Source organism: Schinkia azotoformans LMG 9581 (assembly GCF_000307855.1).
GTDB lineage: Bacteria > Bacillota > Bacilli > Bacillales > Bacillaceae_J > Schinkia > Schinkia azotoformans.
Window position 1 is genome coordinate 57,672 of record NZ_AJLR01000033.1, and the last position, 53,661, is coordinate 111,332.

The window sequence follows — 53,661 nt, forward strand, 5'->3', positions numbered from 1 at the left end:
GATGCTGTTAGTAAAGCGGTTGCTACAAATGAAGTAAATGCTGCAATGGGGATGATTTGTGCCACCCCTACTGCAGGCTCGGCGGGTGTTGTTCCGGGAACATTATTTGCAGTAAAAGAAAAGCTGCAGCCGAACAGATATGAAATGATTGAATTCTTATTTACAGCTGCAGCATTTGGATTTGTCGTTGCCAACAATGCTTCGATTTCTGGTGCTGCTGGTGGCTGCCAGGCTGAAGTGGGTTCAGCAAGCGGTATGGCTGCTGCCGCTATTGTTGAGCTTGCAGGTGGAACTCCCGCACAAGCAGCGGAGGCAATGGCGATTACTTTAAAGAACATGCTTGGTTTAGTTTGTGATCCTGTAGCAGGCTTAGTAGAAGTTCCTTGTGTGAAACGAAACGCATTAGGGGCCTCGAATGCTATGACCGCAGCAGACATGGCACTAGCTGGAATAAAAAGTAAGATACCTTGTGATGAGATCATTAATGCAATGTATTTAATTGGGCAGTCAATGCCAAGCGCTCTAAGAGAAACGGCAGAAGGCGGATTAGCTGCAACTCCAACGGGAAGACGACTTGAAAGAGAGATCTTTCATCGCCAGAATTGAAGCCGCAATAAGATAAATACTCGCTTTTGTCATCAATTTATGGTACGATTTTCATGTTAGAGTGACTAATTATGGTATAGTTGGTAATACCTATTATATAGTGATCATAAAACAAATAGCGAGGAGAATGTACGATGGAAAAAATTGAAGTAGGCGAAATCTTTACAATTAGCGATGAAAATGATCAAGAAGAGGAAGTTGAAGTACTAGCAACAGTGGATATAGATGGTATTGAGTATATCGCTGTTTGTTTTGTTGAGGACGTACAGGAAGACAGTGAAGAAGATATCGATATTTTCTTTTTAAAGGTAGATGAAGATGGCGACTTGTCAGCCTTAGAAAGTGATGAGGAATTTGACAAGGTTTCCACCGCTTTTGAAGAGGTTTTTGAGGAAGAAGATCTTGAGGATTAATTAATATATCAATAAAGCGATGAGAGGGTTTCTGCAAAGGACCCTCTTTTTGTATGTTGTATATCTTATGGATACATATGCAAACACTGTAGCTCTAACTGGTAAAGAAAGACGTGAAATTTTAACAAAGGCTTTACAGTATTGAATCCAATTTTCACCAATTGTTAATAATTTCATGGGCTCAAAGTGGTATAATAAGCATATAAATAATAAAGAATACTAATTAATGGAAGAAGGTGGGCTAATGCTTACTACAAAAGAAAAGCTTTTAGCATTAATTGATGAAATTCCAGAAAGTGAGTTGGATAGAGTTCTAGATTTTGCTGAAAATCTAGTAAACCATCCTCATGATTATTGGAAAAATGGAAGTGAAAGCAGCCTAGACTTTTGGGACAATGCCATTGATAACGAAATATGGAATAGAATGTAAATTAATGAAAAATTCTCCATCTTTCTTTTCTACTACGAATTCTTACTAACTAGGTAGCAAATTTAAATTATTGCATAACATCTCCAAGAATTCGACAATCCAGTTAAAGTAGGGGGCTAATCACTATCTGATTAGCCTTTCTCTTTTATCACCTTACAACATTAAATTTTCTCACGCTTCCGTATAAAATTAAGTAATTGCCCAGAACCCTCTTTTACAAGTTCGTATGTAAGGTCGAAATTTCCTGTGAAATAAGGATCTGGAACATCAACAATAGACTCATCACCAACAAAGTCCATTAGCCTAGCAATATATGCAGTCGGATTTTTCCCTGCTATTACGCCAATATCATTAAGATTTTTTTCATCCATTGCGATCACATAATGAAAATGATTTAAATCTGAGCGGTTCAATTGACGGGCACGAATGAAACTGTAATCAATTTTATATTCTTCCAGCTTCATTTGGGTCCCTTTATGTGGTGGCTCCCCTACATGCCAATCACCTGTTCCAGCAGAATCAACTTCAATTTTTCCATCCAAACCTTCTTTTATTAATAAATCTCGCATGACCGCCTCAGCCATTGGAGATCGGCAAATATTACCAAGACAAACAAATAATACGCGAACCAAGGCAAAACATCCTTTCAATTTATCTTTAAAACATAAAACTTTAATGACTGTATTTAGATTCACTTAATTTTACACAAAAACAACGAGTAATTAAACTAAAACATTCATGTGCATAAAGCTATTTTCGTATGGAAAAAATCTAAAAGAGTATACAAGAAAGGAGCATTTAAATGACTAATCAAAACTTTCCGGTTGCAAATCTTAATGAAGATCAACTTCAAAAGGTTAAGAAATTAGAACAGGAGCTAAGTCAAGAGGCAAGCGATAACATCGTGTTGATTGCCTATGATGAGAAAAATTAATTAATTCAAAATGGTACGGATTATTAGACGGCCATATAACTTGGCTGTCTTTATTTATCGCTCTTTGTATTGTACTTTTAATATTTTGCTATGGTACAATATTTATGGTGAATACTCTGAATATTCCCATTACATATTGTTATCTATAGGGGGAGGGTTTTTCTTGGAAAAAGGATTTCGAGCATTTATTGTAAATAAAGAAGGGGAAGAGTTTAGTGCGGGCATTAAAGAAGTCCATTTAAATGATTTACCGGAAGGTGAGGTAACAATCCGGGTTGCTTATTCTAGTGTTAACTACAAAGATGGGTTGGCAAGTATTCCAAATGGAAAAATTGTAAGATCCTATCCATTCATACCAGGTATTGACCTTGCTGGAACAGTTGTAAATTCTAAGGATTCCAGATATCATGAGGGCGACGAGGTTATTGTTACAAGCTATGAGCTTGGAGTATCCCACTTTGGCGGCTTTAGTGAATATGCCAGGGTTCCTGCTGATTGGATCGTTCCACTTCCAGAAGGATTAACTTTAAAGGAAGCTATGATATATGGTACCGCTGGTTTTACAGCTGCGTTGTCTATTGATCGCTTAGAAAAAAATGGACTTCGTCCTGACTTAGGAGATGTCCTTGTAACAGGGGCAACTGGAGGAGTTGGCAGCATGGCTGTTGCGATGCTAGCTAATAAAGGCTATAATGTTGTAGCTAGTACCGGAAAAGAGTCAGAGCACAGCTTTTTACGTGACCTTGGAGCGAAAGAAGTTCTATCTCGAGAAGAGATTGTAGGCGACAAAATACCGGCGCTTGGAAAACAACGATGGGCAGCTGCCGTTGATCCGGTTGGTGGCAAAACGTTGGCGGCGATCGCTTCTCAATTAAACTATCAAGGTGCTGTTGCGGTCAGTGGTTTAACAGGCGGTGGTGAAGTACCAACAACCGTATACCCATACATTCTTCGAGGTGTAAGCATTCTTGGTGTTGATTCGGTATATTGTCCAATGGAGACCCGAAAAGAACTATGGAATCGCATGGCAACCGATTTAAAACCTGACTATTTATTAAATACGATTGGGCATGAAATTACTTTGGATGAATTACCTAAAGCATTATCGTCTATTTTAGAGGGAAAATCCAAGGGTAGAGTTGTTGTAAAATTATAAATCTATTAAATTAATTAACAAAGAGTAGACAACATTTCGTTGATCTGCTCTCTTTTTATATAAAAATGATTAAAAGGTCTAAGTCTCTCATTTTCTGCATACAATTCCCTGATAGAGTTAATAGGGGGATTGTACATGAAATCATTTATTGCATTAGTTGTTATCGTCTTTTTAACAACATTAACAGGAAGTTTTGTGTCCGCGAAAGAAACAATAACGTTGAATAATGGTTTATTAATAGAAGGAAGGGCAGTGGTACCGCTTCGCAGTATTTTTCAAACGATCGGGGCGGATGTGAAATGGGATAGTGTTGAACAAAAAGTGATTGCATCTAAGGATACAACTGTGGTAAATCTTCGTATAAACGAAGAGGAAGTATTAGTAAATGGAAAGCTTTATGATTTAGATGCTCCCATTCGGATGATTGAAGGACAAACTATGGTCCCTGTTAGATTGCTAGAAATTGCATTTGGAACTGATATTAAATGGGATAGCAAAATAAATATGGTTACCATCAAACTGGCTGAAAAGGAAATTAATGTAGTGGTAAAGGAGTATACTGAAGAAATCTCAATAAAAATTAGTGCTGCCGGTGATTGATGGACAAATTTATTTTCTTGCTTCACCGAAAAGAGCACACCAAGCTGCCTTAGTTGAATTGTTTGGTATTTTTTACAATACCTTTAAAGGGAAAAAATGCAAACCGATGGTGGCACCTTTTTGATGATTTGGCGGTGGAGTTGAATGATATTTTTGAAAGATGAAAAATCGAATATAAATGCTAAATTTGGACCAGTCATAATGATTTGGTCTGTTTTATTATCCCTCAGTATTGATAATTTTGTGTATTATTATACTAGATTTATACGCTACATCAAAATTCAAAAAGGAGAATAGGCAATATTATGACAAAAATAAAAATTACTGATTTAAAGAAAAAGCTGAAAGAATTTGATCAAAAAGAACTTATCCAATTGGTAACGGAATTATACAAACTTAACAAAGATGTGCAAGACTTTCTTTCTAGTAAGTTTATCGGGGAAAAAGCGGTAGAAGCCTTATTTGAAAGTGCGAAGAAAAAAGTTAATGATGAATTTCTACCCGATAAAGGCTTGGTAAAATGAGATTAGGTGAAGCTAGGGATGCAATCACTAATTTCAAAAAAATCACAGGCGATCAATTAAGAACACTAGATTTAATGTTATTTTATGTTGAGGTTGGAACGGAATTTACAAATACATACGGTGACATTGATGGAAGATTTTACGACAGTATGATTTCGATGTACAACAAAGTGATCAGCGAATGTGCCAAAGATGAAAAGCTATTTAAGATTTTTCATGATCGCCTTTCTTCGGTGATTGAAGATTCAAGTGGTATCGGTTGGGGATATCACGATGCATTATGGGATCTTTATTTATCTTTAGAATGGGTAGCAGATGAAGAATGAGAGATAGTGGAATAAGGGGAGAATTCAACCCTAAAACTGATTCTGATTACCTTTTTGAGAACGGACTTTTATCATTTTTAAAGAAATACTTCGGAATTGGTGGGTGTAAAACATGAAAAAAGCAGTCAAACTGGAAGATATAATTGAATGGTGTAAGGATAACGGGATTGACTATATTTAGTTTTAACTTCATTCAGCAGAAGTCTCCCACTTTCATAAGTGGCGAGATGAATGCGAATGGGCGCAAATACGCCAAGGCACATTTGATAATAATATTTTAAGTCCACGAGTCATTGAGTGACTCCAATGGCTCGTTTTGTAATAATGCATTCAATCTATAAATTTCCACTACTACTAGCGTTTGTTAAATACATCATCGATTCCACCTTTCGTTTTACTGGTAGCATACATACAAACAGCCTCGGCGGAAACAGTTGTAATTTGGACACCCCTTTGTTTAGCCTGCTCCGATAATTCATCCGAAAAATCGTTTTTCACCATGATATAACTTCCATTTACTCCAACCTGTTTTTTAAAAAAGACCTTTTTGCGATATTTTAAGATTGTTAAAGGCATTTCTCCGAAAACGCGCACCTCACCAGAAGTTTGTTTATAAAAGCCTGCTATTATCTTTAAAAGGGTTATTTTACCAACACCATTTCGTCCTATTAAACCTGTAATTGTATTCTTCTTTGTTAGTTGATCACATTCAAACCCATTAAACATGTTGGAGCAGAGGTCCACTATAAGAAGCGGGATGAAGTAACATAATTGGGTCCAAGAGTCTGATTGACTCATCTGTTTATACTGTATATAATGTTCATATACAGTAGTGACGATATAAACAATAAGAGGGATGCCAGTTGTGAATATAATCATATCAAATTCTTCAGACGAACCAATCTACATGCAAATTGTAGAACAAATTAAAGAGCAAATTGTAAGAGGGGAGCTAGCCGAGTCACAGCCACTCCCATCTATTAGAAATTTAGCTAAGGAGCTAAAAATCAGTGTTATTACAACAAAAAGAGCATATGACGAACTTGAAAGAGACGGCTATATCGTGACCGTCGCCGGAAAAGGTTCATATGTAGCGGAAATGAACAAAGAAATGTTAAGGGAAACAAAGATTAAAATGGTAGAAGACAAAATGAACGAGGCCGTTATGACCGCAAAGCTCGTTGGTCTTACGATAGAGGAACTTGAAGAAATGCTTAAGCTAATTTACGAAGGGTGATAAAAAATGAGTAGCATTTTAGAAATTGCAAATGTATCAAAAAAATATAAAGGGTTTGAATTGAAGGATATCAATATAACGCTTGAAAGAGGCTATATTATGGGTTTTATTGGTCCAAATGGAGCAGGTAAAAGCTCGACCATTAAGCTAATAATGAATCTTATTAAAAAAGACAGTGGAGAGATTAATGTATTTGGGTTAGACAATATAAAAAATGAAATTGAGATCAAAGAAAAAATTGGGTTTGTGTATGACGAAAATTATTATTATGAAGAACTAACTATTCAAGAAATGAAAAACTTAATAAGGCCATTTTATAGTCTCTGGGACGAAGCGGCATTCACCAAATATGTAAAAGATTTTAATCTACCTCTAAAAAAGAAAATTAAGCAATTATCAAAAGGGATGAAAATGAAATTTTCATTGGCTATTGCCCTTTCTCATCACGCTGAGCTGCTTATCATGGATGAACCAACTTCTGGTCTTGACCCGCTTGTAAGGAGTGAACTATTAGAAATTCTCCAGTCGTTAATACAAGATGAAAACAAATCTGTCTTTTTTTCAACCCATATTACATCGGATTTAGACAAAATTGCTGATTACATCACGTTAATTAATAATGGGGAAATCGTTTTAAGCAAAACAAAGGACGAACTCATTGACAAATATTGCATTGTAAAGGGACGGAAGGACACACTAGCTGCCAACATCGAAGAACCTTTAATAGGAATTAAAGTAAATGAATATGGTTTTGAAGCATTGTCAAAAAACAAAAAAGAGATCCGAAAGATATTGGGAGATTCTGTCCTATATGAGAAGCCAACCATCGAGGATATTCTGGTATTTTCAACGAGAAGGAGTGATCACATTGTATCATCTTATTAAAAAAGATATTTTAATCCAAAAGAGAAATCTGTTAATGGCATGTATACTAATCGCATTTTTTATTTTTACTCTTTCCAATATTGGTATGGCCGGTTTATCAATAAGTATTTTAGCCGTGAGTTATACATTGGCTCTTGGTGTCAGTCAAATTGAAGATAAAAATAAAAGTGATTTGATGCTTGTTAGTTTGCCAATCAAAAAAAGTAAAATTGTACTGTCTAAATATATCTCTGTTTATGTATTTGTTCTTTATGCAATTCTAGTTAACTATATTTTTTCTTTTATAATCAAAATTTTTGAATTACCAATAAAATTCGAATGGTTTACAGTAGATGGAATTTTAGGAGCGATTATTTCAGTTACAATCTTCACGTCAATCTCTTTACCATTAATATTTAAATGGGGATATACTAAAGCGAAATTGCCAAATTATATAATTTTCTTTTTATTTGTAATCGGTGCTACGTCGGTTATTAGTAATTTGGATTACTATTCAACAACGAGGATTTTCGAGTTCTTTGGCCAACTCTCAAATTCAGAAATGATAGTATTAATTTTGATCCCATTAGTGTTGATTGTTACGATTTCATATCTACTTTCTCTTGTTTTTTACCGTAAACGGGAGTTTTGAAAATAAATATTTACGAACGGCCGCATCCATGCCAGTAGTTGATTCTACCTTAAATAGAGGTAGTGAGGCATTGGGGCGGCCTTTTTCTATTTTTCATCTTCATTCAATCACATGTAAATGCTAATAATGGTTAAATTAATTAATACTACGCTGCTACAGAAAAATGGGGACAAAAAACTAGATATGGAGGGGGGAAAGTGAAAAAATATATCTGGATTTTGTTTATTATTTGTCTATTTCTAATTGTTTGGGAGCAAGCTAAAGGTGCAAACGGAACTACTGTGAAAGATACGATCGAAAAGAAAGCGTTTATAGAACACCGTCTTATCGCTCATGCAATGGGTGGGATTGATGGAAAAACCTATACAAATAGTAAAGAAGCAATGGAGCTCAATTACAACAGAGGGGTAAGAGCGTTTGAATCTGATCTGATCTTTACAAAAGATGATGTATTGGTTGCGCGACATTACTGGGAGGAAAGGACGGCAAAACAATTAGAACAAAGGATCCCAACCGGAAAGGTAAATGAAGCTTTATCATTGGAAGAGTTTAAAGGATACTCTATTAACAAGAGATATACTCCACAAACGTTCGAAGAAATCGCAATGTTTATGAAAGGACATCCTGACATGTACCTAATAACCGATACAAAAGATACAGATCTTGAAAAAGTAAAAAAAACCTTTAAAGAAATTGTTCATGTTGCAAATGAAGTAGAACCTAAAATATTGAATCAAATTATTCCCCAAATATACACGAAAGAGATGCTTACAGCTATAGAAGAAATTTATCCTTTCGAAACCATCATCTACACCCTTTATTTGCAACAAGAAATAATCGAAGAAGATTTAATGAAGTTTGTTTCAGAGAGAAATGTGGATATTATTGTTGTAGATACATGGAGGTTTAATGTGTATTTTGCAAATGGATTTGCAGAAAAATTAAAGGAAAAAGGGATTTATACATTTGTTCATCCTGTGGAAACAAAAGAAGAAGCAGATTCATTCTTAAGAAAGTCAGCACATGGTGTTTTTTCATCCACACTCCTGCCTAAGGATTTGAACGATTTGGGTACGGCGATAAGGGGAGTGAATGATTAATGATGAAAGAAATTAGTTTGTTACTAACCATTTTTACTGTATGTATCCTATCTTTTTCAATTGTTTCAGCAGAATCAGATGATGTACTAAAGGCGGCATTTATAAAAGAGAATGATCTGTGGATTAAAGTTGATAATCATGAACAAAGGATTACCAACGATGAGTTCATCAGATTTCCAAAATGGTCTTTTGATGGGAATTGGGTTGCTTATATAAAAGGTGATAAAGAAAACGAATATTCAATACATCAAGGAGATCTTTGGGCATATCATGTAAAAACACAAAGGAAATATAAAGTTTTTTCTAATGTTAGTACGAATTTTAACTGGTCACCAAATCAAAATACCCTTGGGTTTCAATCAGATGATGTTCTAACAATGGTTAATGTTCATGTATTACACAAACCACAACAGATTACTTCTGGAATAATCAATTTCTCGTGGCTGCCAGATGGAAGCGGCTTTTTAACTTCTTCAAAAGCGGGCAAAGATGTTTTTTCGGACATTATACTGTCAAAGATTTTTCTTAAAAACAACAATACTTACGAGTCCCACCATTTTTATACCGTACCTGTAGGTAAGGATGATTATTTCTATGGTACAAGTCAATTTAAGTGGTCACATGATCATCGGTGGATTGCATTTCAATTAGTTCCGACAGCATCAATGTCGGCCGATAGTAATACGATTAGTGTTATTTCTAATGATAGCCGGATTTTTCATAAAATTGATGAAATGCTAAATTACGAAGAATGGTTTCAATGGGCACCAAGCAATAATTCTTTAGCATTTATAAGAGGAAATAATCGACTTTCAACAATAAATAAGAAATTAACAATTAAGGACATGCCTAAAAATAAAATATCCATGTACACACCATCTAGCTTTGTTGATCGACATTTTTCATGGATCTCCAATAATAAACTTCTCGTATCACGCTCAGTTGAAAGTGATTTGATTAATGTTGCTGAAAGACCGCTTCCCAGCATCTATTTAATTGACCTTCAAACTGGAAAAGAAAAAAAATAACTTCACCATCTGAAAATGAGGGGGATTTTTATCCTATAATTATTAATAATGGAAAAAGCTTTATTTGGATAAGAACGGATAGAGAAAAAGTTGCTGTATATATTGGAGACATAGGTAATGGAAAGCAAAAAAGATGGATTGAAAACATTGATTTGGGAGCATGGTATTATGGACACTGGAGTTGGGATGAAGTTTTTAATATTTATCTACCCAATAGAAAAGACTAAACTTACAAAACGAGTGTATAAACGTCACAGTCTAACACTCGTTTTTTTTATAACCTTTTAAAAATTCAAAATACAGTTATAATTATCTTTAAAGAATGAATTTTTAATCTAGTAGAGGTGATTTTAGTGGAATTTTTCAAAGAATTACAGCAAATCTTTCCTAAAGATCGTGTTACAACGAATGAAACTATATTAGAGCATCACAGTGTAGATGAATCTCATCATACAGCATCAAGACCAGATGTTGTCGTTTTTCCAATCAATAGAGAAGAAGTCAGCGAGATTATGAAAATAGCAAATAAATATGTAGCCCCAGTTATTCCCTTTGGTCTTGGTTCAAGCCTCGAAGGGCACGTAATTCCATATCATAGCGGCATCTCCGTTGACTTTTCATTAATGAATCAAGTCATAGAGGTGCATGAGAAGGATCTTCTTGTAAAAGTTCAGCCCGGTGTAACAAGAACACAACTAAATAAAGAATTAAAGAAATACGGTTTATTTTTCCCTGTTGATCCTGGAGCAGATGCAACGATTGGTGGTATGGCTGCTACGAATGCAAGTGGAACGACCTCTGTACGTTATGGAACTATGAAAGATCAGGTCCGGGATTTGGAGGTTGTAACTGCAGATGGAACAATCCTACATACTGGTAATCTAGCAGCAAAGTCTTCGTCTGGGTATAACTTAAACTCGTTATTCGTGGGTTCAGAAGGCACGTTAGGCCTTTTTACCGAAATTACGTTAAAGGTATATGGAATTCCTGAATGTACAATGGCTGCGAGAGCCGTATTTCCAAGCACAGAGGATGCGGTAAATGCTGTAGTGTCAGTCCTTCAGGCTGGGATTCCGATTGCTCGTTCTGAACTTGTTGATGCAAGGTCAATCGAACAAGTAAATCAATATAATGGAACATCGTACAAGATTGCTCCTACGATTTTTCTTGAGTTTCATGGAAATGAAGCCGGGCTCAACCAAGATGTCGGGTTTACGAAGGAGCTTTTTAGTGATCACGACTGTCAGGAATTTATATTTGAGACTGATTCGAAGGCGGTTCATCAACTTTGGGAAGCACGGCATAATCTAGCCTATGCATTCATCCATGGTACACCAGGAAAAAAAATGATGACAACAGATGTAGTTGTTCCAATTTCTGAGTTAGCTGGTGCGATTCATGATGCCAGACTAAAATTAAATGAATTAGGAATTGATGGGGCATTATTAGGGCATGTTGGAGATGGAAATTATCATGCAATCCTGATGATTGATAAAAATAATCCAAGTGAAGTTGAAATTGCGGATCATTTTAATAAACATATTGTAGAATATGCGCTTGCGTGTGGTGGAACTTGTACTGGTGAGCATGGTGTTGGAATTGGGAAAAAGAAATATCAAAAACTTGAACACGGTGAAGCCTTTGATTTAATGTTGTTAATAAAAAAAACAATGGATCCAAAATGTTTATTAAACCCGGACAAGATTTTTGATAAGTATTAAAATACGACTTTTAACAGCAGCGCACAGAAATGGTGTCGCTGCTGTTTATATATAAATGAAAATTATGAAAAGGGGGAGATTAATATTAAAGGTATCACGATCAGTTGAAAGTGACTTGAAAGATTTTTCAGAAAGGCCACTTCCTGGCATCCATCAAATTAATCTTCAAACTGGGAAGGGAAGCAAATTAACCTTTCCATATGTAAAAGAAAGGGATTTCTATCCTAAAAGTATTAATAATAATGGTAAAAGCTTAATTTGGATAAGAACGGATAGAGAGAAGGCAGGGGTTTGGATTGAAAATATAGAGAATATGAGGAAAAAAAGATGGATTGAAGAAATTGATTTAGGAACATGGTATTACGGACACTGGAGTCGGGAGGATGTTTTTAGTTTATATCAACCTTATTTAAAATTTAAATAACCGTGTTCTCTAATTTTTGCTATAATTAAGCTAATCAATCTTAAATCATTTTAGTAGAAAGGTGGGAATTTTATGGATGAACTGAGACTACTAGAACTTATGCGTACAGCCCTGAAAGAAGAATTGCAACCTATCGAAAAAAGATTGGATGCGATTGAACAAAGATTAGATGCAAATGATCAAAGGTTTGACGCAATTGATAAGCGACTGGATGGAATTGATGAGAGATTAGATGGCATTGATGAGAGATTAGATGGCATTGATGAAAGATTTGATGGTATTGATAAGCGATTTGATACAATTGATGAAAGATTTGATGGCATTGATGAAAGATTTGATGGCATTGATGAAAGATTTGATGGAATCGAAAAGCGCTTGGATGCGGTTGAGTTACGTCAAGATGGTATTAGACAGGATATATCGGCAATTCGCTACAATCAAGAAGCAACTAATGCAACGTTAAAAGCCTTAACTGAAGATGTAAACTACATCAAAGGTGATCTAACTCAACTCAAAGAAGGCCAAGCTCGGCATGAAAAAATACTGGAAACACTTGCTTTACGTTCGATTGAAACAGAATCAGAAATTCGCGAGCTAAAAAGAATTAAATAGTGTCAATACATTTTCCAGTCGCACCTTGCGGCTTTTTATTTTTCCTATAGTTTTAGCTATTTTTACGAAATATATGGACTGTAGCCTGAATTTTGCAGTTAATATGAATAGAAAACAGCCATGAACCCTTATGAATACTGGGTTTGTGGCCGTTTTTTTTTGCAAAAAATCATAGCAAATTTTACCCTTTTTTTGTAGTAGCGAAATTTTTTTTTATTTCTCCAAGTGAACGAATTCTCTTGGAAAAATCGATTTGAAAAATGGTTCAAAGATCATCAAGAATTTCATCAAAAATAATCAAATAAGTAGTAATTTTGTTTCATGTATGTGCACTCTGATTTAGAAAGACCTTCAAGAATGCGTCTTTTTCTCCATATGGCTCCGGAGGAGCCAGTAATCGAACCTAGTTCTTTAACCAAGTTCCGTAAACTCCGTTTAAAAGATGTAAACCTTTTGGATATGCTCATCAATAAAACTGTTAAATTGCCATCGAAAAGGAAATCATTAAAAGTAAATTCATTATTGTAGATGCCACCCATACGAAAGCTCGTTATAATCAGATGTCACCGAGAGAAATACTGATGGACCGTTCCAAAAAGCTTAGAAAAGCTATTTATAAGATAGATGAATCTATGAAAAACAAGTTCCCTATTAAAAACACAAAAGATATTTTAGAAGATGAAATCAATTATTGCCAGAAACTAATTAAGGTGGTTGAAAAGGAAGACAATCTTAAAAGTAAAGGAACAATTGAACCTTCTAAAAGAAACAGTTGCTGAAGATCAAGATGCAAAGGTTGGACATAAAACTGCAGATACCTCTTTCTTTGGATATAAGACACATATTGCCATGACCGAAGAACGGATTATTACAGCTGCAACAGTTACTACAGGGGAAAAAATGATGGAAAACAATTAGAAACACTGATTGAAAAAAGTATCAAAGCCGGTATGGAAATTGAAACTGTAATTGGTGATGCGGCTTATTCTGAAAAGGGAAATATCGAATACGCTAATAAAAATGAAATAAAACTAGTAGCTAAATTAAACCCTTCTGTCACTCAAGGTTTTCGTTCAAAGGAAGATGAGTTTGAATTTAATAAAGATGCTGGAATGTATGTCTGTAAGGCCGGACATATGGCAATCAGGAAAACAAAACAAGGCAAAAAAGGGGAAGGTAGAAATCAAGTTCGTACGTACTATTTTAATATTGAAAAATGTAAACACTGCCCGTTTAAAGAAGGATGTAATAAGGAAGGTGCTAAAAGTAAAACATATTCAGTAAGTATCAAATCAAACGAGCATACAGAACAGGCAAAATTTCAAGAAAGTGAATATTTTAAAGAAAAATCTAAAGAACGCTATAAAATAGAAGCTAAAAACAGCGAATTAAAACACAGACACGGGTATGATGTGGCAGAATCCTCGGGTCTAATTGGCATGGAGTTGCAAGGTGCCTTGGCTATATTTACAGTAAACCTAAAAAGAATATTGAAACTAATATGCACGGTATCATTTTAACAGACGGCAGAATCAACGTTTCTCAGATTCGCCGATCAACGAGAGAAAATCGGGCCCTTAGCTGTATGACTCGTTTCTTGAATGAATCTCCATGGTGTCCCAACCGAGTGACCAGACGTCGACTCGAGTTTGTCATGAAGCACATCCAAAAGTCCCGATCCAAAGCAGGAGATGCCCGTTCAATTGTCTTTTTTATCGTTGATGATACACAATGCAAAAAGGAGCGTACAACAAAACGGATGGAAGGCCTTGATAACCACTTTTCCCACTCTGACGGGAAAACGATATGGTCTCATTGTGTAGTAACGGCTCATGTCGTCAGTGAAAACAACTCTTTTACTTGGGATTTCCGGCCCTATTTCCGAGAACCCTATTGCCAAAAAGAGGGGATTTCTTTTAAAAGTAAAAATGTTCTAGCTATGGAGTTGATTAACTCGTATCCAGTTCGTGACGATGAACAAGTTTACGTTTTAGTCGATAGTTGGTACACCAGTAAAAAGTTAATCGAAACTTGTTGTCAAAAAGGCTTTCATCTCATTGGTGGTTTACGGACAAACCGAAAGATATACCCTGCAGGAGTAGGAATCAAAATATCTGATTTCGCGTCAACTTATTTAGAGTCAACTGACCTCCGCCCCGTTACCGTGGATGGTCATACCTATAAAATTTATACGTATGAAGGCAATTTGAGTGATACCGAATATGCCAAAGTCTTGTTGTCTTGGGAAAACAAATTCGATTCGAGCAAAACACCCTTTTGTCTCCTTTGTACAGATAGTAGTCTGAATCACGTAACCATTCTGAGCTATTATAATGTGCGTTGGAACATAATGCCGATATCGGCATAAGGGACATTGAATTATTTTTCAAATGGATCAAACAACATCTTAGCATCAAGAAATTCTATGGTCAGAGCGAGTGGACAATTCAAAACCAAGTATTTATCGCACTTATTGTTTTTTGCCTACACGTTCTAGCGCAAATTGAAACGAGAAGTAAACGTAAAACCTTACAAATTAGCCGTTATTTAAGGGCAGCGTTATGGAAACCAGCGCGGATTTGGCTTAGAAAGATTGAAGGGAAAGCCATCCCTTAATGAGCAAATTTGTTGTTGTCCCACAGGTTGTCAGGTCTAATTGTAAATAAATTTCCAAATGGATGGAGCCACCTTTAATAAGGTATTTAACTTTTTGGCTCTAAATAGGAAAAGTAATTAAACTAAAAATTATGAAATCATTTACGCAACACTAGTGAGATTATTTGATGTTATATAATCAATTATTTGCAAGTTGGAAAAATTCAATATTTCCCTAGATATAACTTTAAAGATAAATCTATCTAATACATAGTGTATAATTGATCATAAGTGAAAAATACATTTTTTTACTAAAACGACAAATGGAAGAGGTGGAGGGAATTTGGAATACTTACAAATGACAAAAAGTAATATTGAAAAGGAACATATATGTTGTGCATTGGGTGCAAAACAATACGAGCAGGCTGTAATTGAAAAAAAAGAATGGTTGGCAGAACGAATGGATGAAGGGCTAGTATTCTATCGTTTAAATGAACGAGCGAAAGTGTTCATCGAGTATTTACCTGCAGAAATGGCATGGATTCCGATTCAAGCCCCAAATTATATGTATATTAATTGTATATGGGTTTCTGGTAAATTTAAAGGTAGTGGACATGCAAAACAACTGTTGAATAAGTGTAAAGCAGATGCCATGGCTCTTGGAATGGATGGAATTGTACATATTGTAGGAAAGAAAAAATATCCTTATTTAAGCGAAAAACGATTTTTTGAGTACATGGGATTTGAGTCCGTAGATCAGGGGGAACCATATTTTGAATTATTTGCATTAAAATGGAATAAAGAGGCTGTTAATCCTTCATTTATGAAAACAAAGAATGATCACTTAGTTAAGAAAAAAAGTATAACAATTTGCTATACTGCTCAATGTCCTTTTGCTGGTGGTGTTTTGGAAGAACTTAGAAGAGTAGCAGAAAGTAAAGGGGTCCCATTTAATACTCATAGATTGAAAACAAAAGAAGAGGCACAAAATGCACCTACTATTTGGACAACTTTTGGTATATTTTATGATGGAGAATTTATTACACACGAAATTATGAGTGTAAATAAATTTGAAAAATTACTAACGAGGCTTATGAAGGTGAAAATATAAGTGTTTGTTAATTTTGCGTAAAATTATTAAAAAACACAATAACTGTGTAAAAATATTCAATAAAGCAGATCAAAACGGTGATGTATGTTCTTTTGCTTTAGCCTTTATTTTATGGAAAATGGAATGTGAAAACAAGAATGCATTTTGGCAAATCAATTCATATCGCTCAATATCTCAATCATTTGATTTCAAATTCTTGAGTGGTGAATTTAGTATCTTTCCCTTTGGAGTATATATGTCATATTTAGATTATATTTTAAATAGGGATAAAGAATTTAATTTCTTAGAATGCAATATTAGCAGTATAAATTATATTGTTAATAGAACTATCTCATTTTTATTGATTGAACGATTTATTAAATGGCTAGAGGTAGTTTTGGACCCGAAAAAGTATAAACGAATTTACCCTGATGATAATATACCAATGTATATCGCAACAATACCACATAATGCGGATGGGGATATTAGTTTCTATTTTCAAAAAGATCGTTATAATTACATGAAAAATATTCTAAACGAAATAAATGAGAAATATATCTGTCCATACAAAAGATCAACTAAGTATCCTCGTTATAGATCACCAATGCAAATAGCTATAGACAGAATGGAAAACAGATTTCACCAGATTTAAATTAAATTATTGTTATTTTTTTATATATAAATCTTTTAATTAGTTAATATATTGGAATGTAATAAAATAGCCAGTTATTGTTAGATGATTTTGCTAAAAAATGGAGGAACTAATAATGGAAATTGATTGGGATGAGGTTAATAAAATTATTGAGGAGAGGTCAAGTGAAAATTCTGATATAGTAAAACCCAACGAAATGTCCTCTGAGGATTTAAGGAAAATTAGTTTTTTGATTAAGGAAGTTAACCGTTTTCCTGATAATCAGAAAACAGTAGGTGAGTCAGGAGCTCTTTTTATGAAACATCTTTGTGAAAAATACAGTAAGTTATCCCCTGAAAGTATTGGCCGTTTAGTTCATACATTCTGCTTCATGAATAGATAATGCATAATTAGAAGTAGAATGAACTGATAAACAACAACTTCCTTGTGGTAAAATAAGTAAGAAGGGGAAGTGCAGATTTTATGGATAGTTATATATAGACATCCGTGGCGGATTAATAGTTTTAAAAATAAAGTGTTAGAGACAGCACAATAATACAGCGGCAGTCTAATACTTTATTTTCACAAATGTTTTACTAATAGAAGCTCTTTGAAAGCAATAGAAAGAAAAGAGATGTACAAAGATTCTTGTCTTTTTTGTACAAAGTTTTTTGTCTTTGGACAATTGGGGAGGGCTAAAATGTGTACTCTTTATTTATTTTTATATTATTACGTAAAATATCAATTTGACGTAATAAACTATATACAAAAACCCACTCCTTCCATTATAATGTATTTGAGGTGATTTTTGTGGCAAATCCTAATCAGCAGCGTTTTTATAAAAATTTAGAAATTATTTTAGCTGAACTCCCTTGGTATGTCGAAGAATTTATCGATAATAAACGACGAACTTTGTCTCCAGCATCCTTATTAAATTATTGTCATGATTTTAAAATCTTTTTTAACTGGATCCTTACTGAAGGTTTTCATCCTGGACCACTTAAGGATATTCCCTTATCTATTCTTGAAAAATTAACAAGACAGCAAATTGAAACCTTCCTTAGCTTTTTAAAGCATCAACTAAATAATAAAGATTTGACGGTTAATCGTAAATTATCCGCCCTCAAGTCATTATATAATTACCTGCAAAATATTGCTGAGACTGATGAACTTGAACCTTACATACACCGGAATGTTATGGCCAAAATTGAATTTAATCAAGTTTCCGAAGATCCTGAAACAACTGCTAATCGTATGGAAGGAAAAATTCTTATGGGCGATGAATATGAGCAATTTCGTGCCTTTGTTGCTGAGGGTTATGCTGAAATTTTTAAAGAAGATAAGAAAAAATTAAATTTTTATCAGTTTAATCGTGAACGTGATACAGCGATAGTATCATTGTTTCTAGGATCAGGGCTGCGTCTTTCTGAATTAGTGGGGCTTGATTTAGGAGATATCGATTTTAATAAATTTAACGCACGGGTTATACGAAAAGGTAATAAAGAACAATATGTTTATTTTAGTGAACAGGCAATGCTAGATTTACAGGATTATATTCGGATTAGAATCGAACGATATAAGATTGATAAAACGAATAAAGCCCTCTTCCTTTCTGCTCCCATGGGTCCCAAAGGAACATCAAGGCGACTTACACCACGGGCGGTAGAAAAACTTGTTGAAAAATATGCAATCGCATACGGGAAACCTTCTCTATCCGTTCATAAGCTGCGTCATTCTTTTGCAACCAGATATCATGCTGAGATCAACGATGTGCCTAAGTTAAGGCGTCAGCTCGGCCATTCATCAATCCAAACAACGATGATTTATACGCACATTCAAAATGATGATCTGAAAAAAGCGATCAATCAACTAAATATGATGGATAAGTTGAAGGAAACAGATAACTAGTTGGCAAGGTTGTGTGTTTATTTTACTGTAAAAAACATAGGGGTGCGCCAGTGTTGATTGCTGGTGTACCCCTCTTACTAATTAATAATTCATTATTTATTTTGAAAAAAACTATCAACAAAAGCTTGGAAAATTTCAATCGATTGAAAGCTAAATAATGACAATGCAGTTAACGAGAAAAAACCAATGACGATAAAACGAAAGAATAACATCATGGAAAGGACCTCCTTTTTTATATTCTTATTAAACATTATTGAAATGATAAGAACCTTAAAAAAAGATTAGATTTTCATGAGAAAATTACAATTGGAAAACATAGTGACACCATTGTGCCTTGGCCCAGCTCACTTTTGACAGTGATAGTACCATCAAGGTTTTCAACAATCTCCTTTGCAATTGAAAGTCCTAGCCCATTTCCACCATTGGCACGACTTCTAGCCTTATCTACGCGATAAAAACGGTCAAATATATGCGGTAAATCTTCATTTGGTATTCCTTCCCCGTAGTCAATAACATGTATCAACAATTGTTGATTTTGGATTTCTGTTACTATCTTGATCTCTTCTACTGCTTTTGAATATTTAATAGCATTATCTGTAATTATGACTATCAATTGTTCAAACTGTCGTCGCACTCCGAATAACCTGATATCTGATCCTTCGGTAAAGTTTTTAGTGAATGTAAAATTAGGATAAATAATGTTAATGCTTTTAATGACATTTTCAATAATGAGAATGGGATCGAATATCTCCTTTGAAGCTCTAGTTGATTCGATCCGTGTTAAATCTAATAAATCAGTAACTAAATCTTTAAGTCGCTTTACCTCATACAATGAAGCAGCAATTGATTCTTCAAGAATTTCGTGATCCTTTTTACCCCACCGCTTAAGCATTGATAAATGACCTTCAAGTATAGAAATCGGTGTTCGAAGTTCGTGGGAAGCATCCTCTACAAATCTTTTTTGCTTATTAAAAGAAATCTCAAGGTCGTCCATCATCCCATTGAAAATATGTGATAACTCCGCTATTTCATCCTTTGAATGAAGTTCAGGTACACGCTCTTTTAATCCCTTGGCTTTAATTTTTTGTATGGTCAAACTCAAAGCTTTGACTGGCTTTAGAATTTGATTGGCAATTAATATTCCACCAGCACTACTTAATAAAATAGCCCCTAAAACAGCAATAATCATCATAATCGACATGTACTTAAATAATCGTGTGTAATTCTCCAATCTTCTAATCAATTCTACAGTACCTTTAAAACTACTGTCTGCGATGTCAGCCTTATAGATAAGGTAATGGTCTGACTTATCCTTAACAGAAGTGATTTGATTAGGATTAGAGATATGAGGTAAATCATCGGTCGAAAGATCATTTGAGAGGCTTACTATAATTTTTCCATCTTTATCCTCAATTTGAATAAACTCGTTTTTTTCAATAATATTCTCCAAAAAATGCTTGCTATTGATGATTCCCTTTTCAGTTATTGCTTTATTCTCTGATAAATAGGCCTGAACTTCCCGCATCTTTTCAGAAATGATTGTTTTTTCGTAATGCATGATCCAATTTTTTACAAAAAAGTATTGAAAAACAGCGAAAAATGAAAATAGAAAAAAGAGTATGACCGTAGTCCAAATTGTAATTCTCCATTTGATAGGAAACCTAGAAAGAAGCGTTTTCATGACCGAATCATGTAACCAGCACCACGTACAGTTTGGATTATACTTTCTTCATTTTTATTATCAATTTTATTTCGTAAGTAGCGAATATAAACATCAACTACATTTGTCTCAGCAAACGATTCATAACCCCATACTTTCTCGAGTAGGACATCTCTAGTCAACACACGATTGATATTTTGAAATAATATAAGTAATAGATCATACTCTCTTTTTGTTAATTCAATTGTTTGATCACCGCGCTTAACAGCCCGTGCATCTGTATCAATCTCGATACCTTTAAATTTCAATATGATAGGCGTCCGAACTTCACGGACTGCTCGTCTACCTACGGCACGTATTCTGGCAAGCAATTCTTCAATCGCAAACGGCTTTGCTATATAATCATCTGCTCCACTATCCAGTCCTGATACACGATCTAAAACATTATCACGGGCGGTTAACATAATAATCGGGGTCATTTTAACTGCCCTTATTCGCCTACATACTTCTATACCATTTAAAGAAGGTAGCATTAAATCCAATAAAATGACATCAAAATCATGATTTAGTGCTAGCTCTAGTCCTGTTCTTCCATCATAGGCTGTTTGACACGAATATCCTTCATGCTTTAGCTCCAACTCGATAAAGCGGGACATATTCTTTTCGTCCTCAATGATTAAAATATTCATGGTACCCCTCATTTTCTATTGATAGGTGGAAATGTTTCTATAAACAAATTTATTATTTCAATAGAAATCTTAGAAGATAAACTAATAATTAAAATCCAACATTCATTACATCTGGGTTTGAACCAACCCGCTCATCTTTATTTAAACCATCCATTCTCTCCATATCCTCCGGTGATAATTCAAAATTGAATATGTTAGCATTTTCAATGATCCGTTGCTCTTTAATTGACTTTGGAATCGTTACAACTTTATTTTGTAAATCCCAACGTAGGATGACTTGGGCAGGCGACTTTTGATATTTTTCTGCGATTTCGTTAATGGTCGGCTCACTTAATAATTGCCCTTGCTTTAATGGTGACCATGCTTCCAATTGAATCCCTTCTCTTTGACAAAAAGCATGCAACTCTTTTTGCGCTAAATGGGGATGATACTCGACTTGATTGACCATTGGCTTGATCTCAGCTTCACTTATTAAATCCTGCAAATGGTGTATATGGAAGTTGCTGACTCCGATTGCTCGAACTCGTCCGTCTTTATACAATTTTTCAAGTGCTCTCCAAGTTTCTTTATACGTTTTATTTTGTCCAGGCCAGTGGATTAAATATAAATCTAAATAATGGAGACCAAGCTTGTTTAAGCTTGTTTCAAATGCTTGAAGGGCCGCATCATACCCATGGTCTGAATTCCAAACCTTAGACGTTATAAATAAATCTTCTCTTGGGACACCGGACTCCTTTATTGCCTGCCCTACGCCTTCTTCATTTTGGTAAATAGCTGCCGTATCAATGCTTTTATAACCATGTTTAATGGCAGACTTCACTGCGTCAATAACCTCTGAACCCTCTTTAACTTTAAAAACACCCAACCCAAACCAAGGCATCTTTACACCATTATGTAAAGTTGTTGTATCTTGTAAGCTTTTTAGCATATTATCCATATATCTCATCCTTTCTAATCCGTAATTTTCCTTTATTATGATACACGAGATTTTTCTTTTTTACACCTAAATTGCTTTATTAGTCAATGACCTGTATCTTTATATAGCATAAAAAACCAAAAACTTTATATTTTCTTTCATTTTCCCTTCCTATCCCTAACTCTGTATTGTAATATAGAAGTATGTTTATGAATATTCTGATAATAAATGCTACTTATAATTTAGGAGGTCTTTGAATGTCCAACAATGCTGTGTGGTTCCCTGACAACGCTTATATTGAATCAACTAGACTTTTTCAATGGATGAAACAATTAGGCTTTGATGATTATGATGCATTTTACGAAAAATCAATTCAAGATATTGAATGGTTTTGGGACGAGGCGGTAAAAACATTGGGAATTGAATGGTATCAACCATACTCCAACACTTTAAATCTATCAGACGGAATCAAGTGGCCGAAATGGTTTGGTGGCGGCAAGTCTAATGTTGTTTACAATGCAGTTGAAAAATGGGCCGAATCAGAAAAAACAAGAGATCAAATTGCTCTCATTTGGGAAAGTGATGATGGTGAGGTCATCCGCTATAGTTTTGGACAACTAAACGAAGAAATCGTAAAAGCTGCAAAAGGTTTACTTGTGGAGGGAATCCAAAAGGGAGATGTTATTTCGATTTATATGCCAATGATTCCCGAAACAGTCATTGCAATGATGGCTATTGCCAAAATTGGCGCAATCTTTTCCCCTGCTTTTTCCGGTTATGGAGCGGATGCAGTTGCAACTAGGATTAATGCTGCTAATGCAAAAATGTTAATTACAGCTGACGGGTTCCTTCGTCGAGGAAAACAGGTTTCAATGAAAAATGAAGCAGACCGGGCAGTCGGTCTGTCGCCTTCGATTGAAAAGGTTATTGTTGTGAAGCGATTGAATAATGAGATACCATGGCAAGCTGGTCGTGACCTCTCATGGGAGGAACTTATCAAGAAAGGGCAAAACAAAAATGGAGTGAAAACTTTGGAGTTAGAAAGTGACGAACCACTTATGTTGCTTTACACTTCTGGTACAACCGGAAAACCAAAAGGTGCTGTTCACACACATACAGGGTTCCCATTAAAAGCTGCCTTTGACGCGGGACTAGCAATGGATGTGAAACAAGGAGATACCCTTTTCTGGTACACAGATATGGGGTGGATGATGGGCCCATTCCTTGTATATGGCGGATTAATAAATGGAGCTAGCATTCTATTATTTGAAGGAACCCCCGATTTTCCAAATCCTGATCGAATTTGGGAAGTAACAAGTAAGCATGGAGCAACACATTTGGGTATTTCCCCTACCCTTATCCGTTCATTAATGAAACACGGCGAAGAATGGGCTCATAAACATGATCTTTCAAAACTCCATGCTATAGGTTCAACTGGTGAACCATGGAACCCGGAACCATGGCTGTGGTTATTTGAAAAGGTTGGAATGAAACGAATTCCAATTATCAATTATTCCGGAGGTACGGAAATTTCTGGAGGTATTCTTGGGAATGTTCTCGTAAAACCAATTGGTCCAATTACGTTCAACTCTCCTATTCCTGGAATGGAAGTACATGTTTACGATGAAAATGGCAATCCTGTTATAGGTGAAGTTGGCGAACTTGTTATTTCAAAGCCATGGGTTGGGATGACAAATGGTTTTTGGAATGAGCCTGAGCGGTACGAGAAATCCTATTGGGATCGTTGGCCAAATACGTGGGTCCATGGTGACTGGGTCATAAAAGATGATGATGGATTTTATACGATTACGGGGCGTTCAGATGATATTCTGAACGTTGCAGGAAAACGGTTGGGTCCTGCAGAGCTAGAATCAATTTTAGTTGAACATCCTGATGTAGTTGAAGCCGGTACAATCGGTGTTCCTGATGATGTTAAAGGTGAAGTTGCCATTTGTTTTGCCGTACTAAAAGGAGAAGATTTAGATACTGTTAAAATTAAGAACGAAGCCATGGAATTAGTCGCCGAAAAGATCGGAAAAGCTTTAAAACCAAAAGAAATTTTCTTTGTTCATGATTTACCAAAAACACGAAATGCCAAGGTCATGCGTCGTGCCATCAAAGCCGGATTTTTAAACAAAGATGCCGGCGATCTTTCATCACTTGAAAATCCGCATACTGTTGAGGCAATCCGAGAATTGGGAAAGGAATATTACAAACAAAAATAGATATAAACAAAAAATGCCGAAGATAATTTCTTCAGCATTTTTTGTTTAAGTATCAACTAGCTTCTTTTACTGACTTTTTGAAACTTCCAATATTGCTAACATTATAAATTCCTTCCATTAGTAACGCCAGCATGATCCCCATCAATAAGCCATTGGAGAACAATGGTCGAACTAACTCCGGAACGGTAACAAAGGCTTCTGAAGGGAGATTCATAATTGTCATCCCTAGTAAAGCTGGCAAAGCTATTTTGTATATGGTCTTTGGAGAAAACTCCAATTTTTCAATATTTCTAAGAGCTGACCTGAAAAGCTGTAAATAGGCTACAAAAAGGATTGTGTTCCCTACACTGTTCGGAATCGTAGAGAAAAATGCACTTAATGATGGAATGGCTCCTAATATAATAAAAAGCACGGATCCAATGAAAAATGGGGCTCTTTCTTTGATTCCGGTTGATTGCAAAAAGCCTAATGAAGAGGCATATGGTGCATAGGGAACCAAGCCTAAGGCCCCGGATAATGATGTAAACGTTCCAGAAAGCAATAATGAAGATTTATACTGTTTTGCTTTTGTTTCTTTTTCATAAATATCCTCGGCACCCTTTAATGTTGCAATTGTATTGGTGGTGTTAAGTAATCCCGTAATCACGACGGTCAACACAATTCCCCACTGGATTGTAGGTCCCCCCCATGGAAACCAGTTCAAGAATGGCAGTGTTTTAATTAAATTTGCTTCTTCCCCATTTGGCAAAAGAAAAACGGCCCCGATCCAACCAATGATCATTCCGATTAATAAAGACAGATTGCTAACAATACCTTTCCCTTTGACATTTAGGATAATGGTTATAGCCGCAATAACAAATGAAAAGCAGGCCACTTTAACATTGATGTAATCACCGCTATTTAACCCAAGCATTCCTTTTAAAAAAATAAATATGAGCTGATTGGCAAGCAATAACAAAAAAACAAACATCACCGCAGGGGTAAACCACTTTTTAAGAAGATCCCCTATCCCAAGTAACCCCAGTGCTACAACAAGTATCCCTGAAATGATTGCACCAACAGCAATGCTTCCGCCAATTGTCTGTAAATCTAAATGTAACGCGCTAGCAGAAGCAGCTAAACTTAGAATTACGCCCCACCATAATCCGGATTGCCCTTCCATTAAGGATAAACGATGTCCAATCATCCCTTGCAGAATACAAGCAATCCCTGTAAAAATAAAGGACCTTTGTAGGGCAGAAATGATTTCAATTTGCTCTAACTGAAATGCACTGCCAATTGAGATGGGTATAACAACGGTATTGGCAAACATAAAGAATAACCATTGAAAACCGGCTAATAATGTGATTGAAGTATTTAATTGATTGTTCACCCTAATTCTCCCTTCCCCTGATCGATGTCTTCCTATCGTTTGAATTCACTCAAAATCACGTCACATGTTTTTTGTATATGTTCCATTGTTAGTTGGATTAAACCGTCAATTTCCTTTTTTGCTAGTATTTCTACTATTTTATAATGTTCTTGTTGCGATACTTCTAAATGATGAGTTGAAGAAGCATATATATTCATATACGGCTCCACCCGTCCCCATGTTTTTTCTAAAAGCTCAAGTAACGGTGCAGAATACGAATAGGAGTATAGCTTAAAATGGAATTGTTTATTTAGTTCATTCCATTCTAACGGATCTGCTTTCTGATCCATTTCTTTGACTTTGTTTTCAAGTGCTGTTAACTCTATTTTTCCAATATTAGAAAAAGCCCATTCGATTGCCATCTTCTCCAGTGTTTTTCTAATCATGAAAATTTCAATTAATTCCTTTGAGGATAACCGTTTGACAACTGTACTTCTTCTTTCAGCAGTAATGAAACCTTCGGACTGCAGCCTTTTTAAAGCCTCTCTTGCAGGCATCGTACTTACCCCGTACATGTCAGCAATTTTTCTTATGGATACTTTTTCTCCAGGGGAAAACTCACCCTTAATAATTTTGTCGCGTAAATGTTTATACACTTCCTCGGAAAGAGTCGGAACAACTATGATTTGTTTATGATCCTTGACGATGTTACTCACCTCTTTTTACACTAGTCAATCTGCGATTGTGATATGTGATCACACCTTATGTTCTTTTATAATATAAGCTAAATTATAGAAATTCAATACCTTCGTTTGAATTTTCAGAATAAAAATATAAAGTATTTCAATAATATACATTTTTTCACATAAAAAAGAGCGGCTGTTATCTGCTAATTCAGCAGATAAAGCCACTCTTTCTGTAAATTTTAATATACGTCACGTAAATAACGTTTTTGCTTAGCCATATCATCTAAATATACTTCAGCTGCTTCACGACTCATGCCGCCTTCTTGTTCGATAACAGTAATAAGCGCTTCATGAACGTCTTTAGCCATACGTGCTTTATCACCACAAACATAGAAGGATGCTCCGTTATCTAACCAAGCAAATAATTCTTTAGCGTTTTCAAGCATTCTATTTTGTACATAAACCTTTTTCTCTGTATCACGAGAGAATGCAGTCGTTACTTTTGTTAATACGCCATCTTGTTGATATTTCTCTAACTCATCTTTGTAAAGAAAATCTGTTGCTTCATGCTGGTCTCCGAAGAATAACCATGTTCTACCAGTTGTTCCATTAACAGCACGTTCCTCAATAAATGAACGGAACGGTGCGATGCCTGTCCCTGGTCCACACATAATAACGTCCGTTTCTAGGGATTCAGGCAAATGGAAATGTTTATTTGGTTGAACAAATACTGGGATTGTATCACCTTCTTGAGTACGTTCAGCAATCTGTACAGAACAAACACCTTTGCGGTCTCGTCCATGTGCATTATAACGTACAGCACCAATGGTTAGATGAACTTCACCAGGATGTGCATTAAAGCTGCTTGCAATTGAATATAGACGTGGTGTTAACTTTCTTAAAAGTGATACGATATCTTGAGCTGTAGCAGTCCAAGGACCGAAATCACGCAACATATCTAGTAAATCACGACCATAAACATATTCTTTCAGTTGGTCTGCATTTTCATCAGAAATAAGCTTTTGTAATTCTTCATTTTCTGTGAAGGCAGCAGCCCCTTGTAAAAGCTTTCTTGACAATAAAGTAATTTCAAACTGTGTTGTTAAAGCTTCTTTCAGTGGAAGTGTTTCCCCTTGTTTATTAACAATTACAGGTTCTTCCTCGTCCCATCTCATTTCTTCAAGTAGTGCATTAACAAGCTCAGGATCATTTGCAGGAATAATACCGAGGGCATCACCAGCGACATAGGATAATCCTGATCCTTCCAATGAAAATTCGATATGTCTAGTTTCCTTACTTGAACCTGTACCATTTAAATTTACATTCTTTAGAACTTTCGCATGAAATGGATTTGTTCTTGAATATAATGGTACTTTCTTGTCGTCTGCATTTTTTACTACTGTAGTTTGCATAATCCTTCCCCCCACATAGTTGTATAAAGCAAGGATAGCACGAAATGAGAAAATAAAATGTATATTTTTTCACATATTTTTTCAAAAAATCATAAAAAAATACATCGAATTATATAGGTAAATTTTCTCTTAAATGCTATCGTCAATGCTACTTGAAAAAAATAAACAGGATTCCACTGAGTAATTGATATGTTTTATTTGAACTTTCTTGCCAACCAGAAATTCCCTTACGTATATATTTCTAATTTGAACATATTATTTGTGTATTAAAGCCGGTTAAATGGAAATCCATTTTTATCTTTTTCAAAGTTAGTATAGAGCAAATAAGGCAGATGTTCAAGGGGTTCTTGGACAAGAAATAAGAAAGGACATTACCGTTTTTTCAGCAATGTCCCCATTATTGTCATGCCATTTTAAACCGGGTAGACTCCATGCTTTCGATCTGTGAACATTTGGTATTTAGAGGAATATGCATCCAATCTGTTTACTAACTCTTGACGCAGATTATTCGGTTCAACAATACCATCAATAATCAGTTCCGATGCTAAACGATAGATATCAATATCCTGCCTGTATTCTTCCCGTTTTTGCTGAATGAAAGCAGGACGATCTTCCTCAGGTAAAGAGGCAATTTTATTGGCGTAAACTGCGTTAACGGCGGCCTCTGGTCCCATTACAGCGATTTGAGCTGAAGGGAGTGCCAAGCAGCAATCTGGCTCGAAAGCTGGGCCTGCCATGGCATATAGTCCTGCCCCATAAGCTTTTCTTACAATTACAGATATTTTGGGAACAGTGGCTTCACTCATAGCTGAAATCATTTTAGCTCCGTGGCGAATAATTCCAGCACGCTCTACCTTTGTTCCAATCATAAATCCGGGAATATCGGCCAGGAACAAGAGCGGTATGTGGTAGGCGTCACACAAAGTAATAAATTTAGCTGCTTTATCAGCAGAATCATGGAATAACACACCACCTTTTACACGTGGTTGGTTAGCAATAATACCAATCGATTGGCCGTCCATTCTAGCGAACCCAGTGATCAGTTCAGCTGCAAACAGCTTCTTAATTTCACAAAATGAATTTTCATCAATGAGCCTGTCGATTAAATCGTACATATTAAATGGTGCATTTTGATTTTCTGGTATAATGTCAGCAATCGATCTTTCGAATTGCTTAGGTGAAATTGGTTCAGCTACATCTGGTTTTTCCTTATAATTTTGTGGAAAATAAGATAAATAACGGCGCGCAAAAGCTAAGGCTTCTTCCTCCGATTTAACAAGGACGTCACCACACCCCGAGACCGAGCAATGCATTTTCGCTCCCCCCATCTCCTCAAGGGTCACCTTTTCTCCAATCACCATTTCAGCCATGCGAGGAGAACCTAAATACATGGAGGCATTGCCATCGACCATTACGACAATATCGCAAAAAGCGGGAATATAAGCACCACCCGCTGCAGATGGGCCAAATAATAAACAAATTTGTGGAACCTTCCCAGAAAGCTTTACTTGATTATAAAAAATCCGTCCAGCCCCTCTTCTGCCAGGGAACATTTCAATTTGGTCGGTAATCCTGGCACCAGCAGAATCAACTAAATAAAGCATAGGAACCTGTAGCTTCTCAGCCGTTTCTTGAATACGGATAATCTTTTCAACCGTGCGTGCGCCCCAGGAACCCGCTTTCACAGTCGAATCGTTAGCCATAACACAGACAGTTCTGCCATTAATTTTGCCAATTCCGGTAACCACTCCATCAGCTGGAAGCCCATCATCTAAGCAATTGGCAAAAAAGGCATCTTCTACTTTCATGCCTTCATCAAACAAAAGTTCAAGTCGGTCTCGTACAAAAAGTTTTCCTTTTTCAGCATTTTTTTCGTGGTACGTTTGGGCCCCGCCTTTTTTTATTTTTTCCATGCGTTCTTGTAGTGTTTGTTTTATATCCATGACTATTCCCCTTTGTACTCTGGTTTTCTCTTTTCTTTAAATGCGGTTAAGCCTTCTACACGGTCTTTTGTTGGAATTGTAATTGCATAGGCCATTTGTTCGATTTGGAGGCCTGTTTGCAAATCCACTTCCATACCTTTGTTGATTGCAAGCTTTGCCTGACCTACTGCAATTGGGCCATTTTCAGCTATTCTGTTTGCGATTGCTTTGGCTTTATTTAATAGTTCCTCCGCCGGAACGACATATTCAACAATACCAATATCCAAGGCTTCGTAGGAGTTTATTCTTTGGGCCGTGTAAATGAGTTCCTTCGCTTTTCCTAGCCCTATAAGACGTGGGAGACGCTGTGTGCCACCAGCACCAGGGATTATCGCAAGCGAAGTTTCCGTTAATCCAACCGTTGCTGTATCAGCGGTAACACGGATATCACAGGCTAGGGCAAGTTCTAATCCGCCGCCCAATGCTGCACCGTTTATGGCTGCAATAACTGGCATTGGCAGCTGCTCCACGTCATTAATGACTTGGCGAATTAATGAGACCGTTTGTTTGACTTCAATTGTAGTCATCGTGGACCGTTCCTTTAAATCTGCGCCTGCACAGAACACTTTTTCACCTGAACCCGTTATGATCACGGTCCGAATCATTGGATCATATTTAATTTCTGAAAGAATATCTTGGAGTTCAAAAAGCAGTTGTTTTGAAAAAGCATTAGCAGCTTCTGGTCGGTTTAAGGTAATGATGACGATATTATTTTGCCATTCCATTAGGATCGTTTCCGTCAATATTGTTCGCTCCTTTCTACGCTAAGTACAATTTTTTCCTCGTTCAGTTTGCATCGTGTGGCTTGGGAGCAATTTTCCTATTTTGCCTTCTATAAATAGGGCTGCATTAAGGAGTTGATCCCGATTAATCCCTGTTTTAATCCCCATATTCTCAAGCATGTAATGAAGATCATCTGTTGCAAGATTACCGGATGCGCCAGGGGCATAGGGACATCCACCGAGTCCGCCAAGCGCACTATCAAAATTAGAAATTCCTAGATTAAGAGCTACGAGAACATTGGCCAGTGCAGTCCCTCTTGTATTGTGAAAATGCATCGCTAACCTTTCTTTGGGAAATCGTGACAGTACTTCTAGAAGGACCTCTTCCACCTGTTTAGGATTGGCTACACCTATTGTGTCCCCAAGAGAAAGTTCTTGGATGCCAAGTGTAAACAATTCATCAGCCACGGTTAGGACAGCATCTGCTGAGACAGCACCCTCATATGGACATCCAAAAACAGTAGACACATAGCCTCGTACCGTTTTCCCAGCCGCTAGTGCTTCTTGTATGACCGGTTTTAAGATTGGAAATGTATCATTTATTGATTTATTAATATTTTTTAGATTATGTGACTCTGAAGCGGACATAAAGACGGCAACCTCATCAACATTTGCTTCAAGCGCACCCTCGAGCCCTCTTTCATTAGGAACGAGGGCCGCATAAGTGACATTTTTATAACGGTTGATTGACTTTGCCACTTGTAGTGCATCAGCAAGTTGTGGAATCCATTTCGGATTAACAAAAGATGTTATTTCGATATAGGATAAGCCCGTTTCAGATAGCATATTAATCCATTGAATTTTATCCTCTGTTTGAATAAATTGGTTCTCATTTTGTAAGCCGTCCCTTGGGCCCACTTCTTTAATAGTTACGGAACTTGGAAGATTTATATTATTCAACAACAATGAGCTCATCTTCTTCATTTACAAAATCGCCTTCATTGATTTTTACTACCTTTACAACACCGCTTACCTCCGCTGCTATTGGAATTTCCATTTTCATCGATTCTAAGATGACCACATCTTGTCCTTCTGTAACCGTGTCACCTTCGCTCACTAGTATTTTCCAAACGCTTCCTGCCATATTTGTTTGAATGATTGCCATGTAAATTCCCCCTATAAATATTTTTCTACGAATTGCGTGGTTGTGTCCCCAGCTTGAAATGCTTGATGTGTAATGACTTGTTGCAACATCGGAATATTGGTTTTAATTCCTTCAATCTTGTAATCTTCTAAAGCTTCGATTAATCGTTCGATTGTCTCCTCTCTCGACGGGGCTGATACAATTAATTTCGCGATCATCGGGTCATAAAATGGTGTTACAGTTGATGAGCCATGAACCGCCAACTCATGACGTACACCCTCACCCTCCGGCAACTCCAATTTTGTAATTGTTCCTGGAGACGGGAAGAATGATTTTGGATCTTCTGCGTAGATACGAACTTCAATCGCATGTCCTTCTCGCTTTATCTCTGATTGGTCGAAGCGGAGCCTTTCACCGGCAGCAACTCGAAGCTGCTCTTCAACTAAATCTGTTCCTGTAATTTCTTCGGTCACCGGATGCTCGACCTGCAGCCTAGTATTCATTTCTAAAAAGTAAAAATTCTTTTCTTCATCGACTAAAAATTCAATTGTTCCAGCATTATGATAACCAATCGCTTTCGCTGCTTTTACCGCAGTTTCACCCATTTTAGTACGGGTTTCTTCGTCTAAGAACGGAGATGGAGCTTCCTCAACGACCTTTTGATGACGGCGTTGAATCGAACATTCACGTTCCCATAAATAGACGCAATTTCCATCCTGATCGGCTAATAACTGAATTTCGATATGACGTGGATTGCCGATATATTTTTCAATATACATATCACCATTTCCGAAAAACATTTGCGCTCTTTTTTGGTTTCCTTCATAGGCTTTCGTTAATTCCTCACTATTATAAACAACCTGCATGCCGATTCCGCCACCGCCGGCACTGGCTTTTAGCATGACGGGATAACCTATATTTTCAGCAACCTGGATTGCTTCGGAAACATCTGCCAAAGCCTCTTCCGTACCGGGAACGACAGGGACCCCCGCTTCAATCATCGTAATTCTTGAAGCAACTTTACTGCCCATTTTTTCAATGACTTCCGCTGTTGGACCGATAAACGTAATGCCGGCCTCTACACATTTCCTTGCAAATGCTCCATTTTCACTTAATAATCCATACCCAGGATGAATCGCTTCAGCACCTGTTTCTTTAGCGATTTCGATTATTTTTTCTATTTGAAGATAGCTTTCATGTACTCTTGGCTTTCCAATGCAATAGCTTTCGTCTGCCATTTTTACGTGCGGTGCATCGGCATCTGCTTCAGAATATATGGCAACTGTTTGAATCCCTAGTTTTTGACATGTGCGAATTACACGTACTGCAATCTCCCCACGATTGGCAATCAAAATTTTTGTAAACATAGTTGTTCCCCCTATTTTGCAACAGTGCCTGAAGCAGTAATGTTTTTAATTTGGGCAACAGTAGCCGGATCTTCAAGTCCCGTGATATCACCAGAAACCGTTCCTGCGACAATGATTTCTTTCAATAAGCGGCGCATAATTTTTCCACTTACTGTTTTTGGCAACGTTTCTGTAAAAACAATCGTTTTTGGAAGAGCAATTTTCCCGATTTGTTGAATGATGCGATCGTTGATTTTTTCTTTTAACTCCTCTGTCCCTAAAGAAATATCAGTTAAGCGGGCAAATACTAATGGAATTTCTCCTTTTATTTCATCTGGAATCCCAATAACGGCTGCCTCCGCAACGCCTTCACATTCCATTACAGCGCTTTCAATTTCCATCGTACTTAAGCGGTGTCCAGCAACATTAAAGGCATCATCAGACCGACCGACAACCCAAACATAGCCTTCCTCATCTATTAAAGCTAGGTCACTTGCAAAATAGCAGTTTTCTACTTGGCTAAAATAGGAAGCATAATAGCGTTCCGGTTCTTTCCAAAGTGTACGGCAAAGCATCGGAAATGGCTTTCTTATCACCAAATTTCCTAGTGTACCAGGTTTAACGGGATTGCCCACTTCATCAACAACAGCCACATCCGCACCTAAAAACTGCATTCCGGCGGAACCAGGCTTCATAGGTGTTAACCATGCAGCACCAGCAATCGGACAGCCTGCTGTTTCTGTTTGCCCCCATGTATTGTTTACGCAAATATTCTTTTTACCTAAAACTTCATAGGTCCATTGCCATGTTTCAGGATCAAATGGTTCTCCAACGAGTGAGATTACATCAAGACATGATAAGTCGTATTGATCGGCAACTTTTTCCCCTAGGCTCTTTAGCATCCGTAATGCGGTAGGGGCGGTAAATAATTTATTGACCCGATATTTTTCAATAATTTGATAGAATCTATCTTTTGTAGGGTGATCAATGGAACCTTCATACACAATCGTTGTAACACCATTCGCGAGGGCGCCTGTGATTCCCCAAATGTGCATTGTTAACCAGCCGATATCAGCTGTACACCAAAATACGTCATCATCATGGTGGTCCATATGGTATTTTGCATAAATGTAATTTTGTACGACAAATGCCATTCCAGAATGAACAACACCTTTAGGTTTTCCAGTCGTACCACTTGTATAAAAAACAATGCCGTATTCATTGGCTTCTAATCTTTCAGGTTCGCAAACTATGCTTGCCTTTTTCGTCAGTTCATCCCACCAATAATCGCGCCCTTCTTGCATATCGATTTCTGTTCCTAATCGATCGACTACTATCACGGCTTCAATGGATGGAATATCAGGGACAACTGCATCAACTTTTTCTTTCAGGCGAATGACATTACCACGTCTTGTTGTAGCGTCGGTAGTGACGATAATTTTTGGTTCAAAGCTTACAAGACGGTCTTTTAATGACTTTTCGGAGTAGCCCGAAAAAATAGTGTTATAGATTGCCCCAATACGGAAGCATGCTAAAACAGCAATAAAGGCTTCAGCAAGATTGGGCAGGAAAATCGCAACACAATCCCCTTTTTTAACACCAAATGACCTAAGAACATTGGCAAAACGATTGACTTCTGCTAAAAGCATATTATACGTATAAAGCTTCGTATCCCCGTTTTCACCCTCCCAAATGAGAGCGGTCCGGTTACCAGCACCATTTTCAACATGACGATCCAGCAGGTTAATTGATGGATTGCTTATTCCACCGTCAAAAAATCGAAAATCAGGTAGCTGCCCACTCATAGTCTCCTTCCACGGCTCATACCAAACTAATTCTTTTGCTATGCTATCCCAAAAGGAGACAGGATCTTCTTGGGATTGTTGTAGAAGTTCTTGAAATGCTTTACTGCTGCCAATTGAGGTTTTTGCTTGTTTTTCTTCTCCTGGGTATACGAGTTTACTTTCAGAAACTACTTTTAAAATTCCGCTTACATCCATTTGAATCCCCCTTAGTAAAGTTAAAGTATAACTATTGGTTATCTATGTTTTACAAAGGTGCCTTGTTTGAATAGTGAGTAATTTCCGTTTTTTTAACAACCTAATTGTCGGGCAATTACGAGACGTTGTATTTCAGATGTACCTTCACCGATTTCCATCAGCTTAACATCACGCAAATAACGCTCTACTTCGTATTCACGCATGTAGCCGTAGCCGCCATGAATTTGAATTGCCTGGTTGCAGGCTCTAAAGCCGGCTTCTGATGCGAATAATTTGGCATAGGCTGATTCTTTCGTAAATGGCTTGCCATTATCTTTTAACCAAGCAGCCTTTTGAACCATATTTCGCGCAAGTTCAATTTCCATTGCCATATCAGCCAGTTTGAATTGAATCGCTTGGAATTTAGAGATGGATTGACCAAATTGTGTTCTCTCCTTCGCATAGCTTAATGCTTTATCAAGTGCTGCCTGGGCAATTCCTACAGATAATGCTGCAATCGAAATACGTCCACCGTCCAATGTATATAGAAATTGTTTAAATCCCGCTTTTGCATCACCTAATAAGTTTTCCTTTGGCACACGTACATCTTGAAGGATTAACTCGGATGTATTGGAGCCGCGGAGACCCATTTTTTCATAATTGTTATTGATCGTAAATCCTGGCGCATCAGTTGGAACGATAATAGCAGAAATAATATTTTTACCGCGCTCATCTTTCCCTGTAATTGCTGTTACGATTACTGTCTTTGCATACCCAGCATTGGTAATAAAGCATTTTTCACCGTTGATAACATATTCATCACCATCGAGAACCGCTCTTGTTCTAGTTCCCCCGGCATCTGAGCCTGCATTTGGTTCCGTTAAGCCGAATGCACCTAAAGTTTGACCGCTTGCAAGTGGAACTAGATAATTTTTCTTTTGTTCTTCTGTTCCGAAATAATAAATGGGGCTAGCGCCAAGAGACACAGCAGCCGCATAACTTAAGCCTGTACTACCGCAAGCTCTTCCAATCTCTTCCACTGCAATCGCATAAGAAATCGTGTCCCCTCCGGAACCACCATATTTTTCTGGAAAAGGAATCCCCAGAAGCCCTAATTCCCCCATTTTTCTAAATGTATCTAAAGGAAACTCCCCAGTGCGGTCTACCTCTTCAGCTTTTGGGGCAACTTCTTTTTCAGCAAAAGCTCGCACCATATCTCGAATCATTTCTTGCTCTTTTGATAATTCAAAATTCATTCGATTTGCCTCCTCTTCTAAAATATGAATGGTTGTACCTATATATGTGATTTCATGATGTATTGACTATTATCAGTTTTCTCTTTAGAGACCGACCAGACGGTCTGTCCTACGCATAATAAACGTAGGTACTTAGAATCCTACAATAAAAAGGACAAATATTCTGGAGTTTCCTTTGCTTCCTCCGTAAGTAAAGAGTTCAGAATTAAATCTGTAAAAATTTCAGCTATTTCTTCAATTGTTTTTTCCCCATCTGCTTGGTACCATTTGTAAGTCCAGTTCACCATACCTAATATGGCCATGCCGGTTATCTTCACCGAAAGATTTTGACGAAATTCACCAGCTTCAATGCCCTCTTCGATAACTTGAAAAATGATGTCCCGATAATCATCCCTTTTCTTTTTAATAATCTCTTCATATTCTGGTTTTAAATAAATGCTTTCTTGATAAAAAACTGAAATGTGAGGCTTGTAAAGATCAAAAACTCTTACAAATGATTGAATGATAGCTTGCAATCTTTCTGTCGGTGTTGTGTAAATTTGAATTGCTTCATTTGCTTTTTCTAGAACATAGCTAATGAAGTAGTCGTGGATCATATAAAGTAGTTCGTCTTTTGACTTAAAATGATGATAAAATCCACCTTTTGAAGTTTCGCTTTTTTCTACTATTTGGTTTACTGTAACACCATGATACCCATGTGTTTCAAACAATTGTAAAGCAGTGGAGATGATTTTATCCTTTAATTGTGACATAGTAATTACCACCTTGTATGTAAGTTTAACAAAACAATTCAGAAAATTCAATAAAGAAATATAAAATTTTTATACTTTTTTTACATAAAACAACTTGTTTATAGATAAAAAATAATAGCATTAACAAAATTGTCAATGCTATTATTTACTCTGCTTTATTTGGGCTTTATTCAGACTGTTTTTCAATAGCAGACTTCCAAACCTGTTTTACTTCACCTTTTTCAGCGATATCAATCACAAAGGAGCCGTTGCTGTAACGGTCATTTTCACGTAAATCATTTGGATTTAAACTTTCAATGAAGTCTTTTTCAGTTTTAAAATAGACAGTTTCATTTTCGCTTGCTGACAGGATTCCGGTTACTTTATGTGGATTTGCCTTCAATTCACGAAGCATCACTACACCACGCTTGGCCCTTGATGTTTTTTCAAATTCCTTTAGGTTCATCCTTTTAGCTGCCCCGCGATGTGTGATTAAAACAAAGTCTGGTTTCTCAGTAGGGTCAAATATAAAACCACTAACAACATAGTCCTCATCCTTTAAATTAATACCTTTCACACCTGCTGCTCGCTGTCCAATAATACTAACCTCTTCTTCCGCAAACCATAAACCATAACCATTATGTGTACCAATAAATACATCCTTGCTGCCATCTGTTAGATAGACATCCACTACTTCATCCTCATCTTTTAAGTTGATTGCGACCAATGGCTTAGAATAGCGCTGGGCTTGGTAGAGTGATAATTGCGAACGTTTCACCATTCCATTCTTTGTAAAGAACAATAAGAATTCATTTTCAGTGAATTCCCGAATCGGGATTGCTTTAACTAAATCTTCGTCTTTATCAATTGGAATAATATTAGCGACATGCTGACCGAGATCCTTCCAGCGTATATCTGGCATTTCATGTACAGGCAAATACAAATAATTCCCTTTATTTGTAAACAACAGTAGTTTATCAGTTGTATTGATTTCGAATTGACCAAGTAGAAAATCGTTTTCCTTCATTCCAAATTCTTTACCATTGGATGCGGTATATGATCTTATTGATGTCCGTTTGATGTAACCGTCTTTTGTAACTGTAACGATAACATCCTCTGAAGGGATCAGCACTTCCAGATTAATGACAATCTCTTCAATTTCCGCTTCAATTTTCGTACGGCGGTTATCAGCAAATGCCTTTTTAACTTGTAATAATTCTTTTTTAATTACAGAAAAGAGCTTTTTCTCACTAGCCAAAATACTTGTTAGATCATCAATTTTTTTCGATAATTCCTCATCCTCTTTTTGCAGGGCGGTAATATCAGTATTTGTTAAACGATAAAGCTGTAACGTTACAATCGCTTCTGCTTGAGCTTCTGTGAATTGGAATTTAGCGATTAAATTATTTTTTGCATCGCGTTTATCCTTAGATGCTCTAATTGTCGAAATGACTTCGTCTAGAATAGAGATTGCTTTGATTAAGCCTTCGACGATATGTTGACGCTCTTTAGCCTTATTTAACTCGAACTCGGAACGGCGTGTTACCACTTCTTTTTGGTGATCAATATAAGCATCAAGCATTTGTCCGAGGCTAATTTGCTTCGGTGTGCGATTGTGAATCGCAACCATGTTAAAACTATAGGAAATTTGTAAATCGGAATTTTTAAATAAATAATTTAAAATCCCTTCTGCATCAGCATCTTTTTTTAATTCTATCACAATGCGGAGGCCTGTGCGGTCCGTTTCATCTCTGACTTCCGTAATTCCTTCGATTTTCCGGTCAATGCGGAACTCATCAATTTTTTTAACTAAGTTCGCTTTATTAACCTCGTATGGGATTTCATCAATGATAATTTGTTGTCTGCCACCCCGTAAATCCTCAATCGTGGTACGTCCACGAACAACAATTCGACCTTTCCCAGTCTCGTAAGCTTTTTGAATTCCTTCAATTCCTTGAATAATACCGCCTGTAGGGAAATCCGGTCCTTTTATCACCTGCATTAAATCTGCAACTGTACAAGCAGGATTATCGATACGCATAATGACGCCATCGATGACTTCACTAAGATTATGAGGTGGAATATCTGTTGCATAACCGGCTGAAATTCCTGTTGAACCATTCACCAATAAATTTGGGTACATAGACGGTAAGACAGTCGGTTCTAAAATTGAATCATCAAAGTTGGGTGTGAAATCAACTGTATTTTTATCGATATCCCGCAATAGTTCTGAGGCGATCGCAGATAGACGAGCTTCTGTATAACGCATCGCCGCCGGTGGATCGCCATCAACACTGCCGTTATTGCCATGCATTTCAATCAGGACATTACGGACTTTCCAATCCTGACTCATCCGCACCATTGCTTCATAAACAGATGAATCACCATGTGGATGGTAGTTACCAATTACATTACCAACTGTTTTCGCAGACTTACGGAATGGCTTATCACTTGTATTTCCTTCTTGGTACATCGCATACAAAATCCGTCTTTGTACAGGCTTTAAGCCGTCCCTTGCATCTGGCAGGGCACGGTCTTGAATGATATATTTACTATAACGACCGAAACGGTCGCCGATTACATCCTCTAAGGGTAATTCCATTACTTTTTCAAATATAGACGACAAACCTTATTCCCCCCGGTCGATTGTCAAATTCTTATTTTCTAATATATTTACATCATCTTCAAGTCCAAATGCAACATTGGATTCAATCCAACGACGACGCGGCTCGACTTTGTCTCCCATCAAGGTTGTCACACGACGCTCAGCCCGAGCAATATCCTCAATGGTTACCCGAATCAACGTTCTTGTTTCAGGGTTCATCGTTGTATCCCAAAGTTGATCGGCATTCATTTCACCCAACCCTTTATAACGCTGTATGATGTAGCCCTTACCAACCTTCTTAATAGCTGCCTTTAGTTCATTTTCATCCCATGCATATTCAATGACTTCTTTTTTTCCTGTCCCTTTACTTACTTTGTAAAGAGGTGGAAGCGCAATAAATATCTTGCCTTCCTCAATTAAGGGCTTCATGTAGCGATAGAAAAAGGTGAGAAGCAGTACTTGAATATGAGCTCCATCGGTATCGGCATCTGTCATAATGATAACCTTATCATAATTAATGTCTCCAATGGTAAAATCAGCCCCAACTCCGCCGCCAATCGCATAAATCATCGTGTTGATTTCTTCATTTTTAAAAATATCTCCTAGCTTCGCTTTTTCCGTATTTATAACCTTACCCCGTAATGGTAGGATGGCTTGGAAACGGCGGTCACGCCCTTGCTTTGCCGAACCTCCCGCAGAGTCTCCCTCCACAAGATACAGTTCATTTTTCTCCGGATTGCGGGATTGGGCAGGTGTTAATTTTCCGCTTAGCATGGCATCTTTCCGTTTTTTCTTTTTGCCATCCCTTGCTTCCTCACGTGCTTTTCTTGCGGCTTCACGAGCTTCCGCTGCTTTAATCGCCTTTTTAATGAGAAGTGAACTGATATCCGGATTTTCCTCTAAAAAATAAGCAAGCTTCTCAGACACAATTGAATCAACAACAGAACGGGCTTCACTTGTACCGAGCTTTCCTTTTGTTTGTCCTTCAAATTGCAGTTTCTCCTCCGGAATTCGAACAGAAATGATCGCCGTTAAACCTTCACGAATATCACTGCCATCAAGGTTTTTGTCTTTCTCCTTAAGAATGTTCACTTTTCGGGCAAAATCGTTAAAGGCGCGTGTCATTGCCGATTTAGCACCCACTTCATGAGTACCCCCGTCCTTCGTCCGAACATTGTTTACGAAGGATAAAATATTTTCGGAGTAGCCATCATTGAATTGGAAAGCATATTCTACTTCCATTCCTTGCTGCTCGCCTTCAATCGAAACGACCTCATGTAAAACATCCTTTTCTTCATTCAAAAAATCAACGAATGCTTTGATTCCAGAATCATAGCAGAATACATCTTGGACATCATGGCGTTCATCAACAATCGTTATTTTCATGCCTTTTAAAAGAAAGGCTGACTCGCGTAAACGCTCGCTTAACGTATCGTAATTAAAGACAGTAGTACTAAAAATAGATGTGTCTGGCTTAAAATGGATCGTTGTGCCACTCTCTTTCGTTGTCCCAATTTTTTCTAGGGTGGTGACAGCATGCCCCCCATTTTCAAAGCGCTGACGATAAATATTTCCATCCCGCTTAATCGTCACAACCAACCACTCTGATAGAGCATTTACAACAGAGGCGCCAACCCCATGTAAGCCGCCGCTTGTTTTATAGCCGCCTTGTCCGAATTTACCACCGGCATGGAGAACAGTTAAGATTACCTCTGGAGTTGGCTTCCCCATTTTATGCATCCCTGTCGGCATACCGCGACCTTTATCCTCAACACTGATACTATCATCTTTATGTATCGTTACCTTGATATAATTTCCAAAACCCGATAATGCTTCATCGACAGCATTATCAACAATTTCATATACAAGATGATGGAGACCGCGTATATCTGTACTTCCAATATACATACCCGGACGCTTTCGAACAGCCTCTAGACCTTCCAGTACCTGTATCGCATCATCATTGTAGTCAAATGATTTATTAGTCAATAGTAAATACCCCTTTCAAACAACCGTAAACAAAGTTCTCTTGCGTCACATCACTTTGAAGTTACATCTTATCATAACACAAAGGAACATATCTTCTCATAGAAAGATGAAAATCGTTCATTAAATTGACATTTTTCGTTCTCAAATCTTATGAATTTTATTTTAGCGATTGAAAATAGTTATGCAACTAATCTTCTAGAGAAAAAAGAAAATCCCTGCAATTTGCAGAGATTTATTTTTTTACCTTGCTCTTGTAATCGCATGTTCAACCTTAATACAACGGTCCATAATAACAGTCATGCCATGCTCTTTCAAATATTCATAGGCCTCTTCATTTGCAATTCCTGATTGCGCCCAGAAAACATCAGCCCCAATTTCAACGGCATCCTTGGCAATAGCAGGTAAATGCTCCGGTCTACGAAAAACATTAACGATATCTACATGTCCCTCGATTTCCTTTAGGGAATCGTATGCCTTCACACCAAGTGCATCTTCGATTGTAGGATTAACAGGAATTATTTCATATCCCGCCTGTTGCATTGCTTTTGATATCATGTACGAAGATTTTTCCTGATTATTAGATAAACCAACAACCGCAATTCTCTTTTTTGTTTTTAAAATTTCTCCGATTTCTTCACGGCTTGGATTTTCGATCGTCATTCCGTTCACTCCAATCAAATGATCATCCACTACTATTTACAGAATACCAAATCATTTCAACATGATGCAAAAAAACTGCTTAATTACATTTTAAGAATCTCGTGGTAAAATAAAGGAATCTTACTTGAAGGAGATTTTCTAGGAATGACAGTTTTTCTAGTGATTTTAGCTTATTTACTTGGTTCAATTCCATTTGCCTTGATCGTTGGCAAAATAGGCTATGGTATCGACATTCGAGAACATGGCAGCGGTAATTTAGGAGGTACGAATACGTTTCGAGTACTAGGCAAAAAAGCCGGCCTCATCGTAACAAGCGCTGATATTTTAAAGGGTACACTTGCAGCAAGTCTTCCGCTAATTTTTGGTCAAGAAGATTTGATACACCCACTATTAATAGGAATCGCAGCTGTTATCGGTCATACTTATCCAATCTTTGCAAAATTTAAGGGTGGAAAAGCGGTTGCCACATCTGCAGGTGTATTGCTTGCCTATAGTCCGTTATTATTTATTATTCTTATACTCAGCTTCTTTGTTAGTTTGTTTATTTCAAAATATGTATCCCTTTCTTCTATGATTGCAGGTATTATTGGCATTATTTATAGTCTTTTTACAGGTGATATACCGCTGATTATTGTCATTAGTTTGTTAGCATCGTTTGTCATTTACCGTCACCGCTCCAACATTAGCCGAATCATAAATGGAACCGAACCAAAAATTACATGGATGTCTAAAAAGAAATCGTCTTAAGGAATTTCCCTTGGGCGATTTTTTTTGCGGCGCATATCAGATTTAAGCATGATATAATGATTTCATATTTAAAATTTTAATAAAAGGAGCGATGACATGCATAAAACAAAGTTATGGTTTTACTCGATTTTGTCCATTCTTCTGTTAGTACTAATGAATGGACAACCTATTGATGCAAATGCTGCCAATAGTACCTATTCAAAATATGTCAATTCAGCTAGGGGCTATCAACTTAACTATCCTTCCAATATGGAGGTTGATGATAGTATTGGGCAGATAAGAACCTTATTCCATGACGATCAAACACAAATCGAAATCTACTATGATAATTTTTACAACACTGTCCATGATGCAAACACATACATAAATTACAGTAATAATTTCATAGCGAATAAAAAAGATCATCTAGTTGAATACAATAAAACTACTAAGGTAGCTGAAAAAAAAGTTCATATTCTGAAATGGCATCGTAATAAATTAGCCAAAGTTGAAAATGATAAAAACTACTATTTCTCTGCTGAAATTATAAAAAATAAGAATGAGGTTTTTACAATATTCATCAAATCGGCACAGCCTATTTCTAATGAGATGGACATTGTGAAAAGCTTTAAAATACAGAAGCCAATAGGAAATGTTGCAGCCATGCCTTCTCCTCTTTTCAAACAATCTACACCTGAATCAAAGCAGCTAAGCGAAGAAACAAAAGCAGTTTTACAACAATATTTTTCAAAGGACAGTTCATTGACATGGGGTATTTTTGAACCATCCGCTCCAGGTACTATGACGAAACTAAACCAGATTGAAGAAAGAGTGAATCATGAATTTTCTTTCCTTATCCGTTATTCTGATCTGGATGAACAAGTCCCAGTTCAGGAATTTATGAATGCCTACAATGAAGGAAAGTTATTGGAACTAACGTTACAAACGAGTCACTCTAAAATAGATGATTCCAGCATTTTCTATGATATCTTAAATGGTAAATATGATGAATACCTTCATCAATATGCCAAAAACATTAAAGAATTCGGACATCCTGTTCTTTTCCGCTTAAATAATGAAATGAACGGCGACTGGTGTGTTTATTCAAGCTATTATTTTTCTAAAGATACGGACCTTTATAAAGAAGTTTGGAAATACATTTACCACATTTTTGATAAAGAAGAGATCGATAATGTTCTTTGGGTCTGGAATCCAAATCACGATTCAATGCCAGGCTTTGCTTGGAATCATTCTGTGTTATATTATCCAGGTGACGAATATGTCGATATTGTTGGGCTAACAGCTTATAATACAGGTACTTATTATTCGGGTGAAAAATGGACTAATTTCTTTACACTCTATCAGTCCCTTTATAATGAATATTCAGCTTTATCAGCAAAACCGCTTATGATTACAGAGTTTGGTTCCAATTCTGTTGGTGGCGATAAATCCCAGTGGATTCAAAATATGTTCAGCAATATCGATAAATTCCCTAGAATTAAGGTCACCATTTGGTGGAGTGGTACAGACTGGGATAGTAAAGGCAACCCTGCCCGCATTTACCGTTTGGATGAAAACGAGGCGGTTTTGGATATATTTCGACTAAACTTTGAGAAATACAATAATCGTAGTGTGGGATTTTAACTTTATAAGTCATAAAAAGAGGCCCCTATTATTAGGTAGCCTCCTTTTTGCCTAGTTCCAGTTGAAAAGTGTCATTAAGATTGTGTACATTTCTGCCTTTGTCATTTGTTTTTGACCGCTGACTTTGATTTCAGCCATAGGGTGCGGTAGTTTAGCTAGAATTCTATTAACCTCATCCAATGTTAATGGAACATAAGCGTTCACTTCATTATAGGCAGATAGGTATTCAATATTTTCTTTATATTTTGGATCCTCTAGTGACATAACTAAAAATATCTGTCGTAAAATGTTGCTGAAGGATTGGTTCATTGCAACTTTATCTTCTTCGACATAATTATCATAGTTTCCATAAAGTGACCTTGTATTTAATAGTTCACGAATAGCCGGGTAATATGCTGCATTTTGATATGGATATTTTGCCGTAAACGGATCTACCAATTGGCCTTTCTTTTTAAGTACGGTTTGTAATTCTTTAATAACAGCTTGGTTTGCAGCCATTTGATCAAATGTTAGACCTTTTTGGGCAGCAATATTTGCAGCAGCGCCAGCCGCTTCCCCTGTTCCCATGCCGGTAGGTACAATGCGTACGGAACCTGAAGCTAAGGAACTATAGCCACCTGAACGCCCAACGACAAGTAGATTATTAACGTTCTGTGGTACTAGACTTCTAAATGGAATTCCATACTTATCTGGGTTTACAATAACCGCCCCTGGATCTTCTAGTGAAACGGCTTGTATATCAGATGGATAGGCACCATAGGCAATGGTATCCCAATGATATTTATTTTCCCATAAATCACTGACAGGCAGCTGATATAGTGATTTAATATGTCTTGTTTCCCTTACATAAAGCTCCTCCGGAAAACTAGCAATCTTCGCATTTTCGAAACCTGGAAAATTCACCTTTAACCATTCTAAAATATGGCCAATTTCTTTCTTCCCACGTTCAATGCCCTCTTTCCTTGATGATGGATCTAGTCCATCCACCCCAAATATTTGCAAGGCATTGATATAATAGCCACCCTCCGTTTTTGCTAAATTAAAGCCGCGAAGACGCATATTGGGATCAACGGGCTTATAGATTTGTCTTAGCTTAGAAAACCCCCATGCTCCCTCATTTGTAACCTGGGCAGAACCAAATTTCCCGCTTTTTGCAGTTTGTTTAATTTTATCCCAATCTAATCCATTTAAATGAATCATTAATGTTACAGCCATTTGTTTATCTTCGAAGCCAACATCTGCAGCACCTAAAAAGCTAGGTACACCGCTTAAAACTGCAAAATCGGCATCCTGTGTTGCATCAATGTATGTACTTGCCGTTAATTGTTTTTTATAACCATTCGTTTTAATTGAAATACTTTTAATGATCTTATCTTCAACGGTTACATTTTCAACCTTTGTATTCAAGATTAGACTTAAATTTGGTTGGTTCTGGACCATATTAAGAAAAACGGCACTTGCTTTTTCAGGTTCAAAGGACAAGCCACTGCCAACCCTTTTATGCCATTCCTGGAAAATTCCCTTCGTTGCCATTTTTCCGCTTTTATCTTTCGGAAAATCAAGAAAATTCATCATACCGAATGTAAATAAACCACCTAAACCATTCCGTTCTTCGATTAATAGGGTTTTAGCGCCACTTCTTGCTGATGATAGGGCAGCAGCAACACCTTCCGGTTCCCCTCCAATTACAATAACATCATAGTCCGGTTGCCCGTTGGCAGCATCAGCCATCATTAGGCCAAAACTTGAAAAACTAGAAATAAGTAATGCAAAAATTAATAAAAATTTAACCTTCATTTCTCTCTCCTTTTTTTAGAAAAATATTATAAAAATGGTTATCTATCAAAATACTACCATATTACTTTGATTAAATTAACTAGAATTTGTAACTAGATTTTGAAACTTTATCGGGTTTTCAATCGTCTGTTAATAGTTGGTATCCTTTCATCCCTTTCGGATTAATGGTATGATTAAAAAAATGTTTAATGAGGTAAGTGCTAATGAAAAAAATGTACATAATATTTTCAATTCTTTTTTTACTATTTTTAACCGGCTGTATCCCGGCTATGAAAAACCCTGATGTAGAGGCAAAGGACAAAATAGACCTTAGCCTATTAAATGAAGAAAAGATAATTAACAATTTTGACGTTATCGTTATTGGTGGCGAACCAGAAGGAGTTGCCGCTGCCCTATCTGCTGCAAGAAATGGAGTTAGTACTCTGCTAATCGAAGAACGTGACGGGCTTGGTGGACTCTTTACGTATGGTAAAATGAATGTTCTTGATTTCCCCCATGGAATAGATAATAAAGTGTTAAGTAGTGGTATTTTCGATGAATGGCATCGGATGGTAGGGAAAAAGAAATCATTTGAAATTCATGATGCTAAAAATGCATTTTTAAATATGGTTTATAACCAGGAAAATTTATCGATGTTGCTTAACACTGAAGTAAAAAATATTGAAGTAAATGATCAAGGCGAGATTACAGGCCTTACTGTTCTAAAAAACAATAAAACATATACACTCCAAGCGAAGAATTACATTGATGCCACCCAAGATGCAGACGTCGCCTTTCTCAGTGGTGTTCCACATTTCATCGGAGCAGCTGATGTCGGACAAAACGGGCGGTTAATGGCAACAACATTAATGATTCATTTTGTAGATGTTGACTGGAGTAAAATTAAGGAAGTAGCTAAAAAAGAAACGTTTGGCTCTGCGGAAGTAACTAAGGAAGCGGCCTGGGGGTTTTCAAAACTCCGTGAGGTATATGAACCACAGGATCTAAATATGAGGCTTCGTGGATTTAATTTAATTAAAAATGATGAGGGCTATTATATTAATGCTTTACAAATTTTTGGTGTAGATGGATTATCCAAAGAATCCATCCAAGAGGGAATTGAAAGAGGGAAAGAAGAGACTAAACATATCCTTGAATGGTTAAAGGTAAACTTCCCAGGATTTGAGAATGCAAAAATTGCTTCTTACCCAAGTGAACTATATATTCGCGAGACTCGACATATCAATTCACTTTATCAACTGCCAGTCAGTGATCTATGGGAAAACAAATACCATTGGGATACGATTGCATACGGCGGTTACCCATCGGACATTCAATCGACATCCGTCGGTGATGCTGGTGCTATCGTAGTAAATCCTACACAATACGGTATCCCTTTTAGAAGCTTGGTCCCACAAAAAATAACAAACCTGCTTGTCGTTGGTCGTTCAGGTGGTTATTCTTCACTTGCCCAAGGCTCTGTTCGAATCGTTCCAACAGGTATGGCGACGGGAGAAGGTGCAGGGGCTGCAAGTGCTATTGCGATAAAACATAACTTGGATTTTCACACGATGTCTAAGAATAAAAAAATTATCTCAGAACTCCAACAAACACTAACGGCGCAAGGAGCTGAAGTTAAAAAGTTTCATGCTCCATTTCCATACGAGGATAAATGGTATTACCCTGCCATTCGTGAACTGTTAAATCACCGAGCCCTATTTGGTGGATATACAAATGACCTGTCAGAAAATGAAATAGCGAATAACAAATCATTTTCGAACCTGCTATTACACACCTATCTTGTGATGCGTAATAGCAATCCAAAATATGAAGAGAACATCCAATATTTAAATCATTATTTTAAGTCAAATGAAATGATTAACCTAACTACTGGGGAAATTGAAACCATTATAAATGGACTACCCATTAAAGATTTTAATGATTCCTACAAGGAAGAAATATTGAAATGGAAGGATAAAGATTCCCTTACCCGTGAGGAAATGTATATTATCGTCGGAAAGTTATTTGGTTGGATATAAGAAGTAACAAAAAAAGAGTCGCTTTTATGTAATAAGCGACTCTCTTTTTGTTGGTTATCATTATTTTACAATTGTACTAATGGCTCCTTTACCCAGCATTTGCTGTTGCCCCTTAGAATCAATCAGAATGGTAAAATTATCATGGCCAATGATCTTGCATTTTAATGGGACACCGTTCGTTGTATAAATTGTTACAACACGCCCACTTTCAATAATTTCATTCAAAAATCTAGTTTGTAAATCAAATTTACTAGTTGTCATCTACATAAACCCCTTATGCTTAAATTTGTGTTTTTATTGCTACATATTTTTATCTATTACAGGTATTTACAAATCAGCGCTTTTAAATACTTCCCTTATTACTTTTCTATTCTATGGAAAAATTCAAAATCCTTTTTTTATCTATAATTTATTTATAATTTCTTAAATTGATTTGCAATTAAAACATACGTTCTGTATAATCGTAACAAAAGGAACTAATGTTCCTATTGGAGGTTTTTTATGAATTACAAACTTTTGTATACGAGCAGGTATGGTAGTCAAAGAAAGATTGTTATTTTTGATTTTAAGCGAGGAATGATGATTGAGTTAACGATTGATGAACTTGAAAAAGAAGAGCTTGATTTAAAATTAAGGCAATATATTATTAAAATGAAAGACCAAATTGATAGCGGCTATTGGGATTATCCGATATAGCTTTTGACTATTTAATTACCGTAATTTCCTGCTTGAGAAATGCCCAATTTTGGGGGAAATCAAATTGTAATTGCCAAAAAGTAACACCCAAAAGTTTATAAAGATCGACTAATTGATACCTTTGAGTATACCCTCTTATATCCACAAACCAAACGACATGTTGATCAATACTCTGATAGCCAAAATATGGAGAAGCAGCCAAAATGTCATAATTTATTTCCGCACCAACAGATATTGCAAAGTTCTGAGCGGCGTTGGCTGATAATGCAGTTGTAATATTCTCGGGAACCTTCCAATCGTAGCCATATAACGGTAAAGCAATTTGCATCTTTCTTGGGTCTATAAGCCCGACTGAATACTGTACAACTTGCTCCATCCACCATAAAGGAGCTATTGGATTTGGAGGACCGGTTGGATACCCATAATCCATTGTCATCACAGCCACTATATCGGCAACATTGCCAATCTCTAAATAGTCATAAGCACCTATAATGCGATTAGTTGGAACATCTTCAGTTTTGGCATGTACATTAACATGAAGTATTTTACTTTCAAGTGCCTGTTTTAAATCCTTCAAAAATGTCACAAAATCATATCTTTGTGGTGGCGGGATAAATTCAAAATCAATACTAACCCCAGCATACCCTGCTTGATTCGTTAAATTAACAATACTGTCAATCAAACGTCTACGCAGTGTCGCATTAGCTAAAACAGCTCCCGCAAGTTCTGCACTAAATCCCTCTGAGGTTATATTACGTATCATCAATAAAGGCTTAATCCCCAATTGTTTAGCACGTTGAATATACGGAGCATCATCCAATACCCTGTATGCCCATCCTTCCTGAAGAAAAGAATAGGCTACAATGGCGATATAAGTAAGACTGTTGGCTGTTTTATTTATTACCTCCAAGGCTTTTAAAGATTGAGGGACTAGAAATCCGAGGGTTTGGATTTTTGCTTTGTTTGGAGAGGGAATTGTGATTATTTGTCCAATGGATAGACGATTCGGGTCAATTTGCGGGTTTGCACTTATTATATTATAAGCTGTTGTATTGTACCTTATTGCTATTGACCATAAGGTATCTCCAGCTTTTATTTTATATAATCGAATGTGCAGTTGTTCATCAGGAATATAGAGAGCTAATCCTGGCACAATGTTGGTGGATGATTCCAATCCATTGATTTCCATAATAGATTGAATGGATGTATTATATAGTTTTGCTATCGCCCATAAAGAGTCTCCTTTTTGCACAGTATGGATAGCCACTATATTTCACCTTCCCATTTTATGTCATTATTATTATATTTATGGTAGGAGGCTTAATATTATGTTCTTTATAATAAATCATAGCAAGTGATAGTTTCCAACAAAAAGTGGTAAAATAAACCTGCAATCAATAAAGGAGATGAGATTCATTTGAAAAAGGAAATCATTGATCGGTTCACTACCTATGTGAGAATCGATACTCAATCTAATGATGCTAATGATGCATGCCCCTCTACACCCGGACAGCTTACGCTAGCGAATATGCTTGTCGATGAGCTAAAAAGCATTGGAATGGAGGAAGTTACAATTGATGGAAATGGCTATGTGATGGCTACACTTCCTGCCAATACAGATAAAGATGTACCAACTATTGGCTTTTTGGCTCATGTTGATACGGCTACAGATTTTACCGGTAAAAATATTAACCCACAAATTTTAGAAAATTACACAGGAGATATTATTCAGTTAAATGAGAGCGTTGTACTTTCTCCAAAAGATTTTCCATCGTTAAATGCATACAAAGGACACACCCTAATAACGACTGACGGAACCACTTTACTTGGTGCAGATGATAAAGCTGGGATTGCTGAAATTATGACAGCGATGAACTTTCTTTTACACCATCCTGAAATAAAGCATGGCAGAGTCAGAGTTGCTTTTACACCGGATGAAGAAATCGGACGTGGCCCACATAAATTTGACGTTGCAGCCTTTGATGCCAAATATGCCTACACAGTCGATGGTGGGCCACTTGGTGAACTTGAATATGAAAGTTTTAATGCTGCAGCGGCGAAAATTACAATTAAAGGGAAGAACATCCACCCCGGTACGGCTAAAGGGAAAATGGTCAATTCAATGAAAATCGCAATGGAATTGAACCGCAGACTTCCAGCCGAGGAAGCACCTGAGTTTACCGAAGGGTATGAAGGGTTTTATCATCTTCTTTCATTTGAGGGTAATGTTGAACAAACGAAACTGTACTATATCATCCGCGATTTTGATAGAAACAAGTTTCAAAATAGAAAAGTGAAACTAGAAAAAATTGTTCAAGATCTGAAAGCAGTGCACGGTGAGGATAATATTATTTTAGAAATGAAAGACCAATATTATAATATGAAGGAAAAGATTGAACCTGTTAAAGAAATCGTTGATATTGCTTATGAGGCGATGGAAAAACTCGGTATCAAGCCGATCGTTAAACCAATTCGCGGCGGTACGGATGGCTCTCAACTATCCTTTATGGGATTACCAACACCAAATATCTTTACCGGCGGCGAAAATTACCATGGAAAATACGAATATATTTCTGTCGATAATATGGAAAAAGCTACAAACGTAATTATTGAAATCATTAAGCTTTTTGAGCAAAAATCCTAATTGCAAAATAAGAAAAAGCGTGAAGTCACTTCATTCTTCCTGAGACTCACGCTTTTTATTTTTTATATTAATTCTCTTCTTAGGCCCAGCCTTTTCGCTCGCATAAAGAAGTGATTTGGGCAAGATGGTGTTTTCCATGCCATGAATATAAGCCGATCGTAAACCCCAACGTAATTTCTCCTGATATCGGATTTGTATAAATTTTTTCAAAATCATTAGAACTTAGGTTACGTAAAAGGTTACTGAATCGAATATGCAAAGCTTCGAGCAAAGATAAAGAAACTTCAACAGGTAAGTAATTATCCGGTAATTCAGCCCATCTACTCTCTTCGAAGGTGTTAATTACTGGGTTTTCCTCAGTAAGAGCAAGTTTAATGCGAACATAATAATTCATACCAGTGTCAGCAAGGTGGTGTACGACTTGACGGATCGTCCAGCCCCCTTCCCGATACGTAGTATCAAGTTGCTCCTCATTTAAATCTTTAACAGCTTCACGCAGTGAAAATGGTAATTGCTCAAGATCGCTTATCCAAGTATTAAGAACATTACTTGTGATCTTCCCATCAAATTCAAATTTTCCAATTGGACATCTTACATCCATGTAACCTTCCCCCTTTTAAAAAACGAATTTTCCCTATTATCACAGTTTTACTATACCAAAAAGGAGATAAAGACTGAATTGATGTGCCCAATATTCCGATTACTCATAAGAATAGTAACGCCAAACACCATCGACCTTCTCTGTTCTTACTTTACGATTTACTTCTAAGAAGTCTAAATGTCCAATAATCTCCGACATTACTAACGGGAATTGAAGTTCATATATTTTTTTATAGTATTGCTGAGCAATTTCACTGGCTGTTGAAGCCCCGTCTTTAATAAGCGTAAGAAGCTTAGACGCTTTTATTTCAACATTGTCCAATCTTGTTTCAATTAGATTTTTATGATTATCGATCATCTCACCATGGCCTGAAAAAACATAATCAAGCGAAAGCTGTGAACATTTTTTCAGTGAGTCCATTTGTTGAATTAATGAAAGGATTCGTTCTCCCCTTTCATCGGGCTCTATTAATGCGTTACTTGAAATATGATCAATTAGTACATCGCCGCCAAACAATACCTTGGCTTTTTCATTATAAAAGGCAACTTGATCCGGAGAATGTCCGGGAACTTCAATCACATGAAAACCATGAATCTGTTTATCTAGAGGCATAATTTCTGCTTTTATGGCAGTATGTTTATGCTTTTCAATAGCATTTAGTAAGTAATCAATCTGCTTGCTGCCGGCTTCCCCGCAGCCCATTTCTTCATATAGTTTCGTATAAAAATCAACTCTTTGCTGCATAAATTCAGGGTCACGTTTTAACCGTGGGATTGCTTTTTTGTGGGCATAAACCGGGATTGCAACTTCATCCGTAATTCGATTAACTAACCCAATATGATCAAAATGATGATGTGTAAGTAAAATTCCTGTCAGATCTCTGACCTCAAACCCAAACGTATGAAGTGTGTTTGTGAATAAATTCCAATATTCATCTTTATTCATTCCAGCATCTATTAAACTTAATGAATGTCCATCCTCAACTAAATAAGAATTAAAGCTTTTTAATTTATGATCAACGTCAAGAATAATTGGATAGATCGTCAAATTCCCTGCTTTAATAGGCTCCATAAAATCACATCCTTTAACAGGGCACAGGAACGCACCACCACGGTTAGACCACGGGGATAGTCCTCTGACCCCTTTTTACATTGCTACACCTACTGTATTATTACACATATGGAAAAAATCACTTTAAGTGTTTCTTTATTTTACCAAAAGTTTTCAATACATGTAAAAAACAATGCTTAAAAAAAGCAAAAAAGTCTGTTACCTTTTACCCTTTTTTACATATTATTGGATTCAATGAACACAATAAAGTAGGGAAACCT

The 53,661-nt window shown here is 36.7% G+C and carries 52 protein-coding genes and 3 pseudogenes (1 of these 55 cut by a window edge); 29 read left to right on the top strand and 26 right to left on the bottom strand.

Translation table 11 applies throughout. The annotated features are described in order from the left end of the window. From sdaAA to BAZO_RS01965, 3 genes are all read left to right on the top strand, one after another. Positions 1-606 carry the 3' portion of an L-serine ammonia-lyase, iron-sulfur-dependent, subunit alpha gene (gene sdaAA / locus BAZO_RS01955; RefSeq protein ID WP_003329547.1) on the top strand. It extends 270 nt beyond the left edge of the window, so 606 of the gene's 876 nt are visible here — the last part of the coding sequence; its start codon lies beyond the left edge, outside the window; it ends in the stop codon at positions 604-606. A 134-nt stretch (positions 607-740) separates the two neighbouring features. Then, positions 741-1,019 (top strand): DUF1292 domain-containing protein, encoded by a 279-nt coding sequence (locus BAZO_RS01960; protein WP_003329548.1) that lies wholly within the window; start codon positions 741-743, stop codon positions 1,017-1,019. Positions 1,020-1,263: 244 nt separating this feature from the next. Beyond that, positions 1,264-1,449, top strand: a complete 186-nt coding sequence (locus BAZO_RS01965) for a hypothetical protein (protein WP_035196492.1) — start codon at positions 1,264-1,266, stop codon at positions 1,447-1,449. Positions 1,450-1,610: 161 nt separating this feature from the next. Here the strand turns inward: BAZO_RS01965 and BAZO_RS01970 are convergent, their stop codons facing one another. Next, entirely contained in the window at positions 1,611-2,081 is a 471-nt protein-coding gene (locus BAZO_RS01970) for a low molecular weight protein-tyrosine-phosphatase (RefSeq protein ID WP_003329550.1), read from the bottom strand. Between the two features lie 170 nt (positions 2,082-2,251). Here BAZO_RS01970 and BAZO_RS23160 point away from each other — a divergent pair, with 170 nt between their 5' ends. From BAZO_RS23160 to BAZO_RS22860, 5 genes are all read left to right on the top strand, one after another. Further along, the gene (locus tag BAZO_RS23160) at positions 2,252-2,383 is read left to right on the top strand and encodes a hypothetical protein (RefSeq protein ID WP_267880048.1); all 132 of its coding nucleotides are present in this window, start codon (positions 2,252-2,254) and stop codon (positions 2,381-2,383) included. A gap of 163 nt (positions 2,384-2,546) precedes the next feature. Then, positions 2,547-3,539 carry an NADPH:quinone oxidoreductase family protein gene (locus BAZO_RS01975; RefSeq protein ID WP_003329551.1) on the top strand — a complete coding sequence of 331 codons (993 nt, stop codon included), beginning with the start codon at positions 2,547-2,549 and terminating at the stop codon, positions 3,537-3,539. A gap of 135 nt (positions 3,540-3,674) precedes the next feature. Beyond that, on the top strand, positions 3,675-4,139 hold the full coding sequence (locus BAZO_RS21050) for a copper amine oxidase N-terminal domain-containing protein (protein ID WP_003329553.1): 465 nt from the start codon (positions 3,675-3,677) through the stop codon (positions 4,137-4,139). A 305-nt stretch (positions 4,140-4,444) separates the two neighbouring features. Then, positions 4,445-4,663, top strand: coding sequence for a hypothetical protein (locus BAZO_RS22855; protein WP_003329555.1), 219 nt, complete (start codon positions 4,445-4,447; stop codon positions 4,661-4,663). Next, positions 4,660-4,989 carry a hypothetical protein gene (locus BAZO_RS22860; RefSeq protein ID WP_003329556.1) on the top strand — a complete coding sequence of 110 codons (330 nt, stop codon included), beginning with the start codon at positions 4,660-4,662 and terminating at the stop codon, positions 4,987-4,989. Before BAZO_RS22855 ends, BAZO_RS22860 begins: the two co-directional genes overlap by 4 nt. Before the next feature lie 354 nt (positions 4,990-5,343). On the opposite strand, the gene BAZO_RS01995 is transcribed toward BAZO_RS22860, so the two are convergent. After that, positions 5,344-5,868 carry an ATP-binding cassette domain-containing protein gene (locus BAZO_RS01995; protein WP_235786687.1) on the bottom strand — a complete coding sequence of 175 codons (525 nt, stop codon included), beginning with the start codon at positions 5,866-5,868 and terminating at the stop codon, positions 5,344-5,346. Between BAZO_RS01995 and BAZO_RS02000 the strand changes: the two genes are divergently transcribed. From BAZO_RS02000 to BAZO_RS21055, 8 genes are all read left to right on the top strand, one after another. Continuing rightward, positions 5,855-6,226 (top strand): GntR family transcriptional regulator, encoded by a 372-nt coding sequence (locus tag BAZO_RS02000; protein WP_003329558.1) that lies wholly within the window; start codon positions 5,855-5,857, stop codon positions 6,224-6,226. The genes BAZO_RS01995 and BAZO_RS02000 overlap by 14 nt on opposite strands. Positions 6,227-6,232: 6 nt before the next feature. Further along, positions 6,233-7,111, top strand: a complete 879-nt coding sequence (locus BAZO_RS02005; protein ID WP_003329559.1) for an ABC transporter ATP-binding protein — start codon at positions 6,233-6,235, stop codon at positions 7,109-7,111. Further along, positions 7,086-7,742, top strand: coding sequence for an ABC-2 transporter permease (locus tag BAZO_RS02010; RefSeq protein ID WP_235786688.1), 657 nt, complete (start codon positions 7,086-7,088; stop codon positions 7,740-7,742). Before BAZO_RS02005 ends, BAZO_RS02010 begins: the two co-directional genes overlap by 26 nt. Before the next feature lie 197 nt (positions 7,743-7,939). Then, a complete protein-coding gene (locus tag BAZO_RS02015) occupies positions 7,940-8,842 on the top strand; it encodes a phosphatidylinositol-specific phospholipase C/glycerophosphodiester phosphodiesterase family protein (protein WP_003329561.1) in 903 nt (300 codons plus the stop codon). Then, positions 8,842-9,870, top strand: a complete 1,029-nt coding sequence (locus BAZO_RS02020; protein WP_003329563.1) for a TolB family protein — start codon at positions 8,842-8,844, stop codon at positions 9,868-9,870. The genes BAZO_RS02015 and BAZO_RS02020 overlap by 1 nt, the downstream gene beginning before the upstream one ends. Positions 9,871-10,223: 353 nt before the next feature. Further along, the gene (locus tag BAZO_RS02025) at positions 10,224-11,591 is read left to right on the top strand and encodes an FAD-binding oxidoreductase (RefSeq protein WP_003329564.1); all 1,368 of its coding nucleotides are present in this window, start codon (positions 10,224-10,226) and stop codon (positions 11,589-11,591) included. A gap of 55 nt (positions 11,592-11,646) precedes the next feature. Continuing rightward, complete coding sequence (locus BAZO_RS02030; RefSeq protein WP_003329565.1) at positions 11,647-12,015, top strand: hypothetical protein; 369 nt, start codon at positions 11,647-11,649, stop codon at positions 12,013-12,015. A 72-nt stretch (positions 12,016-12,087) separates the two neighbouring features. After that, positions 12,088-12,627 (top strand): hypothetical protein, encoded by a 540-nt coding sequence (locus BAZO_RS21055; RefSeq protein ID WP_003329566.1) that lies wholly within the window; start codon positions 12,088-12,090, stop codon positions 12,625-12,627. A gap of 181 nt (positions 12,628-12,808) precedes the next feature. Here BAZO_RS21055 and BAZO_RS23350 read toward each other — a convergent pair. Beyond that, positions 12,809-12,989: pseudogene (locus BAZO_RS23350) on the bottom strand (IS1634 family transposase); the annotation flags it as partial. Here BAZO_RS23350 and BAZO_RS21480 point away from each other — a divergent pair. The 7 genes and pseudogenes from BAZO_RS21480 to xerS form a co-directional block, all read left to right on the top strand. Then, positions 12,988-14,147 (top strand): annotated as a pseudogene (locus BAZO_RS21480) (IS1182 family transposase); the annotation flags it as partial. The pseudogenes BAZO_RS23350 and BAZO_RS21480 sit on opposite strands and share 2 nt — an antisense overlap. Beyond that, positions 14,129-14,995 (top strand): transposase, encoded by an 867-nt coding sequence (locus tag BAZO_RS02050; RefSeq protein WP_081585622.1) that lies wholly within the window; start codon positions 14,129-14,131, stop codon positions 14,993-14,995. The pseudogene BAZO_RS21480 and the gene BAZO_RS02050, both read left to right, overlap by 19 nt. Positions 14,996-15,000: 5 nt before the next feature. Beyond that, positions 15,001-15,243 (top strand): annotated as a pseudogene (locus BAZO_RS21485) (IS4 family transposase); the annotation flags it as partial. Between the two features lie 337 nt (positions 15,244-15,580). Next, positions 15,581-16,333 carry a GNAT family N-acetyltransferase gene (locus BAZO_RS02055; RefSeq protein ID WP_411844572.1) on the top strand — a complete coding sequence of 251 codons (753 nt, stop codon included), beginning with the start codon at positions 15,581-15,583 and terminating at the stop codon, positions 16,331-16,333. Between the two features lie 4 nt (positions 16,334-16,337). Beyond that, positions 16,338-16,964 carry a hypothetical protein gene (locus BAZO_RS02060; RefSeq protein ID WP_003329570.1) on the top strand — a complete coding sequence of 209 codons (627 nt, stop codon included), beginning with the start codon at positions 16,338-16,340 and terminating at the stop codon, positions 16,962-16,964. Between the two features lie 115 nt (positions 16,965-17,079). Then, complete coding sequence (locus BAZO_RS02065; RefSeq protein WP_003329571.1) at positions 17,080-17,346, top strand: hypothetical protein; 267 nt, start codon at positions 17,080-17,082, stop codon at positions 17,344-17,346. Between the two features lie 407 nt (positions 17,347-17,753). Then, positions 17,754-18,851, top strand: coding sequence for a tyrosine recombinase XerS (xerS, locus tag BAZO_RS02070; protein ID WP_003329573.1), 1,098 nt, complete (start codon positions 17,754-17,756; stop codon positions 18,849-18,851). Positions 18,852-18,943: 92 nt separating this feature from the next. Here xerS and BAZO_RS23165 read toward each other — a convergent pair whose 3' ends face one another. From BAZO_RS23165 to BAZO_RS02085, 4 genes are all read right to left on the bottom strand, one after another. After that, a complete protein-coding gene (locus BAZO_RS23165) occupies positions 18,944-19,066 on the bottom strand; it encodes a hypothetical protein (protein WP_003329574.1) in 123 nt (40 codons plus the stop codon). A gap of 74 nt (positions 19,067-19,140) precedes the next feature. After that, positions 19,141-20,532 (bottom strand): HAMP domain-containing sensor histidine kinase, encoded by a 1,392-nt coding sequence (locus BAZO_RS02075; RefSeq protein WP_003329575.1) that lies wholly within the window; start codon positions 20,530-20,532, stop codon positions 19,141-19,143. After that, positions 20,529-21,200: a response regulator transcription factor gene (locus BAZO_RS02080; RefSeq protein ID WP_003329576.1), complete on the bottom strand. Its 672-nt coding sequence runs from the start codon at positions 21,198-21,200 to the stop codon at positions 20,529-20,531. The genes BAZO_RS02075 and BAZO_RS02080 overlap by 4 nt, the downstream gene beginning before the upstream one ends. Before the next feature lie 88 nt (positions 21,201-21,288). Then, on the bottom strand, positions 21,289-22,128 hold the full coding sequence (locus tag BAZO_RS02085) for an aldo/keto reductase (protein ID WP_039956908.1): 840 nt from the start codon (positions 22,126-22,128) through the stop codon (positions 21,289-21,291). 245 nt (positions 22,129-22,373) lie between these two features. Here BAZO_RS02085 and BAZO_RS02090 point away from each other — a divergent pair, with 245 nt between their 5' ends. Further along, on the top strand, positions 22,374-24,341 hold the full coding sequence (locus BAZO_RS02090; protein ID WP_003329578.1) for an AMP-binding protein: 1,968 nt from the start codon (positions 22,374-22,376) through the stop codon (positions 24,339-24,341). Positions 24,342-24,393: 52 nt separating this feature from the next. Here the strand turns inward: BAZO_RS02090 and BAZO_RS02095 are convergent, their stop codons facing one another. The 14 genes from BAZO_RS02095 to BAZO_RS02160 all read right to left on the bottom strand — a co-directional run bounded on the left by BAZO_RS02095 (position 24,394) and on the right by BAZO_RS02160 (position 42,204). Next, positions 24,394-25,713 (bottom strand): uracil/xanthine transporter, encoded by a 1,320-nt coding sequence (locus BAZO_RS02095; RefSeq protein ID WP_003329579.1) that lies wholly within the window; start codon positions 25,711-25,713, stop codon positions 24,394-24,396. Positions 25,714-25,745: 32 nt separating this feature from the next. Next, positions 25,746-26,408: a GntR family transcriptional regulator gene (locus tag BAZO_RS02100; RefSeq protein ID WP_003329580.1), complete on the bottom strand. Its 663-nt coding sequence runs from the start codon at positions 26,406-26,408 to the stop codon at positions 25,746-25,748. A gap of 209 nt (positions 26,409-26,617) precedes the next feature. After that, on the bottom strand, positions 26,618-27,790 hold the full coding sequence (locus BAZO_RS02105; RefSeq protein ID WP_003329581.1) for a sulfite reductase subunit alpha: 1,173 nt from the start codon (positions 27,788-27,790) through the stop codon (positions 26,618-26,620). A gap of 413 nt (positions 27,791-28,203) precedes the next feature. Beyond that, positions 28,204-29,733, bottom strand: a complete 1,530-nt coding sequence (locus BAZO_RS02110; protein ID WP_003329582.1) for an acyl-CoA carboxylase subunit beta — start codon at positions 29,731-29,733, stop codon at positions 28,204-28,206. 2 nt (positions 29,734-29,735) lie between these two features. Then, the gene (locus tag BAZO_RS02115) at positions 29,736-30,497 is read right to left on the bottom strand and encodes an enoyl-CoA hydratase (RefSeq protein ID WP_039956911.1); all 762 of its coding nucleotides are present in this window, start codon (positions 30,495-30,497) and stop codon (positions 29,736-29,738) included. Between the two features lie 39 nt (positions 30,498-30,536). Further along, positions 30,537-31,478, bottom strand: a complete 942-nt coding sequence (locus BAZO_RS02120) for a hydroxymethylglutaryl-CoA lyase (protein ID WP_275450120.1) — start codon at positions 31,476-31,478, stop codon at positions 30,537-30,539. Continuing rightward, entirely contained in the window at positions 31,447-31,659 is a 213-nt protein-coding gene (locus tag BAZO_RS02125) for an acetyl-CoA carboxylase biotin carboxyl carrier protein subunit (RefSeq protein WP_003329586.1), read from the bottom strand. The genes BAZO_RS02120 and BAZO_RS02125 overlap by 32 nt, the downstream gene beginning before the upstream one ends. Before the next feature lie 11 nt (positions 31,660-31,670). Beyond that, positions 31,671-33,005, bottom strand: coding sequence for an acetyl-CoA carboxylase biotin carboxylase subunit (accC, locus tag BAZO_RS02130; protein WP_003329587.1), 1,335 nt, complete (start codon positions 33,003-33,005; stop codon positions 31,671-31,673). 11 nt (positions 33,006-33,016) lie between these two features. Beyond that, positions 33,017-34,984, bottom strand: coding sequence for an acetate--CoA ligase (locus tag BAZO_RS02135; RefSeq protein ID WP_003329588.1), 1,968 nt, complete (start codon positions 34,982-34,984; stop codon positions 33,017-33,019). Positions 34,985-35,076: 92 nt separating this feature from the next. Further along, positions 35,077-36,219 (bottom strand): acyl-CoA dehydrogenase, encoded by a 1,143-nt coding sequence (locus BAZO_RS02140; RefSeq protein WP_003329589.1) that lies wholly within the window; start codon positions 36,217-36,219, stop codon positions 35,077-35,079. Positions 36,220-36,359: 140 nt separating this feature from the next. Next, positions 36,360-36,977 carry a TetR/AcrR family transcriptional regulator gene (locus BAZO_RS02145; RefSeq protein WP_407697185.1) on the bottom strand — a complete coding sequence of 206 codons (618 nt, stop codon included), beginning with the start codon at positions 36,975-36,977 and terminating at the stop codon, positions 36,360-36,362. Positions 36,978-37,137: 160 nt separating this feature from the next. After that, on the bottom strand, positions 37,138-39,552 hold the full coding sequence (gene parC / locus BAZO_RS02150) for a DNA topoisomerase IV subunit A (protein WP_039956913.1): 2,415 nt from the start codon (positions 39,550-39,552) through the stop codon (positions 37,138-37,140). Positions 39,553-39,579: 27 nt separating this feature from the next. Then, on the bottom strand, positions 39,580-41,544 hold the full coding sequence (parE, locus tag BAZO_RS02155; RefSeq protein ID WP_003329592.1) for a DNA topoisomerase IV subunit B: 1,965 nt from the start codon (positions 41,542-41,544) through the stop codon (positions 39,580-39,582). 240 nt (positions 41,545-41,784) lie between these two features. Continuing rightward, positions 41,785-42,204 carry a CoA-binding protein gene (locus tag BAZO_RS02160; protein WP_003329594.1) on the bottom strand — a complete coding sequence of 140 codons (420 nt, stop codon included), beginning with the start codon at positions 42,202-42,204 and terminating at the stop codon, positions 41,785-41,787. 144 nt (positions 42,205-42,348) lie between these two features. Between BAZO_RS02160 and plsY the strand changes: the two genes are divergently transcribed. Together plsY and BAZO_RS02170 are read left to right on the top strand one after the other, a co-directional pair. Continuing rightward, positions 42,349-42,951: a glycerol-3-phosphate 1-O-acyltransferase PlsY gene (gene plsY, locus BAZO_RS02165; RefSeq protein WP_003329595.1), complete on the top strand. Its 603-nt coding sequence runs from the start codon at positions 42,349-42,351 to the stop codon at positions 42,949-42,951. Positions 42,952-43,047: 96 nt separating this feature from the next. Further along, a complete protein-coding gene (locus BAZO_RS02170) occupies positions 43,048-44,574 on the top strand; it encodes a glycoside hydrolase family 26 protein (protein WP_003329596.1) in 1,527 nt (508 codons plus the stop codon). A 51-nt stretch (positions 44,575-44,625) separates the two neighbouring features. On the opposite strand, the gene BAZO_RS02175 is transcribed toward BAZO_RS02170, so the two are convergent. Beyond that, positions 44,626-46,371: an FAD-dependent oxidoreductase gene (locus BAZO_RS02175; protein ID WP_003329597.1), complete on the bottom strand. Its 1,746-nt coding sequence runs from the start codon at positions 46,369-46,371 to the stop codon at positions 44,626-44,628. A 203-nt stretch (positions 46,372-46,574) separates the two neighbouring features. Between BAZO_RS02175 and BAZO_RS02180 the strand changes: the two genes are divergently transcribed. Further along, positions 46,575-48,389, top strand: a complete 1,815-nt coding sequence (locus tag BAZO_RS02180) for an FAD-dependent oxidoreductase (RefSeq protein WP_003329598.1) — start codon at positions 46,575-46,577, stop codon at positions 48,387-48,389. 60 nt (positions 48,390-48,449) lie between these two features. On the opposite strand, the gene hfq is transcribed toward BAZO_RS02180, so the two are convergent. Then, positions 48,450-48,650 (bottom strand): RNA chaperone Hfq, encoded by a 201-nt coding sequence (gene hfq, locus BAZO_RS02185; RefSeq protein WP_003329599.1) that lies wholly within the window; start codon positions 48,648-48,650, stop codon positions 48,450-48,452. 240 nt (positions 48,651-48,890) lie between these two features. Between hfq and BAZO_RS02190 the strand changes: the two genes are divergently transcribed. After that, positions 48,891-49,085 carry a hypothetical protein gene (locus BAZO_RS02190; RefSeq protein WP_003329600.1) on the top strand — a complete coding sequence of 65 codons (195 nt, stop codon included), beginning with the start codon at positions 48,891-48,893 and terminating at the stop codon, positions 49,083-49,085. A gap of 7 nt (positions 49,086-49,092) precedes the next feature. On the opposite strand, the gene BAZO_RS02195 is transcribed toward BAZO_RS02190, so the two are convergent. Beyond that, positions 49,093-50,352: a LysM peptidoglycan-binding domain-containing protein gene (locus BAZO_RS02195; RefSeq protein ID WP_003329601.1), complete on the bottom strand. Its 1,260-nt coding sequence runs from the start codon at positions 50,350-50,352 to the stop codon at positions 49,093-49,095. Positions 50,353-50,502: 150 nt separating this feature from the next. On the opposite strand from BAZO_RS02195, the gene pepT reads away from it, so the two are divergent. Further along, entirely contained in the window at positions 50,503-51,729 is a 1,227-nt protein-coding gene (pepT, locus tag BAZO_RS02200; protein WP_003329602.1) for a peptidase T, read from the top strand. 79 nt (positions 51,730-51,808) lie between these two features. On the opposite strand, the gene BAZO_RS02205 is transcribed toward pepT, so the two are convergent. Both BAZO_RS02205 and BAZO_RS02210 read right to left on the bottom strand, forming a co-directional pair. Further along, complete coding sequence (locus BAZO_RS02205; protein WP_003329603.1) at positions 51,809-52,330, bottom strand: YfiT family bacillithiol transferase; 522 nt, start codon at positions 52,328-52,330, stop codon at positions 51,809-51,811. Positions 52,331-52,429: 99 nt separating this feature from the next. Further along, complete coding sequence (locus BAZO_RS02210) at positions 52,430-53,401, bottom strand: MBL fold metallo-hydrolase (protein WP_003329604.1); 972 nt, start codon at positions 53,399-53,401, stop codon at positions 52,430-52,432. Positions 53,402-53,661 lie beyond the last annotated feature (260 nt).

Excerpts from the sequence above, each read along its gene's own strand:
- BAZO_RS22855 (WP_003329555.1), top strand. The coding sequence starts at position 4,445 with ATGACAAAAATAAAAATTACTGATTTAAAGAAAAAGCTGAAAGAATTT.
- BAZO_RS02085 (WP_039956908.1), bottom strand. The coding sequence starts at position 22,128 with ATGCTAAAAAGCTTACAAGATACAACAACTTTACATAATGGTGTAAAG.
- BAZO_RS02075 (WP_003329575.1), bottom strand. The coding sequence starts at position 20,532 with ATGAAAACGCTTCTTTCTAGGTTTCCTATCAAATGGAGAATTACAATT.
- BAZO_RS02125 (WP_003329586.1), bottom strand. The coding sequence starts at position 31,659 with ATGGCAATCATTCAAACAAATATGGCAGGAAGCGTTTGGAAAATACTA.
- BAZO_RS02030 (WP_003329565.1), top strand. The coding sequence starts at position 11,647 with ATGAAAATTATGAAAAGGGGGAGATTAATATTAAAGGTATCACGATCA.
- parC (WP_039956913.1), bottom strand. The coding sequence starts at position 39,552 with ATGGAATTACCCTTAGAGGATGTAATCGGCGACCGTTTCGGTCGTTAT.
- BAZO_RS23165 (WP_003329574.1), bottom strand. The coding sequence starts at position 19,066 with ATGATGTTATTCTTTCGTTTTATCGTCATTGGTTTTTTCTCGTTAACT.
- BAZO_RS02110 (WP_003329582.1), bottom strand. The coding sequence starts at position 29,733 with ATGGATATAAAACAAACACTACAAGAACGCATGGAAAAAATAAAAAAA.
- BAZO_RS02115 (WP_039956911.1), bottom strand. The coding sequence starts at position 30,497 with ATGGAATGGCAAAATAATATCGTCATCATTACCTTAAACCGACCAGAA.
- BAZO_RS02105 (WP_003329581.1), bottom strand. The coding sequence starts at position 27,790 with ATGCAAACTACAGTAGTAAAAAATGCAGACGACAAGAAAGTACCATTA.
- BAZO_RS02180 (WP_003329598.1), top strand. The coding sequence starts at position 46,575 with ATGAAAAAAATGTACATAATATTTTCAATTCTTTTTTTACTATTTTTA.
- BAZO_RS02120 (WP_275450120.1), bottom strand. The coding sequence starts at position 31,478 with ATGAAGAAGATGAGCTCATTGTTGTTGAATAATATAAATCTTCCAAGT.
- BAZO_RS02210 (WP_003329604.1), bottom strand. The coding sequence starts at position 53,401 with ATGGAGCCTATTAAAGCAGGGAATTTGACGATCTATCCAATTATTCTT.
- hfq (WP_003329599.1), bottom strand. The coding sequence starts at position 48,650 with ATGACAACTAGTAAATTTGATTTACAAACTAGATTTTTGAATGAAATT.
- BAZO_RS02080 (WP_003329576.1), bottom strand. The coding sequence starts at position 21,200 with ATGAATATTTTAATCATTGAGGACGAAAAGAATATGTCCCGCTTTATC.
- BAZO_RS02170 (WP_003329596.1), top strand. The coding sequence starts at position 43,048 with ATGCATAAAACAAAGTTATGGTTTTACTCGATTTTGTCCATTCTTCTG.
- BAZO_RS02090 (WP_003329578.1), top strand. The coding sequence starts at position 22,374 with ATGTCCAACAATGCTGTGTGGTTCCCTGACAACGCTTATATTGAATCA.
- BAZO_RS02055 (WP_411844572.1), top strand. The coding sequence starts at position 15,581 with ATGACAAAAAGTAATATTGAAAAGGAACATATATGTTGTGCATTGGGT.
- BAZO_RS01995 (WP_235786687.1), bottom strand. The coding sequence starts at position 5,868 with ATGATTATATTCACAACTGGCATCCCTCTTATTGTTTATATCGTCACT.
- accC (WP_003329587.1), bottom strand. The coding sequence starts at position 33,005 with ATGTTTACAAAAATTTTGATTGCCAATCGTGGGGAGATTGCAGTACGT.
- BAZO_RS02205 (WP_003329603.1), bottom strand. The coding sequence starts at position 52,330 with ATGGATGTAAGATGTCCAATTGGAAAATTTGAATTTGATGGGAAGATC.
- BAZO_RS02050 (WP_081585622.1), top strand. The coding sequence starts at position 14,129 with ATGCACGGTATCATTTTAACAGACGGCAGAATCAACGTTTCTCAGATT.
- BAZO_RS02175 (WP_003329597.1), bottom strand. The coding sequence starts at position 46,371 with ATGAAGGTTAAATTTTTATTAATTTTTGCATTACTTATTTCTAGTTTT.
- BAZO_RS21050 (WP_003329553.1), top strand. The coding sequence starts at position 3,675 with ATGAAATCATTTATTGCATTAGTTGTTATCGTCTTTTTAACAACATTA.
- plsY (WP_003329595.1), top strand. The coding sequence starts at position 42,349 with ATGACAGTTTTTCTAGTGATTTTAGCTTATTTACTTGGTTCAATTCCA.
- BAZO_RS23160 (WP_267880048.1), top strand. The coding sequence starts at position 2,252 with ATGACTAATCAAAACTTTCCGGTTGCAAATCTTAATGAAGATCAACTT.
- BAZO_RS02140 (WP_003329589.1), bottom strand. The coding sequence starts at position 36,219 with ATGAATTTTGAATTATCAAAAGAGCAAGAAATGATTCGAGATATGGTG.
- BAZO_RS01960 (WP_003329548.1), top strand. The coding sequence starts at position 741 with ATGGAAAAAATTGAAGTAGGCGAAATCTTTACAATTAGCGATGAAAAT.
- BAZO_RS02065 (WP_003329571.1), top strand. The coding sequence starts at position 17,080 with ATGGAAATTGATTGGGATGAGGTTAATAAAATTATTGAGGAGAGGTCA.
- BAZO_RS01965 (WP_035196492.1), top strand. The coding sequence starts at position 1,264 with ATGCTTACTACAAAAGAAAAGCTTTTAGCATTAATTGATGAAATTCCA.
- BAZO_RS02005 (WP_003329559.1), top strand. The coding sequence starts at position 6,233 with ATGAGTAGCATTTTAGAAATTGCAAATGTATCAAAAAAATATAAAGGG.
- BAZO_RS02160 (WP_003329594.1), bottom strand. The coding sequence starts at position 42,204 with ATGACGATCGAAAATCCAAGCCGTGAAGAAATCGGAGAAATTTTAAAA.
- BAZO_RS21055 (WP_003329566.1), top strand. The coding sequence starts at position 12,088 with ATGGATGAACTGAGACTACTAGAACTTATGCGTACAGCCCTGAAAGAA.
- BAZO_RS02135 (WP_003329588.1), bottom strand. The coding sequence starts at position 34,984 with ATGGATGTAAGCGGAATTTTAAAAGTAGTTTCTGAAAGTAAACTCGTA.
- BAZO_RS02020 (WP_003329563.1), top strand. The coding sequence starts at position 8,842 with ATGATGAAAGAAATTAGTTTGTTACTAACCATTTTTACTGTATGTATC.
- BAZO_RS22860 (WP_003329556.1), top strand. The coding sequence starts at position 4,660 with ATGAGATTAGGTGAAGCTAGGGATGCAATCACTAATTTCAAAAAAATC.
- BAZO_RS02190 (WP_003329600.1), top strand. The coding sequence starts at position 48,891 with ATGAATTACAAACTTTTGTATACGAGCAGGTATGGTAGTCAAAGAAAG.